Origin of the sequence: Curtobacterium sp. MCPF17_046, from assembly GCF_003224295.1 — a bacterium.
In the GTDB taxonomy this organism is placed as follows: Bacteria; Actinomycetota; Actinomycetes; order Actinomycetales; family Microbacteriaceae; genus Curtobacterium.
The window spans coordinates 57,672-115,342 of record NZ_QKLB01000009.1; the positions used below are offsets into that span (position 1 = coordinate 57,672).

Annotated in this window: 47 protein-coding genes and 1 pseudogene (2 of these 48 cut by a window edge); 23 read left to right on the forward strand and 25 right to left on the reverse strand. The window is 70.1% G+C overall.

Annotation, left to right across the window (positions count from 1 at the left end; genetic code table 11):
- Positions 1-12 carry the 3' end of a DUF1304 domain-containing protein gene (locus DEJ32_RS09760; RefSeq protein ID WP_220032815.1) on the forward strand. 393 nt of this gene lie to the left of the window's left edge, so the window shows 12 of its 405 coding nt (coding positions 394-405); its start codon lies beyond the left edge, outside the window; it ends in the stop codon at positions 10-12.
- Between the two features lie 476 nt (positions 13-488).
- Here DEJ32_RS09760 and DEJ32_RS09765 read toward each other — a convergent pair whose 3' ends face one another.
- Entirely contained in the window at positions 489-1,505 is a 1,017-nt protein-coding gene (locus DEJ32_RS09765) for an iron-siderophore ABC transporter substrate-binding protein (protein WP_309146430.1), read from the reverse strand.
- Between the two features lie 103 nt (positions 1,506-1,608).
- On the opposite strand from DEJ32_RS09765, the gene DEJ32_RS09770 reads away from it, so the two are divergent.
- Complete coding sequence (locus DEJ32_RS09770; protein WP_110901123.1) at positions 1,609-2,478, forward strand: shikimate dehydrogenase; 870 nt, start codon at positions 1,609-1,611, stop codon at positions 2,476-2,478.
- A 221-nt stretch (positions 2,479-2,699) separates the two neighbouring features.
- Here DEJ32_RS09770 and DEJ32_RS09775 read toward each other — a convergent pair whose 3' ends face one another.
- The 3 genes from DEJ32_RS09775 to DEJ32_RS09785 all read right to left on the reverse strand — a co-directional run bounded on the left by DEJ32_RS09775 (position 2,700) and on the right by DEJ32_RS09785 (position 4,257).
- Complete coding sequence (locus DEJ32_RS09775; protein ID WP_110890748.1) at positions 2,700-3,080, reverse strand: YchJ family protein; 381 nt, start codon at positions 3,078-3,080, stop codon at positions 2,700-2,702.
- Positions 3,081-3,117: 37 nt separating this feature from the next.
- Positions 3,118-3,543 carry an organic hydroperoxide resistance protein gene (locus tag DEJ32_RS09780; protein ID WP_110823487.1) on the reverse strand — a complete coding sequence of 142 codons (426 nt, stop codon included), beginning with the start codon at positions 3,541-3,543 and terminating at the stop codon, positions 3,118-3,120.
- Between the two features lie 129 nt (positions 3,544-3,672).
- Positions 3,673-4,257 (reverse strand): TetR/AcrR family transcriptional regulator, encoded by a 585-nt coding sequence (locus tag DEJ32_RS09785; protein ID WP_110901124.1) that lies wholly within the window; start codon positions 4,255-4,257, stop codon positions 3,673-3,675.
- An 85-nt stretch (positions 4,258-4,342) separates the two neighbouring features.
- Here DEJ32_RS09785 and DEJ32_RS09790 point away from each other — a divergent pair, with 85 nt between their 5' ends.
- The 3 genes from DEJ32_RS09790 to DEJ32_RS09800 are packed head-to-tail and all read left to right on the forward strand — an operon-like array spanning position 4,343 to position 6,572.
- The gene (locus DEJ32_RS09790) at positions 4,343-5,128 is read left to right on the forward strand and encodes an SDR family oxidoreductase (protein WP_110901125.1); all 786 of its coding nucleotides are present in this window, start codon (positions 4,343-4,345) and stop codon (positions 5,126-5,128) included.
- 55 nt (positions 5,129-5,183) lie between these two features.
- A complete protein-coding gene (locus DEJ32_RS09795) occupies positions 5,184-5,858 on the forward strand; it encodes a hypothetical protein (RefSeq protein WP_110901126.1) in 675 nt (224 codons plus the stop codon).
- Positions 5,859-5,894: 36 nt separating this feature from the next.
- On the forward strand, positions 5,895-6,572 hold the full coding sequence (locus DEJ32_RS09800) for a maleylpyruvate isomerase N-terminal domain-containing protein (RefSeq protein ID WP_110901127.1): 678 nt from the start codon (positions 5,895-5,897) through the stop codon (positions 6,570-6,572).
- On the opposite strand, the gene DEJ32_RS09805 is transcribed toward DEJ32_RS09800, so the two are convergent.
- Positions 6,557-7,291, reverse strand: a complete 735-nt coding sequence (locus tag DEJ32_RS09805) for an NAD(P)H-dependent oxidoreductase (protein ID WP_110901128.1) — start codon at positions 7,289-7,291, stop codon at positions 6,557-6,559. The genes DEJ32_RS09800 and DEJ32_RS09805 overlap by 16 nt on opposite strands.
- Before the next feature lie 66 nt (positions 7,292-7,357).
- Between DEJ32_RS09805 and DEJ32_RS09810 the strand changes: the two genes are divergently transcribed.
- A complete protein-coding gene (locus DEJ32_RS09810; RefSeq protein ID WP_110901129.1) occupies positions 7,358-8,089 on the forward strand; it encodes an SOS response-associated peptidase in 732 nt (243 codons plus the stop codon).
- On the opposite strand, the gene DEJ32_RS09815 is transcribed toward DEJ32_RS09810, so the two are convergent.
- From DEJ32_RS09815 to DEJ32_RS09825, 3 genes are all read right to left on the reverse strand, one after another.
- A complete protein-coding gene (locus tag DEJ32_RS09815; protein ID WP_110901130.1) occupies positions 8,070-8,279 on the reverse strand; it encodes a hypothetical protein in 210 nt (69 codons plus the stop codon). The two genes, DEJ32_RS09810 and DEJ32_RS09815, sit on opposite strands and share 20 nt — an antisense overlap.
- A 217-nt stretch (positions 8,280-8,496) precedes the next feature.
- Positions 8,497-15,207, reverse strand: a complete 6,711-nt coding sequence (locus DEJ32_RS09820; protein WP_181420636.1) for an Ig-like domain-containing protein — start codon at positions 15,205-15,207, stop codon at positions 8,497-8,499.
- Positions 15,208-15,636: 429 nt separating this feature from the next.
- Positions 15,637-15,960 (reverse strand): hypothetical protein, encoded by a 324-nt coding sequence (locus DEJ32_RS09825; RefSeq protein WP_110901132.1) that lies wholly within the window; start codon positions 15,958-15,960, stop codon positions 15,637-15,639.
- A gap of 286 nt (positions 15,961-16,246) precedes the next feature.
- Here DEJ32_RS09825 and DEJ32_RS16250 point away from each other — a divergent pair, with 286 nt between their 5' ends.
- The 3 genes from DEJ32_RS16250 (at position 16,247) to DEJ32_RS09840 (ending at position 18,369) form a co-directional block, all read left to right on the forward strand.
- Entirely contained in the window at positions 16,247-16,786 is a 540-nt protein-coding gene (locus DEJ32_RS16250; protein WP_181420637.1) for a VanZ family protein, read from the forward strand.
- Positions 16,787-16,858: 72 nt separating this feature from the next.
- Positions 16,859-18,019, forward strand: a complete 1,161-nt coding sequence (locus DEJ32_RS09835; protein WP_258368981.1) for an ATP/GTP-binding protein — start codon at positions 16,859-16,861, stop codon at positions 18,017-18,019.
- On the forward strand, positions 18,016-18,369 hold the full coding sequence (locus DEJ32_RS09840) for a hypothetical protein (RefSeq protein ID WP_110901134.1): 354 nt from the start codon (positions 18,016-18,018) through the stop codon (positions 18,367-18,369). Before DEJ32_RS09835 ends, DEJ32_RS09840 begins: the two co-directional genes overlap by 4 nt.
- A 269-nt stretch (positions 18,370-18,638) precedes the next feature.
- Here the strand turns inward: DEJ32_RS09840 and DEJ32_RS09845 are convergent, their stop codons facing one another.
- The 5 genes from DEJ32_RS09845 to DEJ32_RS09865 form a co-directional block, all read right to left on the reverse strand.
- A complete protein-coding gene (locus DEJ32_RS09845) occupies positions 18,639-19,205 on the reverse strand; it encodes a hypothetical protein (protein ID WP_110901135.1) in 567 nt (188 codons plus the stop codon).
- Positions 19,206-19,655: 450 nt separating this feature from the next.
- A complete protein-coding gene (locus DEJ32_RS09850; protein WP_181420638.1) occupies positions 19,656-21,476 on the reverse strand; it encodes a DUF4012 domain-containing protein in 1,821 nt (606 codons plus the stop codon).
- Positions 21,477-21,515: 39 nt separating this feature from the next.
- The gene (locus DEJ32_RS09855; RefSeq protein ID WP_110901137.1) at positions 21,516-22,487 is read right to left on the reverse strand and encodes a GDP-L-fucose synthase; all 972 of its coding nucleotides are present in this window, start codon (positions 22,485-22,487) and stop codon (positions 21,516-21,518) included.
- Positions 22,487-23,515, reverse strand: a complete 1,029-nt coding sequence (gene gmd / locus DEJ32_RS09860) for a GDP-mannose 4,6-dehydratase (RefSeq protein ID WP_110901138.1) — start codon at positions 23,513-23,515, stop codon at positions 22,487-22,489. Before gmd ends, DEJ32_RS09855 begins: the two co-directional genes overlap by 1 nt.
- Positions 23,512-24,774, reverse strand: coding sequence for a glycosyltransferase family 4 protein (locus DEJ32_RS09865; RefSeq protein WP_146234122.1), 1,263 nt, complete (start codon positions 24,772-24,774; stop codon positions 23,512-23,514). Before DEJ32_RS09865 ends, gmd begins: the two co-directional genes overlap by 4 nt.
- A gap of 261 nt (positions 24,775-25,035) precedes the next feature.
- On the opposite strand from DEJ32_RS09865, the gene DEJ32_RS16000 reads away from it, so the two are divergent.
- The 9 genes and pseudogenes from DEJ32_RS16000 to DEJ32_RS09905 all read left to right on the forward strand — a co-directional run bounded on the left by DEJ32_RS16000 (position 25,036) and on the right by DEJ32_RS09905 (position 32,906).
- Positions 25,036-26,016 (forward strand): glycosyltransferase family 2 protein, encoded by a 981-nt coding sequence (locus DEJ32_RS16000; protein WP_146234123.1) that lies wholly within the window; start codon positions 25,036-25,038, stop codon positions 26,014-26,016.
- Between the two features lie 82 nt (positions 26,017-26,098).
- Entirely contained in the window at positions 26,099-26,701 is a 603-nt protein-coding gene (locus tag DEJ32_RS09870) for an acetyltransferase (protein ID WP_110901189.1), read from the forward strand.
- Positions 26,701-27,825, forward strand: coding sequence for a glycosyltransferase (locus DEJ32_RS09875; protein ID WP_110901140.1), 1,125 nt, complete (start codon positions 26,701-26,703; stop codon positions 27,823-27,825). Before DEJ32_RS09870 ends, DEJ32_RS09875 begins: the two co-directional genes overlap by 1 nt.
- 92 nt (positions 27,826-27,917) lie before the next feature.
- The gene (locus DEJ32_RS09880; protein WP_146234124.1) at positions 27,918-29,156 is read left to right on the forward strand and encodes a hypothetical protein; all 1,239 of its coding nucleotides are present in this window, start codon (positions 27,918-27,920) and stop codon (positions 29,154-29,156) included.
- Positions 29,149-29,667: pseudogene (locus DEJ32_RS16670) on the forward strand (hypothetical protein); the annotation flags it as partial. The gene DEJ32_RS09880 and the pseudogene DEJ32_RS16670, both read left to right, overlap by 8 nt.
- A 24-nt stretch (positions 29,668-29,691) precedes the next feature.
- The gene (locus DEJ32_RS16500) at positions 29,692-30,312 is read left to right on the forward strand and encodes a glycosyltransferase (RefSeq protein WP_258368984.1); all 621 of its coding nucleotides are present in this window, start codon (positions 29,692-29,694) and stop codon (positions 30,310-30,312) included.
- A 79-nt stretch (positions 30,313-30,391) separates the two neighbouring features.
- A complete protein-coding gene (locus DEJ32_RS09895) occupies positions 30,392-31,516 on the forward strand; it encodes a CDP-glycerol glycerophosphotransferase family protein (RefSeq protein ID WP_181420640.1) in 1,125 nt (374 codons plus the stop codon).
- Between the two features lie 90 nt (positions 31,517-31,606).
- A complete protein-coding gene (locus tag DEJ32_RS09900) occupies positions 31,607-32,320 on the forward strand; it encodes a 2-C-methyl-D-erythritol 4-phosphate cytidylyltransferase (RefSeq protein WP_181420641.1) in 714 nt (237 codons plus the stop codon).
- Positions 32,321-32,444: 124 nt separating this feature from the next.
- Entirely contained in the window at positions 32,445-32,906 is a 462-nt protein-coding gene (locus tag DEJ32_RS09905) for a hypothetical protein (RefSeq protein WP_110901145.1), read from the forward strand.
- Positions 32,907-33,018: 112 nt separating this feature from the next.
- Here DEJ32_RS09905 and DEJ32_RS09910 read toward each other — a convergent pair whose 3' ends face one another.
- The 4 genes from DEJ32_RS09910 to DEJ32_RS09925 all read right to left on the reverse strand — a co-directional run bounded on the left by DEJ32_RS09910 (position 33,019) and on the right by DEJ32_RS09925 (position 38,169).
- Entirely contained in the window at positions 33,019-34,128 is a 1,110-nt protein-coding gene (locus tag DEJ32_RS09910; RefSeq protein WP_110901146.1) for an O-antigen ligase, read from the reverse strand.
- A gap of 166 nt (positions 34,129-34,294) precedes the next feature.
- Positions 34,295-35,770, reverse strand: a complete 1,476-nt coding sequence (locus tag DEJ32_RS09915; protein WP_110901147.1) for a sugar transferase — start codon at positions 35,768-35,770, stop codon at positions 34,295-34,297.
- A gap of 4 nt (positions 35,771-35,774) precedes the next feature.
- Positions 35,775-36,707, reverse strand: a complete 933-nt coding sequence (locus DEJ32_RS09920) for a hypothetical protein (RefSeq protein WP_110901148.1) — start codon at positions 36,705-36,707, stop codon at positions 35,775-35,777.
- 16 nt (positions 36,708-36,723) lie between these two features.
- Positions 36,724-38,169, reverse strand: a complete 1,446-nt coding sequence (locus DEJ32_RS09925) for a polysaccharide biosynthesis tyrosine autokinase (RefSeq protein ID WP_110901149.1) — start codon at positions 38,167-38,169, stop codon at positions 36,724-36,726.
- 157 nt (positions 38,170-38,326) lie between these two features.
- Here DEJ32_RS09925 and DEJ32_RS09930 point away from each other — a divergent pair, with 157 nt between their 5' ends.
- The 3 genes from DEJ32_RS09930 to DEJ32_RS09940 all read left to right on the forward strand — a co-directional run bounded on the left by DEJ32_RS09930 (position 38,327) and on the right by DEJ32_RS09940 (position 44,661).
- Complete coding sequence (locus DEJ32_RS09930) at positions 38,327-39,049, forward strand: CPBP family intramembrane glutamic endopeptidase (protein ID WP_110901150.1); 723 nt, start codon at positions 38,327-38,329, stop codon at positions 39,047-39,049.
- Between the two features lie 311 nt (positions 39,050-39,360).
- Positions 39,361-43,218: a TIM-barrel domain-containing protein gene (locus DEJ32_RS09935; protein ID WP_220033009.1), complete on the forward strand. Its 3,858-nt coding sequence runs from the start codon at positions 39,361-39,363 to the stop codon at positions 43,216-43,218.
- Positions 43,219-43,368: 150 nt separating this feature from the next.
- Positions 43,369-44,661, forward strand: a complete 1,293-nt coding sequence (locus DEJ32_RS09940; protein WP_110890770.1) for a PP2C family protein-serine/threonine phosphatase — start codon at positions 43,369-43,371, stop codon at positions 44,659-44,661.
- A 275-nt stretch (positions 44,662-44,936) separates the two neighbouring features.
- Here the strand turns inward: DEJ32_RS09940 and DEJ32_RS09945 are convergent, their stop codons facing one another.
- Positions 44,937-45,626: a response regulator transcription factor gene (locus DEJ32_RS09945; RefSeq protein ID WP_110901151.1), complete on the reverse strand. Its 690-nt coding sequence runs from the start codon at positions 45,624-45,626 to the stop codon at positions 44,937-44,939.
- Positions 45,623-46,981 carry a sensor histidine kinase gene (locus tag DEJ32_RS09950; protein WP_110901152.1) on the reverse strand — a complete coding sequence of 453 codons (1,359 nt, stop codon included), beginning with the start codon at positions 46,979-46,981 and terminating at the stop codon, positions 45,623-45,625. The genes DEJ32_RS09945 and DEJ32_RS09950 overlap by 4 nt, the downstream gene beginning before the upstream one ends.
- A gap of 175 nt (positions 46,982-47,156) precedes the next feature.
- Between DEJ32_RS09950 and DEJ32_RS09955 the strand changes: the two genes are divergently transcribed.
- Positions 47,157-47,516 (forward strand): hypothetical protein, encoded by a 360-nt coding sequence (locus DEJ32_RS09955; RefSeq protein ID WP_110901153.1) that lies wholly within the window; start codon positions 47,157-47,159, stop codon positions 47,514-47,516.
- Between the two features lie 143 nt (positions 47,517-47,659).
- On the opposite strand, the gene DEJ32_RS16255 is transcribed toward DEJ32_RS09955, so the two are convergent.
- Positions 47,660-51,313: an SdrD B-like domain-containing protein gene (locus DEJ32_RS16255; RefSeq protein ID WP_181420642.1), complete on the reverse strand. Its 3,654-nt coding sequence runs from the start codon at positions 51,311-51,313 to the stop codon at positions 47,660-47,662.
- A 181-nt stretch (positions 51,314-51,494) separates the two neighbouring features.
- Between DEJ32_RS16255 and DEJ32_RS09975 the strand changes: the two genes are divergently transcribed.
- A complete protein-coding gene (locus DEJ32_RS09975) occupies positions 51,495-51,926 on the forward strand; it encodes a hypothetical protein (protein ID WP_110823457.1) in 432 nt (143 codons plus the stop codon).
- 18 nt (positions 51,927-51,944) lie between these two features.
- Here DEJ32_RS09975 and DEJ32_RS09980 read toward each other — a convergent pair whose 3' ends face one another.
- The 5 genes from DEJ32_RS09980 to DEJ32_RS10000 form a co-directional block, all read right to left on the reverse strand.
- Positions 51,945-53,975, reverse strand: coding sequence for a potassium transporter Kup (locus DEJ32_RS09980; protein WP_110901154.1), 2,031 nt, complete (start codon positions 53,973-53,975; stop codon positions 51,945-51,947).
- Positions 53,976-54,089: 114 nt separating this feature from the next.
- On the reverse strand, positions 54,090-54,755 hold the full coding sequence (locus DEJ32_RS09985; RefSeq protein ID WP_110901155.1) for a response regulator transcription factor: 666 nt from the start codon (positions 54,753-54,755) through the stop codon (positions 54,090-54,092).
- The gene (locus tag DEJ32_RS09990; protein ID WP_110901156.1) at positions 54,752-56,134 is read right to left on the reverse strand and encodes a sensor histidine kinase; all 1,383 of its coding nucleotides are present in this window, start codon (positions 56,132-56,134) and stop codon (positions 54,752-54,754) included. The genes DEJ32_RS09985 and DEJ32_RS09990 overlap by 4 nt, the downstream gene beginning before the upstream one ends.
- Complete coding sequence (locus tag DEJ32_RS09995) at positions 56,121-57,095, reverse strand: CPBP family intramembrane glutamic endopeptidase (protein ID WP_110901157.1); 975 nt, start codon at positions 57,093-57,095, stop codon at positions 56,121-56,123. Before DEJ32_RS09995 ends, DEJ32_RS09990 begins: the two co-directional genes overlap by 14 nt.
- Positions 57,096-57,190: 95 nt before the next feature.
- Positions 57,191-57,671, reverse strand: partial view of an SRPBCC family protein gene (locus tag DEJ32_RS10000; protein ID WP_110901158.1) — the 3' portion only. 8 nt of this gene lie beyond the right edge of the window; only the last 481 of its 489 coding nucleotides appear in the window; its start codon lies beyond the right edge, outside the window; it ends in the stop codon at positions 57,191-57,193.

A 57,671-nucleotide genomic window follows, 5' to 3' on the forward strand; every position in this document is an offset into this window, starting at 1 on the left:
TTCGGCGCCTGAGCCGGGACCGCCGCGGCGCCTGCGAGCGGCGCCACCCGGCCGCGCGCAACAGAAACCGGCTCGAACCGCGGACTCCCGCAGTTCGAGCCGGTTCTCGTTGGGCCAGGCCGGTCGACGCCTGGCGCCGGGGCGTCCGCCGGGAGGCCCGCCCCACCACGCTCGGGCCGCCGCCGGTCCGCCGGTACCCGCCCGCGCCTCCCGGCCGTCCAGCCCGGCGTCGCCGCCGCGCCGCCGCGCGCCCCGGCGCCTGCAAGCGGCGCCACCGGGCCCCGCGCAACAGAAACCGGCTCGAACCGCGGAGTCCCGCGGTTCGAGCCGGTTTCTGTTGTGCGAGGGCGTTCAGCGCCGCCCGATCGCCGGCCCGCCGACCGCCGACCGCCGACCGGCGGACCGCCGACCGGCGGCGCCGCCCGATCGCCGGCCCGCCGCCCGCCGACCTGCGGTCGGCACCAGCCAGCGGCGCCAGCCCGCCGGCGTCAGCCGAGCTTCGCCGCGAACTCGTCCGGCAGACGCTCGAGCGCCCACTCGATCGCCGCGGTGGTCCCGAGCGAGAACGCCGTCGAGACGTCCAAGTCGTCGATCACGATGGCGTGCCCGGCCTCGACCGACGGCACCTTCTTGAACAGCGGGTCCGAGGACGCCTTCGACGCCTCGACGTAGATCGGCAGCACCACGGTCAGGTCCGCGTCGAGCAGGTCGAGGTTCTCGTTCGACAGCGACACCGAGAACTCCTTGCCCGCAGCCTCGTCGATGGCCTTCGGGATCTCGAAGCCGAGGTTCTGCATGAACGTGGCGCGGCTGTCGCGGGAGGCGTACACGCCGAAGCCCTCGGACGTGTACGCACCGATCGCCGCGGTCTTGCCCGCGAACTCGGGGTGCGCCTCGCGCGCGGCGGCGTAGGAGTCGTCGAGGTCGCTGAGGAGCTTCTTGCCCTCGCTCTCCTTGCCGAGCGCCTTCGAGATCATGTCGACCTGCTCCGTGGTGGACGCGAGGTAGTTCTCGCCGCCCTTCGGGATCGCGACGGTCGGGGCGATGGCGGACAGCTTGTCGTAGCGGTCCTTGTCGCCCGAGCTCTTCACGTCGAGGATCACGTCGGGCTTGAGCTTGAGGATCTCCTCGTAGCTGGGCTCGAGCGTGTCGATGATCTTCGGCGCCTTGTCGTACGCGCCCTTGAGCCACGGACCGACGCCCTCGCCACCGAAGGCGAGCCAGTCGCTGGCGCCGACGGGCTGCACGCCGAGTTCGAGTGCCGTCTCGGCGTCACCCCAGCCGAGGGCCACGACGCGCTTCGGGGCGGAGTCGATCGTCGTGGTGCCGAGGCCGGTCGTGATGGACACCGGGAAGGCCCCGTCGGACGAGCCTCCGCCGGAGGACTCGGACGAGGACGGGCTCGACGAGGAGCAACCGGTGAGTGCGAGGGAGACGGCGACGACGGCACCGGCCGCGGCGAGCACGCGCCCGAGGCGGCGCTTGGGGAGGGAGGTACGGATCACGAAGGGTAGCCTAACCTAAGCGCTGGTCCCCCCGGGAGTCCGTGACGCCTGCGGACGGCCTGACGCCCGCGGACAGGCCGACGCGCGCGGCTAGGCTGCCGACGTGGCAGCCTTCCCCGACGCCGACCGGACGCAGCTCGCCGTCCTCGGCTCCCCCATCGCCCACTCCCTCTCCCCCGCGCTGCACGCGGCGGCCTACGACGTGCTCGGCCTCCCGTTCTCGTACGGGAGGCACGAGGTCGCGTCCGGCGGGCTCGCCGCGTTCGTCGCGGGGCTGGGTCCGGAGTGGCGCGGGCTGAGCCTGACCATGCCGCTCAAGCGCGAGGTGGTGCCGCTCCTCGACCGGACGACCCCGCTCGTCGACGAGCTCGGGGTCGCGAACACGGTCGCGTTCCGCCACGAAGGCTCCTCGGTCGTCCTCGCCGGCGCGAACACGGACGTCGAGGGGATCGTCCGCCCGGTCGCCGCACTCGGTCACGTGCCCGGCGAAGCCGTGATCCTGGGTGGTGGAGCGACCGCGGCGAGCGCCCTCACGGCGTCCCTGCGGCTCGGAGCCGCACTGGTGCGGGTGTTCCTGCGCGACACCGGCAAGGCGGGTGACCTCGTCATGCTCGCCGCTCGGCTCGGGGTCACACTCGAGGTGCACCCCCTCGACGAGCTCGCGTCCGCCGGGCCGATGGGCTTCGTGGTGTCGACCCTGCCGGGAGGCGCAGCGGACGACCTGCCGCTCGTGCCGTCCGGACCCGACGCGGTGCTGTTCGACGTGGCCTACGAGCCGTGGCCGACCCGGGCCTCCACGGCGTGGACCGGAGCGGGCGGTCGCGTGTTGAACGGCCTCGACATGCTCAGCGAGCAGGCGATCGGGCAGATCCGCTTCTTCCTGACGGGGGATGAGGACGAGCTCCTGCCGTTCGAGGCCGAGGTCCGTCGAGCGATGCGCGCTGCCGTGGGCCTGCCGCCGACGATCGGCTGACCCGCGCCCGTCGCGCCCCTCACCGCGGGACGCCCCCGTCTGTCCGGGACGCCGCCGGACCGGGCCCGCGGGACGTCACGCCCGAGCCCGCGAAACGCCCCCGTCAGTCTTCGACGCCGCCGAGTGGCCGAGACGCCGCTGAATCTGGCGGCGTCTCGGCCAGCTCGCGGCGCTTCGGGCAGACGCCTCCGTCTCGCGCGCACCGGCCCGAGCCTGGGCGGTCAGGCCACGACACCGTCGACGTAGTACCAGCGGCCGGCCTCGCGGACGAACTCGCTCGTCTCCTCGAGCGTCCCGCGCTCGGTGTCGGCGCGCCACCACGCGCGGAACGTGACCGTGCCCGCGGTGTCGAACGGGCCTCCCGACCGGGTCGCGACGATGTCGAGCCGCGTCCACCGCTGCGCCGGGTCGAGGTCGAGCGTCGCCGGGCGCGTGCTCGGGTGCCAGCTGTCCAGCAGGTACCGAGGCAGGCCGAGCGCGAAGGCGGAGAACCGCGAGCGCATGAGCCGCTCCGCGGTCGGAGCAGGCGCGCCGGCGTGCAGGGGCCCGCAGCACTCGTCGTAGGGGTTCCCGCTCAGGCAGGGGCAGCGCTCGGTGCTCACCGCTCCAGCCTAGGGAGCGGCGAGCACCGCACGAGCATCAGTCGACGAGCGAGAGCGTCACCGTGATGTTGCCGCGCGTGGCGTTCGAGTACGGGCAGATGGTGTGTGCGAGCTCGACCAGACGCTGCCGCGAGGTGCCCTCGACGGCGGGGGCGTAGACGTCGAGTTCCACCGCGAGGCCGAAGCCACCCGCGCCGTTGCCGCCGATGCTGACCTCGGCGGAGACCTCGGCGCCGGTGGTGTCGAGCTCGAGCTGCTTCCCCGCGACGTGCAGCGCGCCGAGGAAGCACGCGGCGTACCCGGCGGCGAACAGCTGCTCGGGGTTGGTGCCCTCGCCGCTGCCACCCATCTCCTTCGGCGGGCGTGTGTCGAGGTCGATGCGGTCGTCCTCGGTGCGGACGTGTCCGTCGCGGCCGCCCCCGGTGGCGTGGGCGGCTGCGGTGTAGACGATGTCGAGAGTCATGGCCCCAGGTCAGCGACCGTCGCTGGACGATCGCTGGGGAAGCGCGGGACGGCGCTGCTCGTCGGCCCGGCTGGCGAGCGGCGTCGGGCGTGTCCGGACTCCCGCGCACGCGAGCGTCCGCCGGTCGGTTCAGCTGATGAAGGTGTCGACGAGCGCCGTCGCGTCCGCGACGACCGACCGCTCCCACTGCTGCCGGGTCTTCCGGATGCGCGTGACGACCAGACCGTGCAGGGCGATCCAGAGCAGGTCCGCCTGCAACCGCTCGTCCCGGTCGCCCGCGGGCAGGCCGACGAGGAGGGCGTCGAGGCGGCTCTGCAGTCGGTCGATCCCGGACTCGACCGTCGCCGGGTCCTCCAGCAGGTCCCGCCCCTCGAACAGCAGCTGGTACGCGCCGGGGTTCGCGACCGCCCAGGTGACGTACGCGCTCGCGGTGGTCCGCAACGCCGTGGCGCGGTCGTCGGTCGACTCGCTCGCGCCTGCGTCGTCGATCGCCGTGGTGAGCGCGGTGAGGCTCTGACTGGCCACGGCGATGAGCAGCGCCTGCTGGGACGGGAAGTGCCGGTACACGGCGGTCGCCGAGACGCCACAGGCACGCGCGGTCTCCCTGAGGGACGGCGGCGTGACGGCCAGGCGCCGCGACAACAGGTCCGTCGCGGCTGCGAGGAGGTCGTCCCGCAGCTGGTCGCCCGTGCGGGTACGCGACGTGTTCGTCATGGAGCAACTGTTGCACGGAGGAGAGGTTGACACCCGTTAACCCCTCCACGTAGGTTTACACCCGTCAACCTCGAAGGAGCAGTCCATGGACCACACCGACACCACAGCGCTCGTCACCGGCGCGAGTTCCGGCATCGGACGCGAGTTCGCCCGTGCCCTGGCCGCGCGCGGAGCCGACCTGGTGCTGGTCGCGCGCCGGGCCGACGTCCTCGTGGATCTGGCGCAGTCACTCCGGGCTGCGCACGGAAGGGTGGTGACCGTCGTGCCGCTCGACCTCACGCAGCCAGCGAGCGGCACGCGCCTGCTCACCGAACTCGACCGGCTGGGCGTCCGCGTGGACACGGTGGTGAACTGCGCCGGCATCGGTCTGACCCGCGACTTCGTGGACAGCACGCCGTCCGAACTCGAGGACCAGCTCGCCGTCAACATCGACGCCGTCGTCGACGTGTGCCACGCGTTCCTCCCCCGGCTCGTGTCCTCCGGCCGTGGCGTGCTGCTCAACGTCGCGAGCCTCACGGCGTACATGCCGACGCCGGGGATGGCGGTCTATGCAGCCTCGAAGGCCTTCGTCCTGCGGTTCACCGAGGCGTTGGCGTACGAGTTGCGCGACGCCGGGGTCACCGTCATGGCCTTCTCGCCCGGTCCGACGAAGACCGAGTTCTACCGGAACTCCGGCACGGACGAGGGTCGGGTGCGCTTCGAGACGCCCGAGCAGGTCGTGGCGGCCGCGTTCCGGGCCCTCGACAAGCCGACGCCCCCGGTCAGCGCCGTCTCGGGCAGTGCGAACACGCGGACCAGTCGCATCGCGCCGCTGCTCCCGCGGCGGACGGTCCTGCGCCTGGCCGACTCGTCCCCGAGGACGACGGCCTGACCTCGTCCCTACACCAGGACGGCCGCCGAGGAGGCATGAGCGGTAGACAGGGGACGTGTACCGACTCGGCTGGCAGGTGTTCCGCACGCGGTTCCGGCAGGACGTGTCCGTCGACCGGCTCCGACGTGCCCTGGTGGTCGGCGGTGTCGTCGCGGTCGGCATCGGTGTGCTGCTCGCAGTGACCGACGCAGGGACCGGCTGGATGGACGTCGGTCCGGGGCTTTCCCCACTCGTCGTCGTCCTGGGGGCGCTGGCGGCCGGACTCATCACGGTGTCGTGCTTCCCGGTGCGCCGCAGGGACGAACCGCCGGCGACGATCAACGGATACCAGGTCCGACCGGACACGATGCGGATCGCTCGGCACTCGGTGCAGCGGTACCTCGGCCGCAGGATGCTCGACATCGAGGCCGACGACCGGGCGGCCGTCCTCAACGACACTGCCCTGGTACGCCGGACGCTCGTGGTCGACGTCATGCGTGCGGCGCCTGGCCTCCTGGGGTTCGCGCTCATCGGTGTCGTGGCGCTCCTGCTCGGAGGTCGCCACGGTCTCGGGTTCCTCGCGGTCTTCGGCTACCTCGGACTCGTTCCCGACCGCATCCTCCGGCTCGGCCGGGCGGAGCGCGCCCACCGTGCCGCCGCTGCTCTCCCGCCGACCGGGCCGGGATCGACCACCCCGACCGGCCGGAACCGGTTCCCGTCCGGGTCGAAGGTCGGCCTGCCCGACGTCTGAGGTCGCAACCGGTGACCGTCACGGCAGGATGAGCCCATGGACACCCGCGCACTGTTCGCCGCGACCGCGCAGTCATTCGTGGACCTCGTCACCGCGCTGCCATCGCCCGCCGAGGACGCAGCGCTGTGGTCCGCGCCGGCGCTCGGCGTCTGGGACCTCCGCGCGCTCGTCGGACACACGAACCGCGCGCTCGGCACGGTGGCGACGTACGCCACGGCGCTCGACCACGACCACACCGGCCCGGAGTCCCGACGCACCACGACGACCGCGACCGACCTCTCCGACGCGGTGGACTACCTCCGGACCGCGACCGGCACGGCGACCGACCCGGACGAGGTCGCCGCGCGCGGTGTCTCGGCCGGGGGCTCGCTGGGCACCGATCCGGCCGCCGCGGTGTCGGCCGCTCGCGACGACGCCCTGGCTGCCCTCGCGGCGGTCCCGTCAGGTGCCCGCATCTCGGTGGTCGGCGGCCTCCGTCTGCCGGTCGAGGAGTACCTGCGCACCCGCATGGTCGAACTGGTCGTGCACGGCAGCGACATCACGCGCGCCTCGGGCGCAGCGGGCACCACGGTCCCGTTCGCTCCTCCGCAGCCAGCGGTGGTCGCCGCCGCCGTGCTGCTCGCCGAGGTCGGGGCGCACCGCGGCGACGGCCCGCTGCTGCTCGCCGCCCTGACCGGCCGGGGTCCCCTGCCGGCCGGCTACTCCGTGCTCTGACCGTCAGCCCCGACGACACCGGCAGCCCCGACGACACCAGCGGCACCACCGACACCGTCAGCCCCGGCCACGCCGGCGGCACCACCGACACCGTCAGCCCCGATCACGCCGGCAGCACCATCGACGCCGACCGCACCGCTGACGGCCCGCGCGATCCGCTGGACGGCGCCGTCGACGAGGGCTCGGCGTGCCGCGTCGTCGTCCTGCTCGGACTCGTACACGAACGTCGTCGCACCGCGGACCGCTCCGCAGTAGTCGACGATGCCGTGCTCGATCTGCGTCCGGATCGCCTGCTCGTAGCCGTGCCGCTCGTACGTCCCGGCCGCGTCGCCGGCGACCGGCAGCAGGTGCACCGTGAGGCGGCCGAGGTTCCGCCGCGTCCCACCGACCGGGTCGACGTCGAACGCCCAGCCGTTGACGAAGACGCGGTCGACCCAGCCCTTCAGGAGCGCCGGCATCGACCACCAGTAGACGGGGAACACCAGCACGAGGTGGTCGGTGGCGTCGAGCCGCTGCTGCTCGCCGAGGACGTCGTCGGGGAGCGCACCGGTGCCGCGGTAGGCGTCCCGGTCAGCGGGGCCGAAGCGCGGGTCGAACCCCTCGGCGGCGAGGTCGACCAACTCGACCTCGCCGGGGTGCAGGGCGGCCCGCAGCTGTCGGGCGATGCCCGCCGTGAGCGAGTCCGGGTCGGGGTGGGCGGTGACGATGAGGGTCTGCACGGCCGACAGTCAAGCGGACCCGGCTGATCCCGCGCCGACGTCGGCGGGTCCGGGCACACTGGTCGCATGTGTGGCCGCTTCGTCGTCTCCGACACCACCGCTGACCTCCTGCCCGAGCTCGTCGGTGAGCTCGCCGCGCGCACCGAGCACGTCGACGAGGACACCGGCGAGGTGCACACCGGCCTCGCGCCGAGCTGGAACGTCGCGCCGACCGACCCCGTGTACGCGGTCCGGCAGCGGCACGGGCAGCGCGAGCTCCCGCAGATCAGCTGGGGTTTCGTGCCGAGCTGGGCGAAGGACTTCGCCAAGCAGCGCCCGAAGCCGATCAACGCCCGCATCGAGACCGTGGCGACGAGCGGCATGTTCAAGCGGGCCTTCGCCACGAACCGCTGCATCGTCCCCGCTCAGGGCTACTACGAGTGGGTCGTGCGCGAGGACGGCAAGGAACCCCACTTCGTGCACGAGCCCGGCGGGGCGCTGGCGATGGCCGGCGTGGTGAGCGCCTGGCCGGACCCGACCAAGCCCGAGGACGACCCGGACAAGTGGCGCCTGTCGCTCGCGATCATCACGCGGGACGCCCACGTGGCCCCGGGCGAGGTGCACGACCGCATGCCGGCGTTCCTCACCCCCGACGGCTACGACGCCTGGCTCGGCGAGGGTGCCGGCACGGACGACCTGCTCACCCTGCTCGACCGGGAATCGCTCGAGGTCGCTGCCGGCCTGCAGCAGTACGAGGTCGCCCGCACGGTGAACAGCGTCCGGAACGACGGCCCGCACCTCATCGACCCGGTCGCCTGACCGTCCGTTCCCCGGTCTGCGTGGACCCACGGCGGGTTGCCCGCGTGGCCGTCCGGACGAGCAGCCAGATCGCGGCGGAGATCACGAGGAGGACGAGCACCAGGCAGATGCTCCAGGCGATGTCGTACCCGATCGGGATGACGGGGTTGTGTGCTTCCTGCGCGATCACCGGCGCGGCGGTCCTGGACATGGCGTGTGGTCGACCTTCCCCCTCGCGCCGCAGCCACCCTCGCGACTGCGTGGACGCCGGTCCGTTCTACCGCTGCCGACGAGACCACCACAAGCCCCCCTCGAGACCGTGACCACCCGGCGACACCGCCCCGGCGACGCCGCCGACGGACGGGAGGCCCGACCCCCGCGAGCCTGTCGACTCACGGAGGTCGGGCCTCCCGTCCGGTGCTGCGCGCCTAGCCGCGCCGACGCGGTCCGCTCACCGGCGCGACCATCCGCCGCCGCAGCAGCAGCGCGGCTCCGGCGAGCACGAGGGCGAACGCCCCGAGCCCGAGCCCGAGCAGCCCGGTGCTGCCGGTGAAGGCGAGCGCCGCGACGTGCACGACGGCGGCGAGGCCGGTCGGGTACCGGACGGTGATCGTCGCGGTGACGACCTGTCCGGCGGTGTCCTGGACCGTGTAGTCGGCCGTCAGCGTGCCGTGGTGGTCGCGCTCCGGGGTGAAGGTGACCGCACCGTCCTCGACGCTCCAGGTGCCGGATCCGTCCACGGTGAAGCGGTCGGTCATGTGCCCGGTGGCGGGGTCGAGCAGGTGCAGGGTGTCGGTGTCGAACGTGCTGCCGCCGGTCGGGGTGTCGTTCCCGAGCGGTGTGACGGTCAGGCGCTCGCCCGTCCTGCCGGTGCGCTCGTCGTCGCGGGCGACCGCTGCGGCGACGACCCGGATGGTCGCGGTCGCGGTGGTCGTCTGCCCGGAGGCGTCGGTCACCGTGTACACGAACGTGTCCGTCCCGGTGAAGCCCGCGGCCGGCGTGTAGACGTACGACCCGTCGGCGTGCACGCGGACCGTGCCGTGCTCGGCCTTCCGGTGCAGGCCCGTGGTGAGCGCGGTGCCGTCGTCGTTGCGGAGCAGGCCGTGCCGGGCGTCGACGGCGAGCGGTGTGCCGGCGACGGTGCTGCCGGTGTCGTCGACCGCGGTGACCCCGACGGTCACGGTGACGGTCGCGTCGGTGCGCTGGCCGGCGGCGTCCTGCGCCGTGTACGGCACGGTGTCGACGCCGGAGAACCGCTTCGCCGGGGTGTAGACGAACGTGCCGTCCGCGGCGAGGGTCGCGGTGCCGTGCGCTGCGGTCCCGACGGCGACGACGGTCAGGTCGGTGCCCGAGTCGTTGCCGAGGACGCCGGGGCCGCGCACGGTGACGGGCTTGCCGGCACTCGTGCGGGTGGCGTCGTCGGTCGCGGTCGGGGTGACGTCGATCGCGACGAGGGCGACGGCGGTGTTCTCCTCGGAGTCGTGCGCCGTGTAGGTGAACCAGTCGCGGCCGGACCAGTCGGCGGTCGGGGTGTACTCGTACGACCCGTCCTTCGCGAGCGCGATCCGTCCGTGCCGCGGCTCGACGTCGAGCGACGCCCAGAGCCCGGTGCCGGCGTCGTCGGACAGGACGCCCTTCGCCGCGGACATCCGGACGACGCCGTTCGTCGTCGTGGTGCTCCAGTCGTCACCGGCGACGGCACCGACCAGGACGACGACGGTGGCCGTGGTGGTCTGCCCGGAGGCGTCGGTCACCTCGTACCGGAAGCGGTCGGTCCCGGAGGTCCCGGCCGCCGGCGTGTAGACGAGTCCGCCGTCGGCGCCCGTGGTGACGGTGCCCCGGCGGGCGTCGCCGTGGCCGGTGACGGTCAGGCCGGTGCCGGAGTCGTTGCCGGTGAGGGTCGTGCCGGCGATGGCGAGCGGCGTACCCGCGGGGGTCTTCAGCACGTCGTCGACGGCCGTCGGGGTGACGGTGACGGTGACGGTCGCCGAGGCGGTGCCGCCGGTCGGGTCGACCACGGTGTACCGGAACCGGTCGGTGCCGGAGAACCCGTCAGCGGGGACGTACGTCACCGTCCCCGCGCCGGTGACGCTCACGGTGCCGTTCGTCGGTGCGCCCTGGGCCGCGGTGCCGACGCCGCTGACGCGGAGCGTGGTGCCCGAGTCGTTGCCGGTCACGGCGACCGCGACCGGGGTGCCCGCCGTGGTGCTGGCGGTGTCGTCGACGGCCTTCGGGACGATGGTGATCGACACGGTGCCGGTCGTGGTGGTGCCGGAGCCGTCGGTCACGGTCACGTCGAACGTGTCCGGGCCGGAGTAGCCCGGCTTCGGCGTGTACGTGTACGAGCCGTCCCGGTCGACCTCGACGGCGCCGTGGTCCGGTGCGGTGTGGTCGGTGACCTGCAGGTCGGTGCCGGTCGAGCCCTGCAGCACACCCTGGTCGGCGGGGACGACGAGCTCCCCGTCCGCGGTGGCGCTCGAGTCGGAGGCGGCGAGGACCGGCGTGACGGTGATCGTCAGGGTGCTGGTCGCGGTGCTGCCGGAGGCGTCGGTCACGGTGACGGTGACGTGGTCGATGCCCGACCAGCCGGCGGCGGGCACGTACGTGACGGAGCCGTCAGCGTCGACCGTGGCGGTGCCGGAGGCACCGTTCGTGACGCCGGTGACGACCAGCCCGGTGCCGGAGTCGTCGGCGGTGAGCGCGGCCGAGGTCGCGGTCACCGGGTGCCCGGCCGGGGTCGTGCGGGCGTCGTCGCCGGCACTCGGGGTGACGAGGACCATGACGACACCGGTCGAGGCGTTACCCGAGCCGTCGGTCGCCGTGTAGGTGAAGGTGTCCGTCCCGGAGAAGCCGTCGGCCGGCGTGTACGTGTACGAGCCGTCGGCCGCGAGCGCGAGGGTGCCGTGTGCGGGCCGCTGGTCGACGGTCGCGGTCAGGTCGGAGCCGCGGTCGTTCGCCAGGACACCGGTCGCCTTCGGCACGGTCAGCGTCGAGCCGGCGGTGACGGTGGCGCTGTCGCGCATCGCCATAGGCCCGACGACGACCAGGACCGTCGCGGTCGCGGACTGCCCGGAGGCGTCGGTCACCGTGTACGTCAGGGTCTCGGTCCCGGAGAACCCGCGCTCCGGCGTGTAGACGACCGAGCCGTCCGCACCGAGGGTGACGGCTCCGTGTGCGGCACCGCTCACTCCCGTGACGGTGAGGCCGCTGCCGGAGTCGTTCCCGAGCAGCGTGGCCGCGGCGACGGTGAGCGGCCGGCCGGAGGCGGTGCCGACGGTGTCCGCCGTCGCGACGGGCCGCACCGTGACGGTCACAGTCACCGGGTCGGTGGTGCGCCCGGCGGCGTCGGTCACCTGGTAGGTGAAGGAGTCGGTGCCGGAGAAGCCGGCGGCGGGCGTGTACGTGACGGCGCCGGAGCGCTCGACGACGGCCGTGCCGTCCGTCGGCTTCGTGACGACGGCCGTGCGGAGCCCGGACCCGGCGTCGTTGCGCTGGACGTCGAGCGTCGTCGGCCGGCTCGCCGAGGTCGTCGCGGTGTCGTCCTGCGCCACCGGGGTGACGACGAGCCGCACCGTGGCGGTCACGGGCGTCCCGGCGGTGTCGGTGGCCGTGTACGTGAACGAGTCGTCGCCGGAGAAGCCGTCGACCGGCGTGTACCGGAACGCACCGGTGGCCGCGTCGAGGACGAGGACGCCGGAGGTCGGCTCGGTGTGGCTCGCGACGGTCAGGCCGGTGCCCGAGTCGTTGCCGAGCACGCCTGTCGCGCGGGTGGTGCGGGCGAGGGTCTCCCCCGCCCGGACCGTGCCGGAGTCGGCTGCCGCCACGGGGGCGACCACCACGGTCACGGTCCCGGTGCCGGTCGATCCGTTCGCGTCCGTCAACGTGTAGCCGAAGGTGTCCGCGCCGGAGAAGCCGTCCGCCGGGGTGACGGTGATCGAGCCGTCGGCGCCGAGGGTGACGGTGCTGTGCGCGCCGTCCGTGACGGCGGTGACGGTCAGGCCGACGCCGGAGTCGTTGCCGGTCAGGGCCCCCGAGGTCACGACGAGCGGCTGTCCCGCGACGGTGGTCAGCGTGTCGTCACCGGTGCTCGGCTTCACGGTGACGGTGACGAGGCCGGTCGCCGGGGTGCCGGAGCCGTCCGTCGCCGTGTACGTGAACGTGTCCTTGCCGGAGAAGCCGTCTGCGGGCGTGTACGTGTACGAGCCGTCGGCCGCGAGCGCGAGGGTGCCGTGTGCGGGCCGCTGGTCGACGGTCGCGGTCAGGTCGGAGCCGCGGTCGTTCGCCAGGACACCGGTCGCCTTCGGCACGGTCAGCGTCGAGCCGGCCGTGACGGTGGCGCTGTCGCGCATCGCCATCGGCCCGACGAGGACGGTGATCGTCGCCGTGGTGGTCTGCCGGGAGGCGTCGGTCACCGTGTACGTGAGGGTCTCGGTCCCGGAGAACCCGGCTGCCGGCGTGTAGACGACGGAGCCGTCGGCTCCGAGCGTGGCGGTGCCGTGCGCGGCACCGGTCACCTTCGTGACCGTGAGGCCGGTGCCGGCGTCGTTCCCGAGGAGCGTGGCCGCGGCGATCGTGACGGTCTGGCCCGCCTTGCCGCCGGCGGTGTCGGCCGTCGCGACCGGGGTGACCGTGATCGTGACGACCACGGGGCCGGTGGTCTGCCCGGCGGCGTCGGTCACCGTGTAGGTGAAGGAGTCGGTGCCGGAGGAGCCGGCGACGGGCGAGTACTGCACGGTGCCGTCGGTCCCGACCGCGACCGTGCCGTGAGCCGGCTGGCTGACGACGGCGGTGGTGAGTCCGGTGCCGTGGTCGTTCGCCTGCACGTCGACGGTCACGGGCCGGTTCGCGGGGGTGGTCGCGGCGTCGGCGGTGGCGGACGGTCGCACGGTGATCGTCACCGTGGCCGAGGTCGTCGCACCGGTGGCGTCCGTGGCGGTGTAGTCGAAGCGGTCGGTGCCGGAGAACCCGTCGGCGGGCGTGTAGGTGTAGGTGCCTGCGGCGGCGTCGAGCACGAGCGTGCCGTGTGCCGGGGTGCTCGAGGTCGCCACGCGGAGGCCGTCGCCGGCGTCGTTGCCGAGCACCCCGGTCGCGCGGGTGGTCGTGCTGACGGAGCTGCCGGCGTCCACCGTGGCGGTGTCGTCGACGGCCTTCGGGGCGACCCGGACGGTCACGGTGACGGTGTCGGACTTCCCGTTGCCGTCGACGACGGTCACGTCGAACCCGTCGGTGCCGGAGTAGCCCGGGGCCGGCGTGTAGGTGGTGGTGCCGTCCTTGGCGACCACGACGGTGCCGTGTGCGGGCGTGGTGGTCCCGGCGACGGTCAGGTCGGAGCCGAGGTCGTTGCCGAGCAGTCCGGGAGCGGCGACCGTGGTGGTCTCGCCCGCGGTCGCGCTGATGGTGTCGGCCTTCGCGGTCGGCAGGACGGTGATGCTGACGCTGCCGGTGATGGTCGCGCCGGCGCCGTCCTCCGCGGTGTAGGTGAAGGAGTCCTCCCCGGAGAAGCCGACCTCCGGACGGTACGAGTACGAGCCGTCCGCCGCGAGGGCCAGCACGCCGTTCGCCGGGGTGGTGTTCCCGGTGACGGTGAGCGCACTGCCGTGATCGTTCGCGAGGACGCCGGAGGCAGCGTCCGCCTTCGCCGTCGACCCGGTGTGGACGCTGAAGGCGTCGTCAGTCGCCTTGGGCGTGACGGTGATGGTCACGGTGCTCGTCGAGCGGCGGCCGGAGCTGTCGGCCGCGGTGTAGGTGAACTGGTCGGTGCCGGAGAACCCGCTCACCGGCGTGTACGAGAAGCTGCCGTCGGTCGTCGACATCGACAGCGTGCCGTTCGCGGGGGCGGTGTGCCCGGTGACCGTGAGGCCGGTACCCGTGTCGTTCCGGAGCACGCCAGCGGCGGGGACTTCGAGCTCCCCGTCGACCGGCGTCGTGTACGTGTCGGACGCACTCGCGATGTGGGTCAGGGTGAGTCGGTTGTCGAAGGTGACGACGACATCGGTGCCATCGGCGGTCTTGGCTGCCGGGAACGTGAACGCGGCGGTGTTGCCGGTACCGGAGGCGACGACGGCGTCCTTGCTCGTCGGATCGGCGTTGACGTCGACGGCTTTCCACGTCGTGTCGTAGTCCGCCAGGTCGGTGCTGCCGGCCGCGGTCTGGGTCGCGGTGTACCGGTTCGACGGCAGGGTCAAGACAGCACCGGCGCGCTTCGCCTGCACACCCGCTGCGGTGCCGTCGGTCGTGGTGGTGTTGCCGCTGGTGACGCCTCCGCCGGTGACGGTGAGCGTGAACTGGTCGCCGGTGCCCCAGCGGTCGTCGACGCTCGACTGCGCAGTCAGCGTGTTGGCGTAGTTGCAGCTCGCGAGGTCTGACGGCAGGTACCTCCCGGTGCCGATCGGGTACGACGTCTCGAGCTTGCCCGAGCCCGGGTTGATCTTGTACATCGTCGTGCTGACCGAGGCGTAGAGGTACCCGTCGGACGAGAATGCGATGCCCGGGCTTCCCTGGTCGCTCGCGTTGATCGGGAGGGTCGCGACGAGCGAGGTGGTCAGCGTGTCCGTGCCCTTGACGGCGGGGATGGTCTCGGCGTCGACCCGACGGATCTGGTTACCGGTGACGACGAACAGCAGGCCCCGCGTGCTGAACGCCATGTCGCCGTTCTTCTCGTCGAGCAGGTTGCCGATGCGACCGACCTGGCCGATCTTCTCGCCAGTCTTCGGGTTGTACGCACCGAGGTAGACCGGCCCGGTGCCACCGGTGGCGTAGTAGTAGAGACCGGTCGCCGGGTTCACCGCGCCGCGGAGCAGGGCGGGTCGGTTCGCGGCGCCGTTCGGGTCGGCGTTCGTCACGTCCGTCAGTCGGACACCGTTGACCGCGTCGTACCCGGTGATGGTGTTACCGGTGTTCTGGGACGCGTACGCCGCGACCCCGTTGCGGGCGACCGCGAGCGCGTTGTTGCCCGGATCGAGCTTCGTCACGTTCGTCACCGCACCGGTCGTGGCGTTGATCGAGGCCAGCTGGCTGTTCGTGGTGTCGATGCCGTACAGCGTGTTCTGGTCACAGGACAGAGCGGTCGCGGCGCTCGCTGGATCGGCCGTGACGGCCTGCGTCAGGGCGCCGCCCGCGAGGAGAGCTGCACTGAACATCGCGAGAAGCCGGAACCCGGAGCGGCGGAGGTCGGTGCGGCGGGGCACGGCGGAGCCCTGGGGAGCAGGCAGCATGGGTCACTTTCGGGTCGAGACAGCGCGCCTGGCGCGTTCGAGGGCCCGAGGGACTCGGGGAACGGCAGCCGACGCCGATCCCGATCCTGGCAGGAAGCTGAGGCCGTATGGGGACAAACGGAGTCCCCAGTAGGGGGGACCAGCGCCAGACGGCGGGGTACACGCCCCCGGACTGGGGACAGGACACCGGGCCGCCGCGGGCCGGTACTGGCCCTGCGCCTCGTCCCCGCTCCGGCTCGCCTCCCCGGCAACGTCGAAGCCCCGCCGGTGTTCCGGCGGGGCCTCGGTCATGCTGTTCCGGAGGTCAGGCCTCCGGGTGGTGCTTCGCTTCTGCGTGCTTCGTGTCGGGTTCGGTCAGTCGACCGGTCGGATGACGGACGGGAGCACGATGTGCAGGCGCTCGGCGAGACGCGACTGTGCGTTCTCCAGCGAGCGGAAGTCCCCGACGTACTGGCCGAACGTGTCGGACACGAAGTAGTGCCCGTCCCGCTTGTCGACCGTGCCACCGAAGTAGCCGCCGTAGTTGGCGGACCAGAGGCCGGTCTCGACCTCGGTCCACGTGAGCATGGCGCGGGAGGGAGTGTGGGCCACCTGGGCCTCGAGCACGGCGATCGTGTCGACGGTGTCCGTGTCGAGGGTCACCTCGACCTGGTGCACGTCGTGGCTGATGATCGTCATGGCCCTGCTCCTTCACGTTCTGGGGTACATCTGCTTGCGGGATCAACGGTACGGGGGACGTCCCCGCCCCACCAGCCAGCCCCGTGCATTCACGGGTTCTCCTGATCCGCGTCGGTATCGAGCCCCGGAAAACCGGGACGACACGTCACGTTTCCGGGGTACAGGGGACAAAGCGGGGTACTCGCGATCTGGACGAAACGCGGCGGAGGCAGGTGGGGCCTCCCGTGCGGAGATCCGCCGGACGGCGGACCCGGCCTGGAGGCCCGCCCCGGTAGCGTCACTCCCCGTGACCCCTGATCGACCGGACGACCGCGCGCACGACGTGCCGTCGGCGTCCGTCGGCCGCATGGCCGGGTCCGGCAGCGCCCTGCGGCGCCACGGCAGCACGAGCGCGCACGCGACCGGGCGGAGCCGCAGCGTCGCCGGGGTGCTCGCCGTGGGCTACGGGGTGGCGGTGGTCCTCATCGGGTTCTGGGGCACCCCGGTCGACGCACGCGTGCAACCGCTGCTCGCCCGTGTGGTCGCCGCGGCGCAACGGCGCGGAGCGCCGAGCTGGTTCGGGTACGAGCTGTTCGAGTCCCTGGCGAACGTGGCGTTCTTCGTGCCGTTGGGGCTGCTCGTCGTGCTGCTCGCCGGGGCCCGCTGGTGGTGGGCCGGCGCGGCGGCGGGGCTGCTCGTCAGCGCCGCCATCGAGACCGGGCAGGCACTGTTCCTGCCGGCGCGGTTCGCGACCATCGACGACGTGGTGGCGAACACGATGGGCGCCGTCATCGGGGCGCTGCTCGGGGTCGCGCTGCTCGGGGTGGCCGCGCGGCGACGGCGCTGACGGCCGCTCGCGGCTCATCCACCCGAGGGCGGCTCAGCCTCTCCGCACGTGCCCCCGCCTACGGTCGGTGACATGGCCTCGAACAGCACCCCGATGGTGGAGCAGCACATCGCCGTCTTCGGCGGGAGTGGCAGCGGCAAGACCGTCCTGCTCTCGTCGTTCTACGGCTCCGCCCAGGAGCCGAGCGTCCGACGATCGAACCGGTTCGCCGTGACCGCCGAGGACCGCGCCCAGGGCCGCACGCTGCACCGCAACTACCTGGGCATGCGCGACGGCGACACCGTGCCCAGCCCGACCCGGTTCGCCTCGACCTCATACCGCTTCGTCATCGAGCCGTCGGCGGACTCCCTGCCGAAGGGCCGGTCGAGGCAGAAGGCGATGAAGCCCCTGCGGATCGTGTGGCACGACTACCCCGGCGAGTGGTTCGAGGAGGACCCGAGCTCCGCCGACGAGGCCGCGCGCCGGGTCGAGACCTTCCGGTCGCTCCTCAGCGCCGACGTCGCCGTGCTGCTCGTCGACGGGCAGCTCCTCGCCGAGCACGCCGGCGAGGAAGAGCGCTACCTGAAGGCCCTGATCACCGACTTCCACACCGGGCTATACGCCCTTCGTGACGACGTGCTCGAGGACGGCAAGCGGCTCACCCGCTTCCCGCGGATCTGGACCCTGGCGCTCTCCAAGGCGGACCTGCTGCCCGAAATCGACGTCGAGGCGTTCCGGGAGCTCGTCATCGGCAAGGCCGGCGGGGAGCTCGACGAACTCCGTGACGTGCTGCAGAGCTTCGTGCAGGACCCGGACGCACTCGACGTCGGTGAGGACTTCCTGCTGCTGTCGTCGGCGAAGTTCGAGCCGGGGAACATCGACGTGACGACCCGCACCGGCGTGGACCTGCTCCTGCCGATCACCGCGATGCTGCCGTTCGAGCGCTTCGCGAAGTGGGCGACGACCCGGCAGCGCGGGGCGCAGGTGGCGGAGCAGCTGTTGAAGTTCGTCGTGCCCGTCGTGGGGTTCCTGGCGACCTCGCGCTACGGCAAGTCCCCACTCGTCGGTGCGGCCGCGGGCTGGATCGGTGGCGGCATCGGCTCCCGGGCCGTCAGCTTCGCCACGAAGCGCGTCGCGAAGATCAAGGACGAGGCGGTGGCCGAGCAGGAGTTCACCTCTCGCGTGCTCGCGCGCTTCGCCGAGGACCTGGACCGCGGGGTCGAGCAGCGCGTGCTGCGCCGGGGTGAGTCGTGAGCTTCATCTGGGCGACCCGGGGCCGCACGTGGGGCTTCCGGTTCCTGTCGACCGAGCAGCCGGGGCAGGACCCGCTCGCCCGCTACGAGCAGGCGTTCGACGGGGTACGTGACGTGCCGGCCGTCGTCCGTCGTCGCTCCGGGATGCTCGCCGTGCGCTTCCCCGATCCTGAAGGGCGCCGGGACCGCTCCGGGCGGCCCATCCCCCACGAGTTCGTGCTGACCCCGCCACTCAGCGACTCCGTTCGGTCCGTCGAGGACGCGGTCGCGCAGGTCTGGCCGCTCGTGCGGGAGCGGTACGCAGAGGTGTGGGAGTTGCCGAAGGCTCCCGCCGCTGTGTCCGACGTGTGACGGCCAGCCGAGAATCCTCCGCGTGCACCTGCCAGGAGGCGCAGTGTCCGTCCGCCGGACACCTCACCGCCCTACGGTCGGCACGTGAACCCGAATCGCAGACAGTACCGTCGTCCTTCCGCTTTCCCCTGGTGGCTCTGGGTGGTCGCGTCGCTCGCCGTCATCGGCGTCGTCGGCATCCTCCTCGTCGTGACGTGACGTAGCCCTCTGGACACGACGAAACCCCCGGAGCCTGACGGCTCCGGGGGTCCCGCTCAGTGAGCTGTAGCTCAGACGGTCTCGCGCTGGCGACGGACCGAGCCGCGCACGACGAGCAGGCCGCCACCGAGGACGACGGCGCCACCGGCGACCCAGAGGGCCAGGGTGGAGACGGTCGAACCGGTGAAGGCGAGGGAACCGTTGGTGCCGGTGCCCGCACCGTTGCCGGCGGCAACGGCAGCAGCGTCAGCCGGGGCGATGGTGAAGGACGCGACACCGACGACACCGGAGGTGGCGCCCGTGGCGGTCAGGTTGTAGCTGCCCGAGCCGCCCACCGGGAGGGTGACGCGGACGTCGAGCGAGCCGTCGGCGTCGGCGACGTACGCACGCGAGACGGTGGTCACGGGCAGGGCACCGAGCGTGGCGTCGTTGACACCGGCGCCGGTGATCTGGACGTTGACCGTCTCGTTGTTCTGGAAGGCGCCTTCGCTGAAGTTGATGACGACGATGCCACCGGCAACGTAGTTGCCCGAGATCGTGACGTCCGAGTCGGGAGCGTAGCCAGCTGCGTTGGCAGCGGCGGGAGTGGCGAGCAGTGCGGCGCCAGCCAGCACGACCGCGGCGATGAGCTTCTTCATGAAGTGGTTCCCCTAGTGATCTGATCCGACAGACCCTGATACCAGAGCCCTGCCTCCGCAGATGTCAATCCCCCCGTGACCACAGACATGGCACGTGCGATTGGCGAAGTTCCCTCAATCTAGCGGATGTTCACAGTTTGTTGCCACCCTTCGTGCAACGAATTCGTGAACAGAGGCTGGATCGGTTCCCAGGGAGCAGGTACTCCTGACTCCGTCCGCAGCCGGCACCGGGCGCCCTACACGCAGAACCCCAGGTCACGAGCGACACGCTGTCTCCACCCGCGCTCCCCACGAGGACCGAGGTCGCACCTGAGTGCGGCTAGCAGTGCGCTCAGCCCGCGCGGCACCCCCGGATTGGGGGCACGATCGGCCGCGTAGTTCGGCGAAACGCCGTCTCACCCTGCGGCGAAAGCGGCCACCGAGTACCTATCGTCTGCGCACTCGCCGGCGTCAGCCGACCGGGACCGGCTCGGCGCAGTCGAACTGCAGCGGCTCGACCTTCGTCTGACGGACGCCGGGCGTCGACTCCGCCTGCACTCCGGCCTTCGCGAACTTCGCCTCCCCGAGGAACGCGACGCGGAAGGTCGTGCTCTCGCCCGGCGCGAGCAGCGTCTGGATCTGCGCCACCGGGTGCTCGCCGTCCTTCACGGTCTGCAGGGCCGCGCCCTTGCCGTCCTGCGAAGCCCCGAGGTAGATGCCGTTCTTCGGAGCGTAAACCGCAACGAGCGTCTTGATCTTGCCGGGTTCGGTGCCGAAGTCGCCGCCACCGGTGACGTAGCGCGGCAGACTCGTTGCCGCGTCGGCGGGTGCCGTGTTCTTCAGCGTGACCTCGACCACCGAAGTCGGACGGCCGTCCTTCCGGCACACGGAGCTCCCGACGGAGACCTTCTTGTCGAGGTAGTAGTCCATCTTCGAGCCCGTGCCGTCGTTCAGGTAGACGGCGAACTCACGCGTCTGCGCCGACGCAGTCGGCAGATCGCCGGCGACAGCGGTCCCGGTGATCTGCTTCTGCTCCGCTTCGTCCGCGCTCCAGAGCCGGAGCCGCCCGTCCTTCGTGCCGTCGGTCAACGCGGCGATGAACGCCTTGGTGTCGAAGCCACCGCTCGACACCTTCTCGAAGACCGCACTCGCCGCCGATGCGAAGAAGGCATCCTGCACCGCCGGGTCCGGGTACTTGGCGTAGACGTCGCTCAACAGGAGCTTCGCTGCGTTGTCCGACGTCAGCGTGTCCCCGGTCGGCAGCTGCACCGGACCGGTCGCCCGGAGGATGTAGCCGAGCGTCACCGGGTCGATCGCCAGGACACCATCCACCTGCTGCCCGAACTTCTGCTTCCACATCTCCCGGGCAAGCGCACCGGTGACGTCGAATCGCGGCGTGAGGTTCACGTCCTGCATGTACCGCCCGGTGATGTCGCCGTACAGGCTCGTCGTCGCGGCCGACAGCGGTAGCACCGGCTCGTCGTACGGTCCGAAGGACGACCCCGCAGCCTGGTTGCTGAGACTGATCGCCCCGTCCTTCACCCGCAGCAGGGCGACAGCTCCCGGTATCCCGCCACCGGCACGCAGTTCGGCGTTGTTCTGGAAGAGCAGGACGTAGTCACGGTCCCCGTCGTGTCCGAGCATGGCCGGCGCGAGCTGAACGACCTTGTTCGCCGTGGTCGCCTGCTGCGTCACCGTTCCGAGCGCGTTCCGGAGTTGATCGACCGCCGACGTCACCGGCGACAGTGTCGCACTCGTGTCGATGTCGTCCGCTTCATCACTTGCCATCGCCAACGTCTTGGTCGCGCGGGCCACCGACGGCTGTGCGTCGACGAGCGGTTGGAGGTCGATACGACCGTCCGTCGGGGTGAATGCGTCCTGATCGAGGTCGCCGATGACCCCGGCGACCGGCCGCACTGCACCAGTCGCCACGTCATCGACGACGACCGCGACCTCACGAACGGCTCGGAGGTTCGATCCGAAGAACGGCGTGAACTGCGCCACAGTCCAGATCGGGTCACCGGTCAGGCTGCGCGCCGACGACGCGTTGTCTTCCAGCTGCTTCGCCGTGCGCTGCGCCGCCGACGTGTCCCCGTCCGTGATCTGCGAGCGCAAGGTGCTCACGAGGGCGACAGACTGCTCGAGGTGCCGCTTCGCGAGCAGCCCCCGTGCACCCACCCAGGCGACGGCGAAGATCAGCAGGAGGACGAGCGCAAGGACGATCCACAGCACGACGCGGGCCCTGGACCCCCGGCGTACAGCAGCGCGTCGCGACTCGGGCAAGTCGGACATGGCACTAATCCTACGGTTGCTCATGTCCGACCCGCCTCGTCACTCGCGGATCGAGTCGACGTGCTCGCGGTACCAGTCGATGGTGCTCCGGAGCCCGTCTTCCAGACTGATGCCTGCAGTCCACCCCGCGTGAGCGAGCTTCGAGACATCAAGCAGCTTCTGGGGTGTCCCGTCAGGCTTCGTGGTGTCCCACACGGTCTCACCTTCGAAGCCCACGATCGCTGCGATGGTCTCGGCAATCTCGTTGATCGTCACGTCGGAGCCGGTTCCGACGTTGACCTGCTCCGGCCCGTCGTAGTGCTCCATCAGGTGCAGGACCGCGGCAGCCATGTCGTCGACATGCAGGAACTCGCGACGAGGCGATCCGGTCCCCCAGTTCTCGACACGTTCCGCACCCGACTTTGCCGCCTCGTCGTATCGGCGAATGAGCGCGGGCAGGACGTGCGACCCCTGCGGCGAGAAGTTGTCGCCGGGTCCGTAGAGGTTCGTCGGCATCGCCGAGATCCAGTGCTTGCCGTACTGACGTCGAACCGCCTGGACCTGCATGATGCCGGCGATCTTGGCGATGGCGTAGGCATCGTTCGTCGGCTCGAGGTGCCCCGTCAGCAGCGAGTCCTCGTGGATCGGCTGCTCCGCGAACTTCGGGTAGATGCACGACGACCCGAGGAACATCAGGCGCTCGACGTCGTGCTCGACCGCCGCGTCCATGACGTTCACCTGGATCTGCAGGTTCTCGCTGAGGAAGTCGTGCGGGTACGTGTTGTTCGCCATGATGCCGCCGACCTTCGCGGCGGCGAGGACGACGTACCGCGGCTTCTGCTCGGCGAAGAAGGCGAAGACCGCGTCGCGGTCCTTCAGGTCGAGTTCGGCAGAACTGCGGCCGATCAGGTCCGTGAAGCCCTCGGACTCGAGCTTGCGCCAGACGGCAGACCCGACCAGCCCCCGATGACCCGCGACGTACACGCGTCCCGCCCGGTCGAGCGGCCCCGGAACGAATTCGTTGTCAGACATCACGACTCCCAGCTCGCGAGCTTTACCTTGTCGATCCACGGGCGACCTTCGTGCTCGAGCGCCTCGATGTCGGCGTCGACCATGATGCGCGCCAGCTGCGCGGTGTCGACCGTGGCTTCCCAGCCGAGCTTGTCCTTGGCCTTCGACGCGTCACCGACCAGGGCGTCGACTTCGCTCGGACGCAGGTAGCGCTCGTCGAACCGGACGTGGTCTTCCCAGTTCAGCCCTGCGTGCGAGAACGCGGTCGAGAGGAAGTCCTTGACGGTGAAGTCACCGCCCGTCGCGAGCACGAAGTCGTCCGGCTCGTCGACCTGCAGCATCCGCCACATGCCCTCGACGTACTCAGCGGCGTACCCCCAGTCGCGGACGGAGTCGAGGTTGCCGAGGTACACGTGGTCTTCGAGCCCCGCCTTGATACGAGCGACGGCTCGTGTGATCTTGCGGGTGACGAACGTCTCACCACGACGCGGCGATTCGTGGTTGAACAGGATGCCGTTGACCGCGAACATCCCGTACGCCTCTCGGTAGTTCCGCGTGACCCAGTAGCTGTACACCTTCGCGGCGCCGTACGGCGACCGCGGCCAGAACGGCGTCTCCTCGTTCTGCGGCGGAGGCGTCGCGCCGAACATCTCGGAAGACGACGCCTGGTAGAACCGGGTGTGGATCCCGGACATCCGAACGGCTTCGAGCATGCGCATCGAGCCGACACCCGTCACGTCACCGGTGTGCTCGGGCTCATCGAACGACACACGCACGTGCGACTGTGCGGCGAGGTTGTAGACCTCGTCTGGCTTCAGCTCAGCGAGGAGACTCACGAGGCGAGCGCCGTCACCGAGGTCGCCGTAGTGCAGGAAGAGCTTCGCGTCCGGGTTGTGCGGATCGACGTACAAGTGGTTGATCCGTGAAGTGTTGAACGTGGAAGCGCGACGAATCACTCCGTGCACCTCGTATCCCTTGCGGAGCAGCAGTTCGGCCAGGTACGACCCGTCCTGCCCCGTGATGCCCGTGATGAGCGCGCGCTTCGTCAAACGTTCCCCGATTCCCTGGTGTCGCCACGTCCCGCAGCGAGCTCCTGCAAGAGCTGAGTAAATGTATCGAACGATGCGCGGGGAGTCAGTCGAGTGGCCCGATACCGGCGCCCGTTCTCGCCGAATTTGGCGGCCAACTCGGCGTCGCTTGCCAGGGACTCTGCGGCTTCCAGTAGCGCTTGGGGGTCGCCCGCCGGTACCACGAGACCGGCGTCAGCCAGGAGCACCTCGCTCTCGGTGACACTCCCCGGATCGGTCGCGGCGATGACAGGAAGTCCCGTGCTGAAGTAGGACGTCAGCTTGCTTGGGACCGCCATCCCGGCAACGCCGCGCCGCTCGTTGACGAGCAGCGCATCCGCAGCGCCAATGGCGTTGCGGAACTTGTCATCCGGCAGCGAACCGACCATGGAAACGGCAGGAACCCCCGCGCTCAACGCCGCCAGGTGCTCGCGCTGGTTGCCATCACCAAGCAGCACGAAGCGCACAGTGCTGCCATTCGACGTGGCGAGTTGTGCAGCCTGCACGACGTTCTCTAGCCCTTGCTTCACACCCATGTTGCCCGCGTGCAAAACCACGAAATCCGACCGGTCCCACCCCTGTTCGGCACGGGCGGCATCACGGTCGACGGGTTCGGTGTCTTCCAAGTGCGACCAATTCCGCACCACCGTGACGGCGTCTGGGTCGACTCCGAGCGTGTCGACCACCGTGTTCCGAAAGCGCTCATGGATCACGACCACGGCATCGGCGGAACGGAGGCACCACCGCTCGACCGCTCCTATCGCCCGCTCAGCCAGAGTCGCGCTACCCGCCCCCAATTCCTGGAGGCCAAGCGTGTAGAGGTCCTGCACCCAAAACACCACTGGCCGCCGCGTCACCAGCCGCGCTTTGAGAAGCGCCACTGCCGACGAAAGCAGCGCCGGAGACACGAGGACCACGACGTGCGGGCGACCGAAACGAGTGGCTGCGGCAGCGACGCCGAACGACAGTTCCGACAGGGCACGAGACAGCCCGCCTGGCCTTCTCGGGAGCCGGTGACGTCGCCTCACAACGGTGACGCCCGCTTCGCTCGTGATCGACTTCGACGGGACACCGCCGTCTGGGAACCGCCACTGCGGGTAGTGCGGGAACGAACTGATGGCACGAACACGCACACCTCGCCGAGCCAACTCCGCGGCCAGTCCAGAGGTGTACGGAGCGATCCCAGTCGATTCTGGTCGGAAGTTCAGCCCGACCAACAGGACGGAGAAGGGTCTGTTCACCGAGTGAACATAACAGTTGCTCGCGAGCCGCAGGAGGAAGGGCCTCAGCCAACCCAGACCAACGGCAGGACGACCACGACGGGCCAACCCCCGACGGCGGCGCCTCGTAAAACGTTCGAACAGGCACTACCCTGACCCTGACATCGCAGCACAAGACCTCACGGAACCATCGATCAGAACGCACCCGATCCGGTGCTTGTTGACAGGGGCAGTTCGACGGGGGAAGACACTTCCGGTTCGTCAGACCACGATCCGGCACCCTTGAGGACAGGGAACACTCTCGCTCTGAACGTCATCGCGTACGAAATGAGAACGACAATGGCCTCGATTGCGGTCGTGATTGCAACTGCCGGGCGCCCGGACGCGGCGCGGGACATCATCAACACGCTCGAAGACAGCCGGATCCCAGACTTCTTTGGGTTCCTGTCTGCACCTGACGACTCCGACGTGCCCGACATGCCGATACCGGAGAAGTGGACCGTATGCACGGGCGTTCGCGGCGCGTCGAGTCAACGGAACAAAGCACTCGACATGATCCCCGAGACCGTGTCCTACGTTTTCTTCTTCGATGATGATTCGGTGCCGCGCCACGACTACATCAGCAGCATGCTCGACGTTCTCGGATCGAACCCGGAAGCTGTAGCAGCGACCGGTCGAGTGGTACTGGATGGAGCCGCTGCAGGAACTGAATTCACGCTCGAGCAGTGCGAAAGGGCACTGGCTGAGAGCCTTCGGCCCTCGAGGAGTGTCACCTCCCGACCACCTGCAGTCACCGACAGCCTCTATGGCTGCAACTTCTGCGTGCGATGGGCAGCCACCCGCGACTTACGCTTCGACGAGGATCTACCCCTGTACTCCTGGCTTGAGGATCTCGACTACGCAAAGCGGGCGCTTTCACGAGGACAGCTACTTCGGGTCGACAGTGCGGTGACTGCTCACAGAGGCTCAAGCACCGGAGGCAGAACCTCGCACCGTCGATTCGGTTACTCCCAGATCGCGAACCCCCTTCATCTGAGAAAGAAAAGGTCGTTGACAATTGCCCAAACCGTACGCGAGATGATGCGGCCTTCGCTGAAGAACCTAGCCCTGGCGCTGGTCCCTTCCGCCCGGTTTGCGTCGCGACGCTCTCGCCTTTCTGGCAATCTCCTCGCAGCCGGTCACGCTTTGGTCGGTAGAGCCCACCCCTCGAAGATGCTCAACATCAACGACGGCGACACCCGGGACGTCGAGGTCCGATCGTGACCCGTAATAGCGCAACAATTGCTGGAACCAGCGGGGTCCGCTTCGCTGTAGCTCATTTGACGAGAACTGCCTAGGAGTGGCGTTGACCAGTTCAGGCTACTCCGATCCGAGGATCCCGATCGTCGACCTCAGCAAAGCGCCCGGCCAGCGGGAATCCTGGGATGCGCCGCGATGGAAGGTGTATCTCTGGGGCGCTGTGGAGCTCCTGCTGGTCACCAACCCCTGGCAAATCAGCTCCTCACTGCGCGTCCATACACTACGAGCCTTCGGTGCAAGGATCGGTTCGAATGTCGTCTTCCGTCCACGAACCCGTGTTCGTTTCCCTTGGAAACTGACCATCGGAGACAACTGCTGGATCGGCGAAGGTGCTTGGTTCCACAACCAAGACCACATCCGGGTAGGCGCAAATGTCGTCGTCTCCCAGGAGTCGTTCCTGACGACGGGAAGTCATGCACATCGTCGCGACATGGCATTGCTGACTCGTCCGATTCGTATCCACGACGGGGTATGGCTGACAGCGAGATGTGTCGTCCTCGGCGGAACTGAGATCGGGCAGTCAGTCCTCGCTAAACCCATGACGATCGTCCAAGGGCGCGTGCCTCCGAACGTCGTGGTCGAGGGGCCGCGATGCGAACCGGTCGGACAGCGCTTCGAGTTAGGCGATCAAGACGGTAGGAGATCGTGATGCGGGTTCTCCACGTTGTTTCGCTCATCAGCTCAGACGGTGCTTTCGGAGGGCCGACACGAGTTTGTCAGAACCAGTCGCAGGCGCTTCAGGCGGATGGTCACCAGGTAACGGTGGTTGCGGGCGCAGCCGGTGGTGACGTTTCACCCCCGGCGATCGTCGACGGCGTTCGGACTCTGTTGTTCCGAACGAGACGTGTGCCCGGGATGGGGTTCGCTGGCATGTTCGCTCCGGGAATGGTGAGATGGCTGCTCGATCACAGGACGGACTTCGACGTAGCGCATGTCCATCTTGCTCGCGACCTCGTGACACTTCCTGCCGTGATGACGCTGCTCAGGAGCGGGATACCTGTCGTCGTGCAGCCCCATGGGATGATCATCCCTTCACGGAAGCTGTTGGCCCTGCCGGTCGATGGCTGGGGTACTCGACCAGCTCTCCGGCGAGCCAGCGCAGTTCTCGCTCTCAACGAGAGGGAATGCGACGATCTGAAGCACGTGGCCCGCGACCTCCCGCAGCCAGTGGTCCTGCCGAACGGCGTGCCCGAGCAAGAGGTTCTTGATCGTCCGCCTGTGACAGACTCCACCGAGGTGCTGTACCTGGCGCGATTGCACGCACGGAAACGTCCCTTGTACTTCGTCGAAGCAGCGAAGCGTCTTCAAGATCGTTTCCCGTCGACCCGGTTCGCGCTCGTCGGACCAGACGAAGGCGAGGCGCCAGCTGTTCAGCGCGCCATCGGCAACCGCACGAGCACGGTAGCTTGGGAGGGACCCATCAACCCGGCCCGGACGATGGATCGCATGGCTCAATGTGACATCTACGTCCTATCAGCCGTCGATGAACCGTTCGGCATGACTGTCCTCGAAGCCATGTCCCTCGGTAAGCCGGTGGTCGTGACAGAGTCATGCGGCTTGGCCGCGGCTGTTCGCCGTCATGAAGCAGGCATCGTGTCCAGGGACGACCCGGACGGTCTGGCGCAGGCGATCGCCGAGCTTCTCGCAGATCCTGCCAAGCGCGCGCGGATGGGTGAACACGGGCGCAAAGCCGTCAGGACCGAATTCGGCATGCCGGCGGTCGCCGCTCGACTTGGCGATGTCTATCGGGAAGCAGTGCAACAGGTCCGATGAGACGGGTCTTCGCGAGGACTTGGCCGCGTATACGCCGGGCAGCCAACAACCCACTTCTGCTCGCCCAGGCGTTCTCCAGCGTATCGGGCGCGTTGGCGATGATCATCGCGGTCGGAGTCCTGCCACCGCAACAATTCGCCATCTTCTCACTCCTCACCCTCATCAGTACGACCAGTGTCGGGCTCGTACGAGCAAGCCTGACTCGACCGGCCCTATTCCTCCTCCGTACCGATCCCGACGCCCGCGTGCCCTTCAGGTACGGGCTTACTGCCAGCGTGGCCATTGCTGTCCTGAGCATCCCACTGGTTTGGGCTCTCGGCGTGCGCTCTCTCGAGCCATTGGCATTGGTGACTGCGACCTTCGGGCTGCCGGTCTTCTACGACTGGTTGCGCAGTCGCTTCATCGCGGCAGACCGTAGGTGGCACGCTGCGCTCGGCGATGCTGTGCGCCTGCTCGCGCTCGGCCCGGTAGTCCTTCTACAGTTCGGCGATCTACAGTTTGATGCCGCGGGGCTGCAGGCAATAGTCGCGGCCACGGCCGGCCTCTCAGCGATCGTGTTGTGGTCGCGCTTGTGGACGATCCGGATCACCTGCTGGACCCCCTTCCGGGCGTACCGTCACCAGGCCCACTTACAATTCCTCGAATTCACCGTCGGACAGCTGAACTCCACGATTCCGATGTTCGTCCTTGGCGGCCTCGGAGCATCGCAACTCGTCGGAGGTTTCCGGTTCGCCCAGACGCTACTCGGGCCGATGAACCTCATCTTCGCTGCGACCTCGGCGAATTTCGTCGCCGACGGGGCAACCCGGGATTCCCACCGAAGCACAGCTTCACTCCTTCAGAGAGGCCGACAACTCTCGACTCGGTTGATCGTCATGTCTGCGATCGTTGTCGCGGGTATCGTTCTAACTGTTCGACTGCTTGGCATCAACCCGTCGGGCGTGCAGTCTTCAGCTCTACAGGTCGGAGTGTTGCTCGTGGGGCTGGTCGCCATCAGTTCCGGCTGGGCCGGCATCCAAGGCGTGACCCTTCGACTGCTCGGACATCATGCTCTGGTCACCACGACACGAGCACTCCTCGTGGGAGCATCCTGGATCGGCTTCTTCATCGGATTTGTCCTGGGCGGAGTAGACGCCAGCTTGGTAGCCGGTTTCGCCACGAGCGCTGTCTGCTACCCGCTCATACTCGGCATCCCCGCAGCGCGGCGACTCCGAATGATCGCCATCCAGGAGCCCACGCCGCCTCCGCTCGTCGATCGACCCACCGAGAGTCGAGCGACGAGCGTTCCCAACGACACTCGAGAAGCCGATCGGAGACCGATTGATGACTGACCGGAATACCGGAAGAAAGCTGATTGCAGTCTCGCAACCCTTCGTACCAGACTACCGCGTGCCCTTCTTCGACGAATTGGCCCGCCAGCTATCCACCGAGGGGTTCGACCTGGAGGTCTGGCACGGAAGCCCCGGTACCGAAATGCGCAAAGTAGGTAGCGCTCGTACCGGTCCGTGGAGCGTAGAAGTGCCGCAACTCCGGCTGCAGGTGTTCGGCCACACTCTCGCTCTCCGACGAATCTGGAGACGAGCCCGGGGAGCCCGAGCAGTCGTGGCACCGTTCTCTGCCACTGCGCTGGAATCTCTGCTCCTCCTGTTCTTTAGCAGGACGAAGACGTTCCTTTGGGGACATGGTCGCTCGTACGTGAGCAAGGAAAGTCGCGTAGGCAAAGCCATAAAAACCGCAATGGCTCGTCGTGCTCGAGGCGTTCTGGTCTACACCCCGAGTGCGGTCGCAGCCGTCGAGTCCATGGGTGTCCCGAGAAGTCGTGTCCGCGCAGTGTTCAATGCCACGGATACGGCGACACTGCGGCGCGTGCGGGCAAGTCTCTCCTCGTCGGACATCGAAGCCTTTCGGCATGCTCAGGATATTCCATCTGGGCCAGTCGGACTCTTCGTCGGCGCCTTCATCGAGGCGAAGCGGATCGATTTCCTCTTCAAGGCCATCGACCGCGTAGTCGCCGCAGTGCCGAACTTCACAGCTGTGGTAGCGGGGTCAGGGCCACAGCAGGAGTTCGTCACAGCCCAGGCAGATCGTCGTCGTCACGTCCGAGTGGTCCCGCGGCTCGACCAGGAGGAGCTGGTTCGCTTCTCCAGCGTGTCGGACATTCTGTTGATGCCGGGAAGGGTGGGCCTCGTGGCGGTCGACGCGGTGGCCCTCGGACTTCCGGTGATCACGACGGACTGGCCCTTCCATGCACCGGAAGCCGAATACCTCAACTCGTCGAACTCAATTCGCTCCGGGGACTCAGAGATCGAGTACGCCAAGGTCGTCATCGACCTCCTCAGCAACACGGACCGACTGCTGGACCTCCGCGAACGAACCTGGAAAAGTGGCGAGTCCTACACCGTAGAGGCGATGGCCGCACACTTCGTAGCTCATCTCAAGGATCAGAATGTTCTTCCAATGGGTACGGTGCCGTCCAGTGAGGGGTGAAGTGGGCAAGCGGAGGCGATCGAGCGGCGGTGTAGTCGCCCTAGGTCGGCGGCTCTTGCGGAGGGCCGCTTGGTCCGTCTTGTCGAAGACGCTCGCGGTGATGACGCATCTCCTACGTCGGCAGCGGCTCGTCGTCGTGAACGGGTTCCCCGCGCTCGAGGGGAACGCGGTACAGATCGTCAGGGAACTGCAGGACCGATACGACGGCCGCATCACGTGGATCGATGCGCCGTCGGAGCGTGAACTCTCCAATCTCGATTTCGTGCTGGCACCGCACGTACGAACTGCCAAGTACTGGTCGTTCGCTGCTCTCTCCTCGTACGTCGTCGCAGAGACGATTTTCTACACCCACGGCCTCTATGGCAACCCTCGCCTCGCCCCTTCGCGTAGTGTCGTCAATCTGTGGCACGGACACGGGATCAAACGCGTCGACTATCCCGGCTACGCCACACACCTAGTCGTGCCGACGCAACTGCATGCAGAGACACGAGCATCTGCCTTTCGTGTCGATCCGGCCAATGTCTTGATCGCCCTGCCCCCGCGGACAGCACGACTCCGAGAACCAGCCACGGCCACGGCCCTGACAAGGCTCGGGCTCAGCGGAAAACCATTTGTCGTTTGGATGCCGACTTATCGAAAGGCCGCGGTGAAGGAAGGCACCAACGACGGATGGGTCTCGACCGCTGAAGACGTGGGCGGGCGTTCGACGACCCAGGCGATCCAAGACGGTTTCGACGTGCTCCGTGCGAGGGGGATTGAAGTGGTGGTGAAAGCGCATCCCGCGGATACCTTGAATCGCCATGTCCCCGGTGCCCTCAACATCTCGTCTGATGTGCTGACGGCCGCGGGGACGACGCTGTACAACGTATTGGGGGCTTCTGCCGGCCTTATCACGGATTACTCGTCCGTCTGGTTCGAATACTTCGCGATCCGGAAGCCCATCGCCTACTTCATGCCGGACAAAGTGGAGTACGTATCGACTCGAGGCGTCGTGCCCGGCGACGCCCTAGACTGGCTTCCGGGGCCAGAGTTGGTCGCCGCGGACGACTTCAACCGTCTCGCGGACGAGATCCTCAGTGGTAGGTGTTTCGAAGAGCACCGAGAACGTTCGTCTGAGCACTTCGGCCTGGTCGACGAATGGCCGTCGCAGGGTTCAGTCCTCGATGAACTCGCGAGAAGGCGCCTGATCCGGCTGCACCAGTAGGGTCACCCGATCGCGGAAGAAGGCTCAATACCCTGTAGATTGCATGACACGGCGGCACGAACACCTCGTCGGACGGGAAGGAACCGCTTCGTGAACTCTGGGCAAAAAGATCCCCTGATCGGTGTCGTCCTAGCGGGCGGAGTCGGGACACGCTTCGGAGCTGCTCAGCCGAAACAGCTGGCACGGCTCTCCGGACACACGGTGCTCTCCTATTCCCTCCGTGCCTTCGATGCTCATCCGGAGACCGAGCGGATCGTGATCGCCGCGAATCCGGAGTGGGGAGCAGAGATCGAGGAAGTAGTCAGCGACGCCGTACGACGCAAGGCTTGGACCATAGTGGCCGCCGGCGAGCATCGCAACGGCTCCGTACTCAACGCGGTCGCCTCCGTCGACCTTGCTGATGCGCGTTTGTTGGTGCACGACGGGGTGCGGCCCCTCGTCGATCACTCCTTGATCGACCGCGTCGTGGGAGCGCTTGAGCATGCGGACGCCGTGATCCCGGTGATTGACTCGATCGACCCCATCGTGAAGACCCGGGGCAACAAGGTCGTCAAGTTCACGCGACGGTCCACGCATCTCCGAGGTCAGTCCCCGCAGGGGTTCTGGCTGAAGACTCTCCGCGAGGCTTTTGCGCGGAGCAGCGCGGAAGAGCAACAGACCTTCGGAACCGTCTTCGAACTCCTGCAGAATGCAGACCCCTCTGCACGGATCACAACCGTTGACGGCGACATGAATAACATCAAGATTACCGTGCCGGTCGACCATATCATCGCGGGACAGCTCCTCCTCAACTGGGATCAGTAGTAACCCGATGACGATGACCTGCACCCCAGCGCGCAACCCACCCCGAGTGCGCTGGTCTCGCTGAGCTCCGCGGAACCCGCATCTACCCGAGGACCGAAAGCGTGTTGACCAGTAGAGTGAGGGAATGTTCCGCCCACCTGCTGGTCCGATCGACAAGTTCTACGCATGGGCAATCCTCGCTCAAAAGAAACGCATCGTCGGGCCCATCCTTCGACAGGCTCTGAAGTTCCGCGGGATAGACATCCCGGCGAAGACCCTCGACCCAGGCACCGGCCTGATCCTCCGGCATGCTGGGAGCGTCGTAGTGCACGGTCTCACCCGGATCGGTAGGAACGTGATGCTGCACCAGGGCGTCACGGTCGGACGGTCAGACATCTGGCAGGAGCCCGACCCGGATTTCAAGGGATTCGTCCTGGCTGACAACGTGATCCTGGGCGCAAATGCGGTGGTGGTCGCGAAGAGCGGCACCTTGGTCGTCGCCGAGGGGTCTGTTGTCGGAGCCAATTCAGTACTGACGAAGAGCACCGGTCCCTGGGAGATCTGGTCTGGGGTGCCAGCCAGGAAGACGGGTACTAGGCCGCACTGAGGGAGTTCAACAGCAGCTTCCATCGCACGCTGATCCGGAACATGGGAACCCGCCGCCGAATGTCCCTCCATTCAGCCTCATCAAGCCTCTGGCGACTTGAGCAGTCGTCTGATCAGGAACGTGTCACAGCAGCCTGTGTCGCCATCTCCCGCCGGGAACCGGCAATGAGAGCCAAACTATACCCGAGCAGGGCCGGCCAAAATGAGTACCGTTCGGTGAACCCGTTGTTCAGGAGACCGAGGACCGGAACGAGCGAGGCCGATATCACACAAGCCGTGACCATGAACTCCGAGCGGTACTTGAGCATCACAGAGATCGGCCTAAAAACGAAAACGGTGTAGATGGCCAAGAACGTCGCCCCGCCGGACACAAGAAGGACGAGTGGCGCCAGCTCGCCGACCCAGACACCCAAGCCGGCTCCCACCAGAGGATGGGTAAGAAACGCATCCCACCCCTCGCTCAATGCCTGCACACGTGCGGTGTTGCTCGCGGTTGAGCCGGAATCAGAAGCAAATCTCGTTCCTGCAATGAGTCCCGGACCGTAGATCGTGGCGGTCGCGAATGCGAGCAGGACGAGAGGAAGAACCCATCGTAGGGCGTGAGCACGCTTCGCTGCGATACATCCGCAGAGCAATACCGCCACGAAGCCGACCAGGAGACCGGCACGTGACCCTGATTGATACAGGGCTACGCCGCAGAGAACGAGCCCAAGGACCCGCGCCAACACAGAACCAAATCGGGCCCTTCCCGGCACGAGAAGTGCGAATGGGAGTGCCAACACCAAAGTCTGAGCCAGGGCGTTCGGATGGCTCGTGAGTCCAGCGAAGCGTGACGAGCCATTCAGCTGCACCAGATCACCCACAGCGAGGATGCCGGCGCTCTGCCCAATAGAGTACGCGGCGCTGATTGCGATACCGAGCAGCCACCAACCGACAAGCCGCTGTAGACCCGGGCGTCCCAAGGATGTGTTGGCGATACACAGTACTGCAACACACAGAGTGGACAGCGTGATCCGTAGCAACATCTGCGACGGACTGATGCCTTGGATCACCTCGATCGTTCCATTGATCGGGCGTCCGAAGATTATGACGTCTCGCGCCATGAGGACCAACGCCAAGAGCGCCGGAAGTACCATCCAGGCTTTGATCAAAGCGATACGGGAGCCGGATGACAGCAGCGCCAACAGCGCGCCGAGGATGAGACAGATGTCAGCGAGGGTCACTCCGCCGATGCGGACAGCACTCCAACTCGACGTGAGCGCAGCAGCTACCGTCAAGAAGTGAACCGCTCCAGTAGGAGAATCCGCTTTAGACAGCGCACGCGCAGCTAGCTGGCCATTCGATGAAGTGCTTCTGAGCTGTCCTGTCACTTGAGCAAGGTCCTCTTCATCAATACGCCCCTTGCGATTGCATCACCGCGCGCGCAGTCCGCCACAGGATGATCAGGTCACCGACCAAAGACCAATTCTCGACGTAGTACAGGTCCAGACGCACGGAGTCTTCCCACGAGAGGTCCGAGCGACCGCTGACCTGCCAGAGGCCCGTCATGCCCGGCTTGACCAGGAACCGCCGGTGCACGTGCTGGTCGTACCGTTCGACCTCGCGGGTGAGCGGCGGACGCGGCCCGACCAGCGACATTTCCCCGATCAGCACGTTGAAGAACTGCGGGATTTCGTCCAAGCTGTACCGCCGCATGAACCCCCCGACCCGGGTCACTCGGGGGTCGTTCTTCATCTTGAACAGCACGTCGTTGCCCTCGGCCCGGTCGAGCGGGCTGAGTTCCTGCAGCCGGGCCTCGGCGTCGACGACCATCGACCGGAACTTGATCATGCGGAACGTGGCGCCATCGAGTCCGACGCGCTCCTGCCGGAAGAACACCGGCCCCGGCGACGTCAGCTTCACCAGCAGGGCCAGGACGAGCAGCACCGGCGACAGCACGATGATGAGCGCCGTCGACCCGACCAGGTCGAACGCCCGCTTCGTGTAGAGCTTCCGCCCGGAGTAGGTCGGCGTCTCCACGTGGATGAGCGGCAGGCCCTGCACCGGGCGGGTGTGGATGCGGGGGCCACCGATGTCCGTCAGGCTCGGCGCGACGACCAGGTGCTGGCGACCGGGCTCGAGGGACCAACTGAGCTCGCGGACGCGTTCTGGCGGCAGGTCGTCCGCGCTGGTGATGACGACGGTGTCGGCACCGGTTTCCGCCAGGGCCTCGGTCAGGTCGTCGAAGCCGCCGAAGCTCTGCACCGTTGAGCCGGGCAGGACGCCTCGGGTCCCTGCTGACACAGCCGCACCGACGACGCGGTAGCCGGCCTCCGGCGACCGGCCGAGCTCACGGGCCAGGTGCAGCACGCTGCTGGTCGACCCGACCAGCAGGACCTTGGCGGAGTAGTTCCCCCGCTTCCGCTCGGCGACGAGCCACTGGCGCCACATCCACCGCGACAGCAGCAGGACGAGGATGCCGACCGGGAAGGCGATGAGGATGTACCCGCGGGCCAGGTCCACGTGCAGCAGGTACGCGGCGATCGCCAGGACCCCGAAGACGCGCACGCTCGAGTCGGCGACCAGGCGGTACTCGGTGCTGCCGACGCCGATGACGCGGTGCCCCCGGGTGTCGTACAGCGCCAGGGCGCTCATCCACACGGCGATCACGACGATCGAGATCCCGGTGTAGCTGAGGCGCAGGTCGGCGGTGTTCGTCGCCAGGTTCGAGTCGAGCCCGAGCCACGCGATCTGCACGCCGAAGACGACCCAGAAGAGCGCCAACAGGTCCGTGACCAGGACGCGGCGCGAGTAGGACCTACTCCACGCCTCGGTGGAGCCCGTCGATGCTGAGACCCGTACCGCGCCCGCGGTCATGGTCGCCATCCGGTCACCACGTCGCGCCGCCGTCCGCAGACACGGAGACGGCGTCGCCGGCCCAGAGCCAGATGTGGTCCCCGGCACGGTCGAGGCCGATCGGGCCGATCGTCTCGGCGTCAGCGGCGCAGCCGACGGCCGGGGTCGCCGTCTCCGGCGTGACGCCGATCGCGGTCAGCGAGGCGATCTCGACGCCCGCGCACCCTTCGGCGCCGACACGGGCGAGCAGGTACTCGTCGTCGTTGTCCGCCACCGCGCGGATCCCGTCGACCGGGACTTCCACCCACTCGCCGGTGCCCGGACGCCACTCGACCTTCCCCTCACAGATGACGACCGAGGTCTGCTGTCCCTGGTACGCCTTCTTCGGGCTGCCGCAGGGCGACTCGACGACACCGGTGGCGAGGACGATGCCGGCCGTCGAGATGCCGGCACCGGCTGCGCCGGGGCTGCCAGCCGTCCAGGTCACGCCGTCGTCGGCACTGGTGCGGACGGTGGTGGCGCAGTCCGCACCGACGCCGGCCAGGATCGTCAGGTCCGTACTGGAGGCCCGGATCGCCATGAGCGTCGACACGTCCGGTCCGAGCGCGACCGGCACCCACGTCGCGCCGCCGTCGACGGTGTGCTCGAGGGTGGGCGCGGGTCCGCCGCACGTCGTGCCGGTGGCGCGCCACGCCTCCTGGCCGTCCACCGCGGTGAGGAAGCGACGCGTCACGCCCGCGGCGTCCGCAGAGACGGACGGGGTCGGACTGGCGCTCGAGTCCGGCGAGCTGGAGAAGGTCGGGATCGGGCCTGCCGGGTCACCGGCGTTCGGAGCGGTGCGACCGAGCGCGAGGGTCACGAGTGCGATGTCGACGACGACCAGCACGACCACCACGACGGCGACCCAGAGCAGGGTGGTTCGTGTGGTGGTCGAACCGAGGTTTCGGGTCCCCCGGCGAGTGTCCATGTCCCCCGCCCCCGTTTCAGCGCTCAGCGCGGCTCAGTGCGCCGAGCTTCTTCCCGCCGCGCTTGGGCGGCTTGACCTTCGGTGTGTTCTCGTCCGCTTCCAGGCCGTAGCCGTACCCGTAGCCGTACCGGCCGTAGCCGTAGGCGCCCGGACCGCGGACCGGCATCATCGTGATGACGAACCCGGCGATCGGTGCGCCGACGTTCTCGAGCGCCGACACAGCCGCGGCGAACTGGCCCTTGTGGGTCTTACCCGAGGCGACGGCGACGATCGCGCCCGAGGCCTTCTTCGACAGGATCGCGGCGTCCGTGACGGGCAGGAGCGGCGGGGCGTCGAACAGGACGTAGTCGAACTCCTTCTCCAGGCGTTCGATCAGTTCCTGCATGGCCCGGGACCCGAGGAGCTCCGACGGGTTCGGCGGGATCTGACCGGCCGGCAGGACGACGAGCTTGCCGCGGCCCCACGGCTGTGCAACGTCCTCGAGCTCGGCGCGGCCGATGAGCACGTCGGTCAGGCCGGCGTTCGTGTCGACGTCCATGTACTCGGCGACGCGCGGACGGCGGAGGTCGGCGTCGATGAGGATGACGCGGAACCCGGCGCTGTCGAGGGCAATCGCGAGGTTCGCGACCGTGGTGCTCTTGCCCTCGGACTGCACGGAGGACGTCATCACGAAGGTGCGCGAGCCGGTGCCCAGGTCCAGGAACTGCAGGTTCGTGCGGAGCGTGCGGAAGGACTCGGCACGGGGGCTGCGCGGGTCGACCTGCACGATGAGCGGACGCTCCGACGCCTTGCTGTCGAACGCGATGCCGCCGACCACCGGCTTGTCGCTGATCTTCTCGACGTCCTGCTCCGTGCGGACGCGGTTGTCGAGCGTCTCGCGCAGGACGGCGATGGCGACACCGAGCGCGAGTCCGACCAGCAGGCCGAGGGCCACGTTGACCGGGACGTTCGGACTGACCGGGGTGCTCGGCACGTCGGCCTGCTTGACGCGGGTGAGCTTGACTGTGCTCGTGCCCTCGGCGTCGGTCGCCTCGATGTCCTCGACAACGTTGGTGAGGCTCTGCGAGGCAGCGTTCGCGATGTCGGCTGCACGCACGGGGTCGATGTCATTCACGGCTATCGAGATGAGAGTCGTGTCGGTCGGCGCGGTCGCGGAGACCATCGTCGCGAGCTGGTCGGCGTTCATGTCGAGCTGGAGCTTCGAGATGACCGGCAGGAGCACGATCGGCGTCGATACCAAGTTCGAGTACGTCAGGACACGCTGCTGCGTGAAGGTGTTGCCCTGGGCCAGGTCACTCGCGCTGCCCGACGTCTCCGTCGACACGAACACCTGCGCGGAAGCGGAGTACACGGGCTTCTTCAACAGCGAGAAGCCCGCCGCCGCGGCCACTCCGACCAGTGCCAACACCAGGATGAGGACCCATCCCTTGCGCAACACCGTGATGTAGTCGCGTAGTTCCACGCGGCCCGCCTTCCCCGACGATCCTGCCGCGCTCCTGTGGTCCCAACACAGGCGCACCGGGGACGTCCCGGCCTACGGCATTCAAATAGTGCCACATGATCGAGCAACGCTCGGCTGTGTCGGGCGATCCGGTCGCAGCGTCCTCTACGGTGACCCCATGAGCACCGAGTCCGACGTCAAGCACGCCGAGCCCGACACGAGCCGCCAGCGCGACCTGGTCATCCTGCTCGTCGCCCTCGGGGTGGCGGTCATCCTGGCGCGCGTCGTCGGCGGCGTGAGCCGCAGCGGGAGCATCCCGTCGCCGGTCCTGCAGGTGATCGCGGCCGACCTCGCCGTCTGGCTGCCCCTGGTGGCGGGGATCGTCTGGGTGCTGCGTCGGTCACCGAACCCGGGTCGTGGCCGGATCCTGCGGCTCGAGATCGGGGACGCGATCTTCGCGATCGGCATCGTCATCCTGGTCCGGGTGTTCGACGCGTTCCTCGGGCTCGCGTTCGGCGGCAGGACCGGCCTGGAACCGGTCCCCACGCTCGGGACGCCGGACATCACGCTGCTCGTGGTGTCGGCGATCGGCCTCGTGCTGGTCAGCCCCTTCCTCGAGGAGGTCTTCTTCCGCGGACTGTTCCAGCGCCGGATGGCCGAGGAGCTGACACCGCGCACACGCTTCATGGCCGTGCTGCTGACCGCGTTCCTGTTCGCGGTGCTGCACGTCCTGCTCGGCGCCGGGACGACCCAGCTCGACGGCTTCCGGGTGTTCCTGACGACCTTCGCGCTCGGGTCCCTCACCGGCACGCTCGTCGCGATGACGAACCGGCTCGGCGGCGCGGTCCTGGCGCACGTCCTCTTCAACGCGGTGGCGGTCGTCGCGACCTGGCCGCGCTGACTCCTGCCACCGGACCTGGCGCGGCCGACCCTCCTGGTAGCCGCGCCGGCCTCGCCGCTCGGCGCCCGCTGGCTGTCGCGACTGCCAGGGCGACCACGTCCTGATCCGGCGATCCTGCCTCCCGTCCGGTCCGCCGAGCGCGACCGCGGACCCTCCGATCTCCTGTCGGACTTCCCTGAACCGCCTGTGAGCCCTACTCTTTCCCACGTTGTAACGCGGGCTGACGGGGGTGCTCGCGCGACGACTTCAGCAGATCGCTGTCGGCCACGCCGACGAACGACCGGACGACGCCGTCCACGAGGAGCACACCTTTGCGTCCCACTCTCACCTCGACTCGGAGGCGCCGACGCGTCCTCGGGTCGTCCCTCGCCGGAGCCCTGGTCGGCGCACTCGCGCTCGGCGGACTCGGCATCTCCGCCCTGCCGGCAGCCGCCGCGCCGGACGCCCGCACCGTGGTGTCGGGAGACGCCCGCTTCCAGGTCCTCTCCCCCACCCTGATCCGCACCGAGTACGCCGGTGACGCGCAGTTCATCGACCAGGGCACCTTCAACGTCATCGGCCGCGACGACTTCACCGCGACGCCGTTCACGCAGACGCGTGCGGATGGGTGGCTGACGCTGAGCACCGGGAAGATGACCGTCAAGTACCGCGAGGGGTCCGGGGACTTCACCCAGGACAACCTCCAGGTCGACCTGACGACGTCCACGGGTCAGGCCGTCACCGGCTCCCCGTGGGTGACCGCCGAGACCCCGGTCTGCACGATCGGGACGCTCTGCGAGGGCGAGGCGCTGCAGTTGCAGGGCCTGGCCTCCGCCAAGGACCACACGGGCTACACCGGGTCGGGCTTCGCCGCCGGGTTCGAGAACGTCGGCAACTCGATGACGTTCGCCACGACGGTGCAGCAGGCCGGCTCCTACGACCTGGCCATGCGCTACGCGAACAACCGCGGTGGCGACGGCCAGCTCGAGACCCGCACGCTGAGCATCGTCGTCGACGGTGGGACGCCGGTCACGCTGCGCCTGCCGGCCGGCGAGAGCTGGGACGAGTGGAAGCAGACCACGGCGGCCCTCGACCTGACCGCCGGCAAGCACACCATCCGGATCGAGCGCAGCGCGTCCGACTCCGGCCGCGTGAACGTCGACAGCCTGGCAGTCGTGCCCTCCGGCGCGGCCTACCCGACGCCGACCCCCGCGACCGCCGGTCAGGACTGCGCCTTCGGTGCGGTCTGTGAAGCCGAGGACGCCGGCAAGGCGGGCAACGCACAGGTCGCCGCCGACCACAACGGGTTCTCCGGCGACGGCTTCGCGTCCGGACTCTGGGGCGGCGCGGACTCGGCGCTGACCACGCACGTGACGGGTGTCCCGACGGCGGGCGACTACGCCCTGCAGGTCCGGTACGCGAACGGCACGGCGAACTCCCCGGAGCTCACCGTCGCCCCGGGCGGCCAGGAGGCCACCACCGGTGCCCTCGCACCCACGAGCGGTTGGGACTACTGGAACACCGTCACGATCCCGGTGCACCTGGCAGCGGGCGCGAACGACGTCACGCTCGGCTGCCCGACCGTGGACAACAACTGCAACGTGAACATCGACACCATCGCGGTCGTCGACCAGTCCTCGCCGCTGCTCGCCGCGCACGCCCCGCTCGGCGGGTACCGACGCGACCTCGACACGGCGAACGGCTCCGTGAAGACCAACCCCGGCCTGCTCTACCAGGACGGCTGGTCGCTCCTCGACGACACCGCCTCGGCGCTGTACGACACCGCCACCGAGCAGACCACGCCCCGCGGTGACCACGGCGGCGAGGGCTACCAGGACGGCTACGTGTTCGGGTACGGCACCGAGTACACGACGGCGCTGAAGGACCTCGCGACCCTGACCGGGCCGTCGAAGCTCCTGCCGCGCTGGGCCTACGGCGTCTGGTACTCCGAGTACTACGACCGCTCGCAGGAGGACTACCTCGCCATCGCGAAGCGCTTCAAGGACGAGGGTGTGCCCGTCGACGTCATGGCGATCGACACGGACTACAAGCTGGGCAGCACCACGAACCAGGGCGACAGCAAGTGGAACGGCTGGTCGGTCGACCCGGCCCGCATCCCGGACATGACCGCGCTGCTCGCCGACTGGCACGAGCAGGGCATCCACAACACGCTCAACATCCACCCGTCGATCTCGGGCAACGACCCGGAGTTCGCGAAGGCGCAGGCCACCGCGAAGGGCAAGCTCACCAAGGGCGACGGCGACCGCTACCTGTTCGACTGGTCCGACCCCGACCAGCTCAAGGCCTACTTCGAGCTCCACGACACCCTGCAGCCCGAGGGCGTCGACATGTGGTGGCTCGACTGGTGCTGCAGCGAGAACTCGAAGTACTCGGCGAACGGCGTCACGCCGGACGCGTTCATCAACCAGCAGTACGCGGAGTACACCGACGAGCAGCTCAAGGGCCGCGGTCTCGCGTTCTCCCGCGCGTACGGGTCGCTGACCGCGGGCGGCTACGGCAACCCGCAGGCCGTCCCGACCGGACCGTGGGCGGACAAGCGCACGACGCTCCACTTCACTGGGGACACCACGTCCACGTGGCAGGAGCTCGCCGCGCAGGTCGGCTACACGCCCGGTGAGTCGGCAGCGACCGGCCTGTCGGCGATCAGCCACGACATCGGCGGACACAACGGTGGCCAGTACGGCATCGAGGGTGCCGAGCCCGGCACGACGCAGCTCCCGCCGGACCTCTACGCCCGCTGGGTGCAGTTCGGTGCCTTCCAGCCGATCGACCGCCTGCACAGCAACCACAGCGACCGGCTGCCGTGGCAGTACCCGGCCGAGGCGAACGCGTCGGCGAAGCAGTTCCTCAACCTCCGCGAGGACCTGCTCCCCCTGACGTACACCCTCGCCGCCGACGCCTCGCGCACCGGCACCCCGATGCTGCAGCCGCTCTACCTGCAGTACCCGGAGGCGCAGGAGTCCTACGCGCAGGCCGGCAAGGAGTACCTGTACGGCAAGGACGTCCTCGTCGCACCGGTCACCTCGGGTGGCTCGACCGCGACCACCTCGGTGTGGTTCCCGGCCGGCGACACCTGGACCGACTGGTTCACCGGCAAGACCTACGAGGGCGGCACCACCGCCGACGTCACGACGGACCTGACCACCATGCCGGTGTTCGTCCGCAGCGGCGGCATCGTGCCCACCCGCTCGCACCACGTCGCGAACGACGCCGCACCGCTCGACGCGGTCACGGTGACGGTCGCGACCGGCGCGGACGGCTCGTTCGCCCTGCACGAGGACTCCGGCGAGGGCCAGCCCACCGCCGCAGCCGACACCTCGGCCCGTGCGGCCGGGAACTCGGCCTCGACCGCGATGCGGTTCACGCAGCAGGCGACCGGCGGCACGCTCGACATCTCCCCCGCCGACGGCTCGTTCGACGGTCAGGTGCAGGACCGCTCCTGGACGGCGACGTTCACGAACGCCGAGCGTCCGCAGTCGGTCACGATCGACGGAGCCCCCGTCGCCGCGTCCGAGTGGACGTACGACGCCGACAGCCGCACCCTCACGGTGCCGGTCGCCGAGCGCTCGGTGACGGACCGGACCGTCGTGCGGTACTCGACGCTCGCGGCCGCTGTGCCGAGCCTCCAGGTCGAGGACCAGCGCGTCACCGCCGGTGACACGCAGACCGTCACCGGCACCGGGTTCCCGGCGGACGCGACGGTCACGCTGGCGACGACGCCCGACCTGGGCGACGACGTCACCGTCCGCACGGCCGCCGACGGGTCCTTCACGGCCGAGCTGGCCGTGCCGGCGACGGCAGCGGCCGGCCGCGTCGCGGTGACCGCCTCGGTGGGCGGGGTGGTCCTCGCCCGGGCCGCGTTCACCGTGGTGGCCGCTCCCCCGACGGCGTCGCCGTCGCCGACGCCCGCTCCGGGTGACGGTCCTGGTGCCGGCGGCCCGGGGACCGGTGGCCCCGGTGCCGGTGGTTCCGGTGCTGACGGCTCCGGTGCTGGTGGTTCCGGTGCGCAGCCCGTCGGCGACCAGCCGGGAGGCTCCGGTGCGGACCGCGACGGTGCCCTCGCCTGGACCGGTGCGGACGTCGTGCCGATCGGCATCCTCGCCGTGGTGCTCCTCGCCGCGGGCGGGCTGCTCCTCACGCAGCGGATGCGGCGCCGCCGCGCGGAGTGAGCCGGACGGGCTGAGCGCGCGACGCTGAGCCCGAGGTCGGACGACGGCGGGGTACCCGGGAACGGGTGCCCCGCCGTCGTCGTCGTCCTGGCCCCTCTTCGGGACGCCACACCGGCGCGGCCCAGCCCGAACCAGTAGCCTGCCCTGAGCATGTCTCGCCCCACCAGCGTCATCGACAACCCCCTCGTCCGGCAGGCTCCGATCAGCGGCCTGCTGGCCCTCGGCGCGCTGTGCACCGTGGCGCTGCCGTCGCTCTCGGTCACCCACGTGGAGCTCTTCCTCGCGAGCCTGGTCGCGACCGCGATCGCGACACTGCTCGCCGCGGTCGCCGTGTACCTGCCGAAGGTGGCGCCGCTCGTCCCGATCCTGCTCGCCGTCGACTTCGTGTCCATCGCCCTGTTCCGGACCGGCACGGGTGCCGGGGCGTCGGTCTTCACGTCCCTCGTGGTCCTGCCCGTGGTGTGGTGGGCGTCCCTCGAAGGTCGACGCACGATCGTGTACTCGGTCCTCGGCGTGACGTTCGTCATCCTCGCCCCGTTCGTGCTCCTGCCCGGCGACGTGCCGCGTCCCAGCGAACTGGTCCGGCTCGCGATCACCGTCATCGTGTTCGGCACCGTCGCCGTCATCGTGCACGAGCTGTCCTCCCGCGCCCGCCGGTCCGTCCTCACCGCCCAGGCCCGCGAGGGCAGGGTCCGCGCCGAGATCAGCCGCGCCGCCGCCGTCCAGCGGTCCCTCCTGCCGACGTCGAGCGACCACATGGGCCAGGCGGTCACCGTCGCCGGGGCCTGCCTGCCCGCGAAGAGCGTCGGCGGCGACTTCTACGACTGGTACCGCACCCGGGACGGCATCGCCGTCAGCTTGGGTGACGTCATGGGCAAGGGCGTCGGGGCCGGTTTGATCGCCGCCGCCGTCCGCGCCACCATCCGCAGCGCCCGCACGGTCGACGACACCTCCGAGGCACTCCGTCGCGCCTCCGACGGTCTCGCCGCCGAGGGTTCCGGCACCGACGTCACCTTCACCACGCTGTTCCACGCCCGCATCGACGACGACGGCAGCCTGCAGTGGGCGGACGCCGGACACGGCCTGAGCTTCATCCTCCGCGTCGACGGAGGCGTGGAGCGCCTGCGCTCGGTCGACCTGCCGCTCGGGATGGGCCTCCGCGACGAGTGGGCGACCACCACCGGCATCCTCGAGCCGGGCGACCTGCTCATCTCCTTCAGCGACGGCGTCCTCGACCTGTTCGGCGGACGTGACGACGCCGTCGACTCGGTCGCCGAGCTGGCCGGTCAGGACCGTGAGCCCGCGGCGATCGTCGCGGCCCTGACCGAACGCGCGGGCCGGGTGCCGCACGACGACGACGTGACCGTCATCGCCATCCGCCGCGAGGCCGTCGTGTCCTCGCCGACCGAGGTGGCGGCGGCGCCGCTGACGCGCTCCGCCTGACCGCGGCGGCTGCTGCTGCTCGCTTCGCGCTCAGCGACACCGTTCGCGGCCGTGCACGCGAGCACTGTCGCCCAGCGCGAACCGTGCCGGACGGGAGGGCCGGCGCGGCCCCGCCACGTGCCTCCCGGCCGGACCGCCACGCGACCGACCGCGGCGGCCGACCGCTCGCGCTCAGCGACACCGCTCGTAGCCGCGTCCGCGAGCACTGTCGCTCAGCGCGAACCGTCCCGGGCGGGCGGCGAACCGTGCCGGGCGGGCGGCCCCGGCGCGCGCGACTACGCGGACCAGTCGGGCCGGACGAAGCCGCTCTCGTAGGCGAACACGACGGCCTGCACGCGGCTCGTCGCGCCGACCTTGGCGAGGACGCTGCTGATGTGGGTCTTCACGGTGGCCTCGCTGATCCAGAGGTCCTTCGCGATCTGCGCGTTGCTCGCACCGCGGACCAGGGCGCCGAGGACCTCCCGTTCCCGGGCGCTCAGCGCGGCGAGGGCCGAGGCGTGTTCGGCCGGCGGGGTCGGTGCTGCCGGGCCTCCTGCGACGGGCGCGGCGACCAGACGGTTCTCGAGCAGCGTGCGGGTCATCGAGGGTGCGATGAGGGTGTCCCCGGTGTGGGCGGCCCGGACCCCGGCGGCGATGAGGTCGGGGCCGGCGTCCTTGAGCAGGAACCCGAGCGCCCCGGCACGGACGGCGTCGAGCAGGTACTCCTCGTCGTCGAACGTGGTGAGGATGACGACCGCGCCTGCGGTGCCCTCGGACACGATCGTGCGGGTGGCCGCGATGCCGTCGAGCACCGGCATCCGCACGTCCATGAGCACGACGTCGGGGCGGAGTTCGGCGCAGACGGTGACCGCCTCGGCGCCGTTCGGTGCCTGGCCGACCACGGTCAGGTCCGCCTCGGCGTCGACCATCATGCCGAGTCCGGTCCGCACGACCGCCTGGTCGTCGACGATCACCACGCGGATCACGGCGCCACCACCCGGCGGTCGACGGGAGCGGCAGCGGCACGGGGCCCGTCCCCGGCCCCGGCGGTCGCTGCCTGTGTCCGGACCGGCGCCGGTGCCAGCGACGGCCCGGTCGTGTGCGCGCCCCCGGTCGGAGCTGCGGCCGATCCGGGGACCTCGCGCGGGGCCTCCAGGACGACCCGCCAGCCGCCGCCGTCGACCGGACCGGCGTCGAGCACCCCGCCGATCGACGCGGCGCGTTCGCGCATGCCGCGGATCCCCGCCCCGCCGGCGGCGAGCGCCGGCACCCGTGGGCCGCCCTCGGTCCCGCCGTCGTCGAGGACCTCGAGGTGGATGCGGTCCTCCGAGACGGCGAGCGTCACCCGCACGGAGGAGCCGTCGGAGTGCACGAGCGTGTTCGTCAGTGCCTCCTGGCAGACCCGGAGCACGGCGAAGTCCTGCATGACGCCGAGCCGCGCCCCCACGCGGAGGTCGACCTCGACCTCGACGCCGGTCGCCCGGACCCGTTCGACGGCGTCCTCGACCGCGGCCCGCAGCGACACCGGAGCGTCGGTCGTGCCCCCGTCCCCACCGGCACGGAGGACCCGCACCACCTTCCGCATCTCGGACAGCGCCTGCTGCCCCGTGCCCGCGACCCACGAGGCGTACTCGGCGAACTCGGTCTGGTCGGCGACCCCGACACGCACGAGGGCCTGGGACCGGACGACGATGGCGGCCATGTGGTGCGCGACGACGTCGTGCACCTCGCGGGCGACGGCGGTTCGTTCCTCCGAGGCGATGCGGGCCTGGTCGGCCTCCCGCAGGCGCACGAGCTCCTCGTTGCGGCGCTGCAGGACGAGTTCGGAGCGCCGTCGTCGTGCGGTCGCGCGGCCGAGGAACGCGCAGGCGACGAGCAGGATCCCCATCAGGACGATCGTCGACCAGTCGGCGTTGCTCGACCAGACCTGCCAGCCGCGGAGCGCGGTGAGCCAGTCGTGCACGGGGACGGAGACGAGCGGCAGGAACATCGCGAGCACGGTCGGGACGGCTGCGACGGACAGCACCGCGAGCACCCGGCGGCCGGCAGCACATGCCAGGTAGACCGCTATGACGAGCGGGATGAGCCGGACCTGCAGGACGTCGAAGGTCCACGAGGGCCATGCGACGACGACCCCGACCACCACGAGCAGCGGGTACGGCAGTCGCTGCCCCACCACGAAGCACACGGCGACGAGCAACGCGGTCAGGCGGTAGTCGTCGAGCCGGGTCGGGTACCACCCGGCTCGGTGCAGCCCCTCCATCGCGATCAGGGCGGCTCCGAGGAACACCACCCCCGCGAGCGCGGACCGCACCCACGGCGGGATCGGCAGAGGACGCATGGCGAGAGGCTAGCCGCCGGAGTCGACGTCGCGCCTCCTCCGAAGGTCGGAGTCGCCGGTCGCGACGATCAGTCGGACGGCCGGGAGGGCCAGCCGGTCCGCCGATGCGGCCGACGCCCGCCTCGTCCCAGGCTGGACATGCCGCACACCGCGGCCCACCGGACGGGAGCACGTGATGCAGAAGAAGACCGCAGCCACACTGACGACCCTGGCCCTCGTCGTCGCGATCGCAGCCACCGGCGCTGCCGCCGCGACCGTCACGGGACCGGAGGCATCGGGTGCGACCGACGGGACCACGAGGACGGGCGGCATCTCGACGGTCGTGCAGACCACGGCCCCCACGACCGACGACGACGGGTGGCAGGGGCAGCTGCCGGACGCCGACCGGTTCCGTGCGCTCTCCGACGCCGAGCAGCGGGCCGTGTTCACCCGCGTGGACCGTCTCATCGGGGACCTCCGCGGGACGGACGACGGCGCGGGGCTGGTCGCGCAGCTCGACGGGTACCGCGCCGAGATCGAGCGCGCTCGCGGGTGACCGAAGCCGGACGGGAGGCGCGGGGCGGGTCGGCCCCGCACCTCCCGTCCCCGCACCGGCGGCAGGCGCGGCCCCGGCGCACGCCGGTGACCGGATGCCGGACGGGAGGCGCGGAGCGGGTCGGCCCCGCGCCTCCCGTCCCCTCACCGGCGGCAGGTGCGGCCCCGGCGTCCGAGGACGATCGCGCTGCCCAGGGCGAGCAGCAGCAGTGCGGCGCCGAGTGCGATCGGGAGGCCCGCCACACCCGTGAAGGCGAGGTCGCCCCGACGCGCAGTGCCCGCGGTCTCTGCGCGGTCCGGGACCGATGCCGACGATTGCTCCGCCGGTCGGCCGCTCCCACCAGCCGAGCCGCCCGGCGAGCCCGTGCCGGTGCCGGTGCCGGTGCCGGTGCCGGTGCCGGTGCCGGTGCCGCCCGGTGTGCTCGGCCCGCCGTCACCGGGGCCGCCGTCACCCGGCCCGCCGTCACCGGGCCCGCCGTCACCGGGGCCGCCGTCGCCCGGCCCGCCGTCGCCGGGTCCGCCCGTGTCCTCCGCCGGCAGCACACCCGCGTCGACGGAGGTGGTGCGGTCCACCCCGTCGAGAGCACCCTCCGGGGTGGTCACCCGGCGGAGCGTGACGGTCTCGGTGGAGCCGTCCTCACCTGCGTCCGAGTCGACGGCATCGTCGTCGCCGACGTGCTGCCGCGTGAAGCTGCGGTCGTCCGGGGCGTCGAAGGTGACGACGTAGGCGCCGGGTCTGAGGCCGTCGAACCGGTACCCGCCGTCCCCGTCGCTCGTCGTCCGCCGCTCCACGGCCTCCCCGGAGTCGTCCGTCCCCGTGAGTCGCACGTCGACGGCCTCGACGCCCGGCTCGTCCGCGCCCTGGAGACCGTCACCGTCCCGGTCGGACCAGACCCGGTCGCCGATCGCCCCGGCGACCACCCGGATCGTGGCGCGGTTGGACTGCACGGGGAGGCGGATGCCCGCCACGCTCAGGCCGAACCGGTTCGCGTACGTGTCGCCGTCCTGCTCACCCTCGGTCGCGAGCGCCAACCGGTGCGTGACCGAGGCGCCGACGGCGACCTGGGCCGTGCGGGTGATCCGGATCGCCGTCACGTCCCGGAGTGACGCGGGGCACCCGTCTGCGCCGAACTCCTGTTCCGAGCACCACGTGGTGGAGCCACCGGGCTGGTTCGACGGGTCCGTGCCCACGAGCGAGACGTCGCCGGGTGCTGCCGCCGTGTAGCGCACCTGCTCCCCGGCCCCGGTGTCGATCGCCACGGGCTCGGCGAGCGCCGTCCGGCCGTGGAAGGACCCGTCGTGTGCAGCGGTCCGATCCGGCAGGACGTCGATGAGGTCGGAGCCGTGGAACGGGTCGGGGTCGGTGTTCGTGTAGACGAGGTCCCACTCCAGCCGGTCGCCGGCGACCACGACCGGTTCGACGGCGTGCTCCTCCACACCGACCCCGCCCGTGGTGGTGACCTGCACCGCGCGCTGCGCACGGCGGTACTCGGCGGGCGACGCATCGGTGGGGGACGCGACCTCGGCCACGTTGTCGATCGGACCGGCGGGCGCCGCGGTCGAGATCGTGGCCCGGTAGGTGATCGGCGGGATGGACGAGTTCGGTCGGACGTCGTGCATCGTCCAGGTGAGCCGCTGGTGCCGCCGCCCCTGCGCGTCCTGCACGGTGTCGACCGCCGGGGTGGTCGACGCGCTGCCGGGGACGTAGGTGGTGTCCACCGGCAGGGTGTCGCGGACGGTGACCGTCGCCGGACGCCCCTTCGTGTTCCCGTTGGTCAGCGTCGGGTAGAGGGCGTACTCGAGCGTGTCCCCGGCGACGGCGGAGGTGGTCCGGTCCGGGGTGTCGGCAGCGTCGTGTCCGGGGTCGACGGTCTTCTTCGCGATCCGGGCGAGGTTCTCGGTGATGACGACGCTGTCCGTCAGGCCGCCGACGCCGAGCGACGGATCGGCGCTGTCGTGGATCCACCCGGGGTGCTGCGTGCCCGAGGAGAGGTGCCCGAAGTCGAGGGCTCGGGTCCCGTCCGGGGCGTCGAGGACGGTGACCCACGAGTACAGCGCCGCGTGGCGCCCACCGGCCAGGTCACCGACGGCGCGGACGGCACCGACCGCGGCGATGCCGCCCGGCACGTCCTCCGGAGCGTCGTACCACGGTCCGTCCTCGTCGTCGCACGTGCGTCGCTGCCCCTCTGCGGCCGACGTCATGTCGTACGCGGCGTACTGCACGTGCGCGTCCGACAACCCAGTCGCCTCCGCGGCCCGTGACGGGCTCCCCACCCGGGTGAGGCGTTGGGTGGCACGGTCGAACGTGTCGCAGAGGACCGCGTCCTGGTACGCCGAGAGCCCGCCGTTGCTCATGGTGACCTCGCTCCGGAGCCGGACCCCCGCGGTCGCCCAGGGATCGCCCTGGCGCGCGGACCCAGGGCGGACCTCGTGGGCGTCGCCGACCACCCGGTACAGCCGCTTCCCGCCGCTGCCCGGGTCGAACTCCACGAGGTTGCGCTCGGACACGTTGTCCGCCGTCGGCTCGGTCCCGCCCGGGAAGTTCGGGGCGCCGCTGGCCGACGTGGTCTGCAGCGGGGTGAAGGTGTTGCGGGACAACACGTTCGTCCCGCCCGTCGGCTCGGGCAACCAGAAGCTGATGTACCCGGCGACGACGAGGCCGACCTTGCCACCGGCGATCGGGCCGCCGTACTGGTTCTCCGTCGGCATCCGTGTGGGGTCGGTCACCGTCCCCGTGATCGTGACGTCGACGTCCTCCCCCGGGCCGCTCTGCGTGCAGCTGATCGTGCCCGAGTCCGCGACGGCCCGGGCACCACCGCCCTTCCCGGCCGGGAGTCCGCCGAACCCGAGCAGGGCGCGCGAGTTGGGGCCGCATACGGGCTCGTCCCCGTTCCACAGCCGAGCGCCGGACGGCAGGTCGCCGAGGATCTGGGAGACGTCGTCGGTGAAGGTCATCGGACCACCGGCCGCCTCGAAGCCGAGCAGACCCTGGCCCGGGACGACCGGCTGCCAGTCGACCGCGATCGGGTAGACGAGCTGGATCCCCCGCTGTCCGTCGGGACCGGTGACGTCCGTCCGGAGCGAGGACGCCTGGATGTCCTTCGCCAGGTTGTACCGCGCTGCGGCGGACACGGTCGTGGTGGGCGAGGTCGCAGTGACGGTCCCGTTGTCGGCGTCGTCCGCGGTGCCGGTCGCACTGACCGTGATCTCGTCACCGTGCCGGAGCTCCGCGGAGACGTCGAGCACCGCCGGCACCGCGACCGCCCGGCCTTCGGGGACCGTGTCGAGGTCACAGACCAGCTCCTGGCCGTGGATCCGTGATCCGCTCCCGGTGCACCGCGAGGGCACGGCGGCCCAACTGGTACCGGCCGGCGCAGTGAGGGTGAAGCGCTCGTGCGGACTGGCTCCGCCGGTGGAGTTCATCGTGACGCGGTACGTGATCGCGTCGAGGGTGCGGACGATGCCGTTCGCGGCGCCGCTGTCGCCGCCCGGCTGGTCATCGGGCGTGAACGGACCGTTGCCGTCCTTCGCGACCTCGATCGCGAGCCCGACTTCGGCGTCGGTCGACGTGGCCGGACCGGTCGACGTGGCCGGACCGGTCGACGTGGCCGGTGCCGGCGCAGTGGACGCGGCCGGAGACGGCCCGGTCGTCGGGGACGGGGTCGGCGCGGTGGACGCGGCTGGCGCTGACGCGGACGGTCGCCCCGCGACCGCCCAGGTCGGTGTCGCCACGGTCAGCACGAGGCTCGCGGCGGTCACCACCGTGACCGCGATGCGGGAGGGGATGCGTGGTCGCAAGGGGACTCCAGTTCAGGACGGGCACCGTCAGGTACCCGAGGCGGTATCCGTACGTCACACATCAAACACGAGCGGCGTCCCAGCGCCTCTTTCTCGACATTCCGTATTCCACCCGCATGCGATCAGGCACGATCCGGTCACGATCCGCGACGACGAGCCCGACCCGGGCGACACTGACGCCATGACACGGGGGAAGACCGGGGTTTCGATCGGCGTCGTGCTCGCGCTCGGCGGTGGACTGGGTGGCTGCGCGGCGATCTCGGTCGGGCAGTGCGTCGAGTGGGCGCCGCTCTCCCCGGCCGAGCAGGAGCAGGAGGCGAGCCTCGTCGTGGACGCCGACCTGCGGCCGACCGACCGCACTGTCGAGGCGCTCGGGCGCTACCGCGTCCGTGAGGCGGACATCACCAGCGTCCGCAAGGGCCACGCGCCCGGCGACCGCATCGACGTCATCGCGACCTCGGACCAGTGCACGAGCAGCGGGGAGCCGGTGGAGTACCTCGACGGCGATCCGCTCGCCGAGCCGGGTTCCTACCGGCTGTACCTGACGAAGGAGCAGGCCGGGGGCGCGTGGCGACTCGTCGTACCCGGCGCCGCCCAGCGTCTGGACGACTGACCGGCGCGAGCAGGCGCGTCAGACCTCGACGTCGCTCCCCATCGTCACCGTGCGCCGGAGCGGCAGCCCGAACCGTGCAGCCGGGTCGGCGGCGTTGTGGGCCATCGCGACGAACAGCTTCCGCCGCCACGACACCATCCCGCCCTTGCCCGAGCCGGTCCGGAGCGCACCACGGGAGATGAAGTACGACGCGGCCGACATGTCCTCCTGCGCCAGGTCGAGCACGCCGGCGGCACATGCGGCACGCATCGCCGCGGGCAGGTCCTGGTCGTCGGAGAACCCGAAGGTGATCGTGATGTGGTCGATGCCGTCCTCGTCGTGGCCGAGCTCGTCGCGCCTGAACGCATCGGACAGCGCCACGTGCGGCACGTTCGCGGTGAGCACGGACACGATGACGACCCGCTGGTGCACGACCCCGTTGTGCTCGACGTTCGCCCGGAGCGCGAGCGGCGTCGTCTCCTTGTTCGGGTGCGGGAACACGGCGACGCCCGGGACCCGCGGGATGTGGTCGGCGTTGACCGTCTCGATGAACTCCGAGAGGGACCCCTCGCGCTTCCGCCGCTCCTGCTGCACGAGCTGGCGGCCGCGGTGCCAGGTGGTCATCAGCGTGACGACGGCGAGCGCGATGAGCAGCGGCACCCACCCGCCGTGCACGACCTTGGACAGGTTGCCGGCCAGGAAGGTGAGCTCGAGGCCGCCGAACACCACGGCGACGAGCACGAGCTTCCACGTCGCCCAGCGCCACAGCGGCTTCACCACGACGAGCAGCAGGAGCGTGTCGACCACGAGCGCCCCGGTGACGGACACCCCGTACGCGGTGGCCAGCGCCGCCGAGGACCGGAACGCGAGCATGATCGCCATCACGCCGATGAAGAGCAGCAGGTTGACGGCCGGCAGGTAGACCTGGCCGCCCTCGCGCTTGGACGTCTGGCGGATGGTCAGCGGCGGCAGGAGCCCGAGCTGCACGGCCTGCCGGGTGAGCGAGAACGCGCCGGAGATGACAGCCTGGCTCGCGATCACGGTGGCCGCGGTGGCCAGGATCACGACGGGTATCTGCGCCCAGCTCGGGAACAGCAGGAAGAACGGGTCCTCCGTGGCCGTCGGGTCCTCGAGCACCAGCGCTGCCTGGCCGAGGTAGTTGCAGACGAGCGCGGGGAACACCACGAAGAACCAGGCGCGGAGGATCGGCATGCGTCCGAAGTGGCCCATGTCGGCGTACAGCGCCTCGGCCCCGGTGATCGCGAGGACGACCGCACCCATCGCGATGAAGGTGATGAACGGGTGCGCGAACAGGAACGCGATCGCCCAGGTCGGGGACAGCCCCTGCAGGACGCCGGGGTGCTCGACGATGTGCGGGATGCCGGCGACGGCGATGACGACGAACCAGAGCAGCATCACGGGTCCGAACGAGGCACCGACCTTCGCGGTGCCGAACCGCTGGACGACGAACAGCCCGACGAGGATGACGGCCGCGATCGGCACGACGAGGTGCTCGACCGACGGAGCCGCGGTGCCCAGGCCTTCCACTGCTGACAGCACGGAGACGGCCGGTGTGATCACGGAGTCGCCGTAGAACAGGGACACCCCGACGATCCCGATGACCAGGAACACGGTGGTCCCGCGCGGGCGGTGCGCGTGCAGACGTCGGGCGAGTGCGGCGAGCGCCATCACCCCGCCCTCGCCGTGGTTGTCGACCCGCATGAGCACGAGCACGTACTTGATCGACACGACGATCGTGATCGACCAGACGAGCAGCGAGATGACGCCGTAGACGTCCTCGGGGACCGGCCGGACGATCCCGCCGTCGACCGAGAACACCGTGCGCATCGAGTAGAGGACGCTCGTGCCGATGTCCCCGAAGACCACACCGAGCGCGGCGAGGGCCAGAGCTGCCTTGCCACGGTGCCCACGGGCCTCCCGGCCGGCGGGCTGCTGGCTGGCCGTCGCGGGGTGCGTGGCGTCGTCGCCGGGACCGGCGTCTCCGGGCTGGGCGTCACGCGCAGCCGACGGCTGTTCGGACGACTGCGACGACGCGCGGGTCTCGGTCACGGCGGGGGCTCCAGTTCGCGGCCGTGCGGGCGACGGCCGCGCCCATCATGCACCCGCGGAGTGACAGCGGAGCACCAGGCAGCCCCGCCGCGGCGCCCGACGGCGCTCCGTGTCCTACTCGGGCACCGTGACGATGCGGTTCTGGTACGCCCAGACCACGGCCTGCAGCCGCGACCGGACCCCGAGCTTGGGCAGCATGCGCGCCAGGTGGGACTTGACGGTGGAGACCTCGACGACGAGCTCCGCGGCGATCTCCTCGTTCGACATCCCCTGCGCCAGGAGCAGCAGCACGTCCCGCTCCCGGGCGGTCAGCACCCCGTCGACCCGGTCGCCCGTCACCGGCTGCAGGCTCCGGCGCGAGGTGAACTCACGGAGCACACGCCGGGTCAGGGCCTGGTCGAGGGTGCCGTTGCCTGCGGCGACCTGACGGACGGCGCCGATGATCGTGTCCGGTTCGGCGTCCTTGAGCAGGAAGCCGGAGGCCCCGGCCTCGAGGGCACCGAACACCAGGTCGTCCATGTCGAAGGTCGTGAGCATGAGGGCGGGCACCGCGGGGTCGGCGTCCGGCCGGCAGAGTTCACGGGCGACCTCGATGCCGTTCCGGACCGGCATCCGGATGTCGAGGACCGCGACGTCGGGCCGCGTGCTGCGGGCGAGCGCGAGTGCTTCGCCGCCGTCGGCGGCGACCCCGACGACCTCGATGTCCGACTCGGCGTCGAGGAGCGCCGAGACGCCGGCCCGGACGAGCGGCTGGTCGTCGGCGACGAGCACGCGGATCACCGCGCCACCTCCGGGTCGGCGGCCGTCGTGTCGGACTCGGGCCGGGCCTCCCGGCCGAGCGTCAGTGCGACCAGCCACCCGCCGTCGTCCGTCGGACCGACCTGGAGGCCCGCCCCCACCAGTTCCGCCCGCTCGCGCATGCCGCGGAGTCCGTTGCCACCGGCGGGCGTGCTGCCCTGCGCCGGCACGGCGGCCGGCCCGTTCTCGATGCGCACGAGGAGGTGGTCGCTGGCGCGGTCGTCGATCGTGACGGTGCACGGCGCTCCCGGAGCGTGCAGGGCGGCGTTGGCGAGGGCCTCCTGGACGGTGCGGTACGCGGCGAGCTGCGCGAGCGGGCCGACCCCGTCGCCGAGCGGACGGCCACCACCCGCGCGGTCGGCGGCCAGGACGTCCAGCCGGACGTCGCTGCGGAACCGGGCCCGTTCGACCAGGTCGACGACCCCGGCGACGGTCTCGACGGCCCGTTCGGCGGGGCTGTCGTCGCGGAGCAGGCCGACCAGGCGGCGGAGGTCCTCGAGGACGGCGGTGCTCTGCTCCCGGACCTGGCGGACGCCCTCGTGGGCACGCTCGGGGTCGGAGTCGATCTGGCGGTCGATGACGGCGGACATGAGGGCGATCCCGGAGAGGTGGTGGGCGGCGATGTCGTGGAGCTCCCGGGCCATGGCGGCACGCTCGCGGGAGACGGCTGCGTCGATCAGGGCGTCCTGCTCCCGGTCGACCGCGGTGGCCTCGGCGGTGCGGGCGACGCGGACCTCGCGGCGGGACAGCACCACCAGGGTGACGAGCAGCGGCAGGCCGACGGCGCCGACCGCCTGCAGGACGCCCTGGCCGATCGAGGTCGTCAGGCCTTGGGTGAAGTCGGCACGGAAGCCGCCCGCGAGCACGGCCCAGATCGCCGCTCCCGCGACGACGACCAGGACGGCCGCTGCGGTGAGTGCGGGCCACAGCCGTGCGAGCGGGACGCGGAGTGCGGCGAGGACGACGGCCACCGCGACGGCGAACGGCGTGAGCCCGAAGAGTTCGAACGCCTGCGGGGCGAGGACGGCGACGAGCACCGGGATCCCCGCCACGACGACGAGCGTGGCGCGCGGTGCCCGGCGGGCGGCGAGCAGGGCGGCCGCCTGGGCGAGGAGCCCGAGGGTCAGGACCGTCCACGGCGCACTGCCGACGGCCGGGTAGCTGACGGTCTCGCCGATCGTGTCCGGGTCGGCGGCGTCGAGCGGCGGCAGGGCGAGCAGCAGACCGAGGGCGACCACGGCGGTGCCGAGCGCGACGAGCACGTCGGTGCGGCGCTCGCGGGCGGTGGCGGGACGCCGGGCGGGCGCAGCGCCCCCGGCCTCGGCCTGGGGGCGCTGCGCGAGCGGCTCAGCGGGTGCCATGCTGCGATCCTACGAGGGGCTTCGCCGCCGGGATCGGGGCGTCGATCGGCAGCGCCCGACGGGCCGGGTCGTACCCGAGGTGCCCGCGGGTGGCGATGAGCAGCACCACGGCGGTGATCGTCGACAGGATCGTCAGGCCGATCATCAGCGTGCCGGCGGTCATGCTCGGGTACATCGTGGGGAAGAACGTCGAGATCGTGTTGTTCACGCCGACGTGGAGCAGCAGTGCGAGCGGCAGGCTCTCGCCCGTCTTGTTGAAGACCTGCACCATCAGGACGTTGAACGTGATCGTGAACAGGGCGAACACGACGGGCTCGCTCCAGTGCGCGTTCGGCCACCCGCCCCAGTCGCTGAGGTACAGCGGCATGTGCCACAGCGCCCACACCGGGCCGAGGATCGCGGCGGCACCGAGGCCACCGAAGCGGTGCTGCAGGCGGGGCAGGGCGAAGTCGCGCCAGCCCGGCTCCTCGCTCAGACCGGTGGAGAACAGCTGGATGACCAGGCCCGGCACCACGGCGGCGAACACGAGGGCGGTCGGTGCGTGCACGTCCCCGCCGGCGAACGGCAGCGCCGACACGATGATCAGGGCCGGCACGACGACGAGCGCCAGGGCGTACCAGTACCAGGCGACCCGCCAGCGGAACAGGCGTCCGACCCAGCGGCGGAGGCCCGGGCGACCGTCGGCGACCGCGGTCACGATGAACGCGCCGCCCAGCGGGCCGAGCAGTGCGCCGGGCAGCACCCCGGTGAACTGCGCGCTGCCGAGGACCTCGGCGAAGTGGATGTCCCAGACGCCCATGCCGTGCGGCGACAGGATGTAAGGGACCCACGCGAGCCAGCTCAGCCCGAGTGCGAGGGTGAAGAACGACCCGAGCGGGTGCCGCGCGATGACGCCGCGGATCCCGTGCCGGTCCTGCGGAGCGGTGCCGGTCTGCGACCGGGCTTCGATGGTGTTCGTCATGACATCGACGCTAGGAACTGCGCCGCGCCGGGACGACCGGCGGAGGGAGGCACGTGCGGGACTTGCATCGAAAGGATGCAGCCCCGCCGCGCCCGTCAGCGGCCCCGGTCCGGAGCCGCGGCGGCCAGCACCACCGGGTCCTCGCAGCCCCGCGCGAAGCCCGCGATCCGCCGGTCGATGTCGCGCTGCAGCACGAGCACGCCGATGCGCTCCGCGAGCGGGGCCAGCCACTTCGGCTTGCACGTGAAGTTGTAGCGCCAGACCGCCAGGGTGCGCCCCGGCTGCCCCTCCGCGGCGCTGAACCGCCATCCGCCGCCCATGCGCTCGAAGAACCACGAGCCCTTCGTCATCTTCATGCCGACGTTCGAGGGCGGGTTGTACGAGACGTACTCGCTCTCCATCGCCAGGCCGAACCGCTGCACCGTGTACGTCCGCACCCCCTTGCCGGGGACGGTCGCGCCGATGAGGTGCTGCCGCCGGATGAACGGGTCCCACCGCTTCCGGACCTCGCCCTGCGTCTGCGAGACGGCGAAGGCGACGTCCACGTCGACCGGGACGACACAGCGGGACTCGACG

Bases quoted from the DNA above. Each gene is read 5' to 3' on its own strand.
- DEJ32_RS09780 (WP_110823487.1), bottom strand. From the start codon at position 3,543: ATGACTCTCGACATCGTCTACACCGCAGCCGCCCACGCCACCGGGGGC.
- DEJ32_RS09785 (WP_110901124.1), bottom strand. From the start codon at position 4,257: ATGACGAACACGTCGCGTACCCGCACGGGCGACCAGCTGCGGGACGAC.
- DEJ32_RS09790 (WP_110901125.1), top strand. From the start codon at position 4,343: ATGGACCACACCGACACCACAGCGCTCGTCACCGGCGCGAGTTCCGGC.
- DEJ32_RS09800 (WP_110901127.1), top strand. From the start codon at position 5,895: ATGGACACCCGCGCACTGTTCGCCGCGACCGCGCAGTCATTCGTGGAC.
- DEJ32_RS09810 (WP_110901129.1), top strand. From the start codon at position 7,358: ATGTGTGGCCGCTTCGTCGTCTCCGACACCACCGCTGACCTCCTGCCC.
- DEJ32_RS09815 (WP_110901130.1), bottom strand. From the start codon at position 8,279: ATGTCCAGGACCGCCGCGCCGGTGATCGCGCAGGAAGCACACAACCCC.
- DEJ32_RS09820 (WP_181420636.1), bottom strand. From the start codon at position 15,207: ATGTTCAGTGCAGCTCTCCTCGCGGGCGGCGCCCTGACGCAGGCCGTC.
- DEJ32_RS09825 (WP_110901132.1), bottom strand. From the start codon at position 15,960: ATGACGATCATCAGCCACGACGTGCACCAGGTCGAGGTGACCCTCGAC.
- DEJ32_RS09835 (WP_258368981.1), top strand. From the start codon at position 16,859: ATGGCCTCGAACAGCACCCCGATGGTGGAGCAGCACATCGCCGTCTTC.
- DEJ32_RS09845 (WP_110901135.1), bottom strand. From the start codon at position 19,205: ATGAAGAAGCTCATCGCCGCGGTCGTGCTGGCTGGCGCCGCACTGCTC.
- DEJ32_RS09850 (WP_181420638.1), bottom strand. From the start codon at position 21,476: ATGTCCGACTTGCCCGAGTCGCGACGCGCTGCTGTACGCCGGGGGTCC.
- DEJ32_RS09855 (WP_110901137.1), bottom strand. From the start codon at position 22,487: ATGTCTGACAACGAATTCGTTCCGGGGCCGCTCGACCGGGCGGGACGC.
- DEJ32_RS09875 (WP_110901140.1), top strand. From the start codon at position 26,701: ATGCGGGTTCTCCACGTTGTTTCGCTCATCAGCTCAGACGGTGCTTTC.
- DEJ32_RS09905 (WP_110901145.1), top strand. From the start codon at position 32,445: ATGTTCCGCCCACCTGCTGGTCCGATCGACAAGTTCTACGCATGGGCA.
- DEJ32_RS09915 (WP_110901147.1), bottom strand. From the start codon at position 35,770: ATGGCGACCATGACCGCGGGCGCGGTACGGGTCTCAGCATCGACGGGC.
- DEJ32_RS09920 (WP_110901148.1), bottom strand. From the start codon at position 36,707: ATGGACACTCGCCGGGGGACCCGAAACCTCGGTTCGACCACCACACGA.
- DEJ32_RS09930 (WP_110901150.1), top strand. From the start codon at position 38,327: ATGAGCACCGAGTCCGACGTCAAGCACGCCGAGCCCGACACGAGCCGC.
- DEJ32_RS09940 (WP_110890770.1), top strand. From the start codon at position 43,369: ATGTCTCGCCCCACCAGCGTCATCGACAACCCCCTCGTCCGGCAGGCT.
- DEJ32_RS09950 (WP_110901152.1), bottom strand. From the start codon at position 46,981: ATGCGTCCTCTGCCGATCCCGCCGTGGGTGCGGTCCGCGCTCGCGGGG.
- DEJ32_RS09955 (WP_110901153.1), top strand. From the start codon at position 47,157: ATGCAGAAGAAGACCGCAGCCACACTGACGACCCTGGCCCTCGTCGTC.
- DEJ32_RS09975 (WP_110823457.1), top strand. From the start codon at position 51,495: ATGACACGGGGGAAGACCGGGGTTTCGATCGGCGTCGTGCTCGCGCTC.
- DEJ32_RS09990 (WP_110901156.1), bottom strand. From the start codon at position 56,134: ATGGCACCCGCTGAGCCGCTCGCGCAGCGCCCCCAGGCCGAGGCCGGG.
- DEJ32_RS09995 (WP_110901157.1), bottom strand. From the start codon at position 57,095: ATGACGAACACCATCGAAGCCCGGTCGCAGACCGGCACCGCTCCGCAG.